This is a genomic window from Paenibacillus sp. JSM ZJ436 (assembly GCF_044383795.1).
In the GTDB taxonomy this organism is placed as follows: domain Bacteria; phylum Bacillota; class Bacilli; order Paenibacillales; family Paenibacillaceae; genus Paenibacillus_AQ; species Paenibacillus_AQ algicola.
Genome location: NZ_JBISEO010000005.1, coordinates 1 through 57,671, shown reverse-complemented (window position 1 = coordinate 57,671; position 57,671 = coordinate 1). Strand labels below are relative to the sequence as shown.

Sequence of the window (57,671 nt, the reverse complement as noted above, 5' to 3'; positions counted from 1 at the left end):
GGTGGTCAAGCCTTTACCGGCCGGGAAATCCGCGAGAGGCTGGACCTGCGCTCCAGTCAATTCGATCTTGAGCTGCGCGGAGAGGAGGTCATCATTACGACCTATGGCTTCGGGCATGGTGTGGGCATGAGCCAGTACGGTGCAGAGGGGATGGCGCGCGAAGGCTACCTGGCGAAAGAGATTCTGAGCCACTACTACACAGGCATTTCTTTTGCCGAAACTGATAAACTACTGCCCTCGAAAAAATAATAGATAGCCCACGTATAAAAGAAAACACCCCGGTAACAATGGTTACTGAGGTGATTGCAAATGAATGAATCAAACAAAAATGCTCCAAACCGCGAAGAAGCTCCTAAAACTGCACAGGGAGAGCCGGCTCAAGCGCCGTCTTCGTGGAAAAAAATGTTGTCCAGACGGTGGGTGTTCCCGGCAGCTTATGTAGCAGCAGCGGCAATTATACTAACCCTCGTGTGGGTCTACCAGGACACCGACCAGCAACCGCTGAACCCGCAGAACGCCGTGAATGACGCTCAAGGCGCAGGAACGACAACGGCTGCGGAAGGCAAGGACGGGGAAGCGGTAGAAGTGATTGCCAGTGCGGAGAACATGATTTGGCCGGCCGCGGATCAAGCGGAGGCGGTCATCGTCAAATCGTTCTTTGATGCAGAAGCTCCGGAAGAAGAGCATGCGGCAGCGATGGTTCAGTACAATGACACGTTTACACCGAACACCGGGATCGACCTGGCGCGCCAGGACAACAAGCCTTTTGATGTACAAGCTGTACAAAGCGGTCAGGTGACCCGGGTAGAAGAGCATCCCGTAAACGGAACCGTAGTCGAAATTACCCATGCCGGCGAGCTGAAAACCGTATACCAGAGCCTTAGCGGTGCCGCGGTTGAAGAAGGCAGCGAAGTGAAGCAGGGCGATGTGATCGGCCAGGCCGGACGCAGCGAGTTCGAGAAGGATCTCGGCAACCATCTGCACTTCGAAGTGTATCAGGCCGGTAATCTCATGAACCCGGAAACACTGTTCAGCAAAAAATAATACCGACCAGCCTTGGCAGCCGTGCGCTGCCGGATGGACAAGAGGAAAGCGGGGGCTTGTTTCCCCGCTTTTTTCGTGCTGTGGCAAGGGCTGTACAGGCTGCCGCTGCTCCAGTGTGTCAGCGCGCCCCTGCCTCTGCGCGAAGCAGGCCAGCCGGCATGTCCGCAAAATAATTGGGCCCCGCGCAGCTTGTCACCCCGTGAAACCGCGAATATCCCGTCATGCCACTCATATAATGTACCAAACTATCCACACAGTAGGGAGGCGGGAGCGTGCACGATTACATCAAAGAGCGGACCATTAAAATCGGACGCTGCATCGTGGAAACCAGGCATACAGTCCGAACGATTGCCAAAGAGTTTGGCGTGTCAAAAAGCACGGTGCATAAGGATTTAACCGAGCGTCTGCCGGAGATCAACCCGGACCTGGCGGATCAGGTTAAGCATATCTTGGAGTACCACAAGTCCATACGCCATCTCCGGGGCGGCGAAGCGACCAAGATCAAGTACAAAAAAACGGCCTCCGGTTCCCGCGAGCCTGTGATTTCTGCTAAATCTTGATTATAGGTCAAAGGTCGCGAAAATGGCGTTGAATCCCTCCCCTAAAGTATGATATGTTAAAAGCTGGTATAAGATCGACGATTTTATCCCGGGCTGTGCCGGTTTTTCACCGGAAATGTCGTTATATGTCAGTTTGTTATGACCAGAATTTCTATTCCTTTGACCTAGAACCGGTACACTTTTATCATAAAATAACACTTTGGGGGCTTTTCATGATGTTTAGCAAGGATATCGGGATCGATCTCGGAACAGCGAACGTATTAATCCACGTCAAGGGCAGAGGTGTCGTCTTGAATGAGCCCTCTGTCGTGGCGATCGAAAGCGAGAATCGGCGAGTCCTTGCCGTCGGGGAGGCAGCACGGCGTATGGTAGGCCGCACCCCCGGCAACATTACGGCGATCCGCCCGCTGAGGGACGGGGTTATCGCCGATTTTGACATTACGGAAAGCATGCTGAGGTACTTTATCGACCGCGTTGGCGCCCGAAGCTGGCACAGCCGCCCCCGTATTCTGATCTGTGCGCCTACGAACATTACATCCGTAGAGCAGAAGTCGATCCGGGAAGCGGCCGAGCGCAGCGGGGCACGGGATGTGTTCCTGGAGGAAGAGCCGAAGGCTGCTGCCATCGGGGCAGGCATGGATATTTTTGTGCCCAGCGGTAATATGGTAGTGGATATCGGAGGGGGCACGACGGATGTGGCCGTCCTGTCCATGGGCGATATCGTCACTTCCTCTTCGCTCAAAATGGCGGGGGACAAGTTCGACGAGGCGATTATCAAGTACATCAAGCTTAAATATAAATTGCTGATCGGGGAACGGACGTCGGAGGAGCTCAAGATGTCGATCGGAACCGTGCGGCCCGGCGGCCGCCATGAGGAGATGGACGTCCGCGGGCGGGATATGGTATCGGGCCTGCCGCTGACCATTACCGTCACCTCGGCCGAGATTCAGGAAGCGCTGTTTGATCCTATGTCTGCCATCGTCACAGCGGCCAAGCAGGTGCTGGAGCGGACACCGCCGGAGCTGTCGGCGGATATTATTGACCGGGGCGTTATTCTGACCGGCGGCGGCGCGCTGCTTCACGGCGTGGACGAGCTGTTAATGGAGGAGCTTCGCGTCCCGGTGCTCGTCGCGGAAGACCCGATGCACTGTGTGGTGAAGGGTACGGGCATGATGCTGGATCATTTGGATAAAGTCGTAAAGAAAAAGTTCTGATCTTCCGATATATAAGGATAGGAAGTTTGCTGACGGAGAAGGTATGCTTGTTATCGCTTGGATCAGGAAGGGAAGTGCTTGATGTGCTGAGAGGATTATATAATGCGGCGGCTGGTATGGTGACCCAGCAGCGGCGTCATGATACAGTAACGCAGAATATATCAAATGTGAACACCGCCGGGTACAAGCAGAATGATACGGTGATCCGTTCATTCCCGGAAGTGCTGGTGTCCATGATTGGCGGGGAGCCTGGCAATCCGAGGCATGCAATCGGCAAGCTGAACACAGGCGTATTCGCAGAGGAGAGCATCGCGCTGCACCTGCAGGGCGATCTCCGAGAGACGGGACAAGCCTCTGATTTTGCAATTGTATCAGAGCTGAACGTGATTGATGAGGATACAGGCCTTGGCATGGTCTTTGACGGATCGGGCAGGCATGTTGGCGAAGATGGCGAGGTAACCTATCGTCCCCAAGCCTTCTTTACGGTGCAGGACAATAACGGAAACCTGCGCTACACCCGCAGCGGCGAGTTTCGGGTAGGGCCGGAAGGTCAGGTTCTGACGTCAGCCGGGTTTCAGGTGCTGGGCGCGGACAATCAGCCCATTGTATTGACAGGCGGAGCGGCGGACCTTACAGTGAATGAGCAAGGATTTATTTTGGATGGAGCCGGAAACCCGACGGGACAGACGCTGGGCGTTGCGGTCGTGTCTGCTCCAAATGATCTGGTGAAGGAAGGCAACGGCCTGTATCGGCTGAATAACGAGGATGGCTTCCGAATGCTCGCGGCGGGCGATAATGTTATCATCCGGCAGGGCTATATTGAAGCCTCCAACGTGGATGCATCGAAATCCATGGTCGAGCTGACAGCGGCCCTTCGGGCCTACGAAACCAATCAGAAGGTCGTTCAATTCTATGACAGATCGCTGGAGAAGGCCGTGAACGAAATCGGCAGAGTCTAACTGTCTACATGACACCCATCGGGAGGGAAAGCGATGAATAACTCCATGATCAGCGCCATGGTATCCATGAACAGCATGCAGCAGAAGCTGGATGTGATCGCGGACAATATTGCAAATGCAAACACAACGGGCTACAAGAGCAAGGATGCTGTGTTTGAGGATGTGCTGAACCGGGTGCAGCAGCACCATAAGGATTTCAAGCTCTCCGGGCGTGTGACGCCTCCGGGCTACAATATCGGCTTCGGCATGAAGCTGTCCACGGTGGAGCAGAATATGGAGCAGGGCGTTCTGAAGGAAACCGGCAATCCGCTGGATCTTGGCATTGAGGGCCGTGGCATGTTCGCTGTCCGAAGCGGTGAGAATATTGCATATACGCGCGAGGGCGGATTTCACGTCTCCCCAGACCCTGAGAATGAGGGACGCGTTCTGCTGGTCAACAATCAGGGCTATCTCGTGCTGGATCAGAATAACGAGCCGATCTCCCTGCCGCAAGGCGCAGCAATCGCTGTGGATGCCGGCGGTCAGCTCTGGATTGAGACGCCAGCCGGCAGAGTTCAGGGACAGGTACTGAAGATCGCGGAGCTGGATCGTCCGGAAGGTCTGGTACAGATGGACGGCAACCTGTTCATGCTGCGCAGCGGCTTGACAGAAGATGAGGTGTTTGGCCCTGCAGGCCAGAATATGTCGCAGGTGCGTTCCGGTTTTCTGGAGCAGTCCAATGTAGATTTGTCTGATCAGATGATGAAAATGATGGAGGTTCAGCGGGCCTATCAGCTATCCGCGCGAGCCCTGAGCTCCAGCGATACCATGATGAACCTTGCCAACACAATGCGAGGATAGGTGATTATACCGTGAGTGAAGCAAGCGAGCCCAAGCGCCGCAAGGCCTCCGGGTGGAAAATTGCACGCCGCATCATCGTTCCCTTGATGCTGCTCCTGGCGCTTGCCGGAGGCATGGTGGTTGGCTATGTCGTTTTGGGCGGCGGAGAGCTGAGTGATGCGCTGCAATGGGAAACCTGGAAGCATGTGTATGACCTGGTATTTGCACCTTAACCAGGCTGATCCAATCCAGTCTTAATATGCTGTTCGTAGACTCCCTTGCGGGAGTTTTCTTTTTTTTTCGTTAAACGTTATAATGTAGGGGTTAACGCTGAAAAGGGCCCCCTGGCCTCAGGCTGCGCTGAAAGGACCGAGAACCCCTTATATCAACCTTCATGTCTGCAGTCATAAAGGGTATCATCATTGTTGCCGTAAGGCCGTGGATTTATGCATTTTTTACATAAGTGATCAATCAAAAGGCGTACCCTAAGGGTACATACATGGGAAGGGAGTTTTACTGTGACGGTACTGAATATCGGACAAATCCAGGACATTATTCCGCATCGCCCGCCGTTTCTGCTGGTGGACAAGATTATTGAGATGGAAGAGGGCCAGCGCGCGGTCGGCATCAAGAATGTGACCATGAACGAGCCGTTCTTCACCGGCCATTTTCCGCAGTATCCGGTGATGCCGGGCGTGTTAATTACCGAGGCGCTCGCTCAGGTAGGCGCTATTGCCATGCTGAGTGTGGAGAGCAACAAGGGCAAGCTGGGCTTTTTGGCCGGACTGGATGGCTTCCGCTTCCGCGGACAGGTCGTTCCGGGCGACACGCTGCGCCTTGAAGTCGAGATTACACGTCTTAAAGGCTCCATCGGCAAGGGAAAAGCGACCGCCAGTGTAGAGGGCAAGGTCGTTGCGGAAGGCGAGATTATGTTCGCACTGTCAGACCCCGCATAGCTTCTTCTTAACATGCACCACCATATATTAGAGATTGGGAAGGGGAAAACCATCATGGCAGAAATGAGTCAAAGAACCGTAGAAACTGTACAGCGCTGGCTGAATGATCACCACGTGGATGAAGAAACCAAGGCCGAGCTTCGCGGGATTGAAACCGATCCGCAGGAGCTGGAAGAGCGCTTTTACCGTGATCTGGAGTTTGGAACCGGAGGGCTTCGCGGCATTATCGGTGCCGGCAGCAACCGGATGAACAAATATACGGTGGGCCGTGCGACGCAAGGCTTCGCGCAGTTCATTCTGAAGCAGCATCAGGGCTCGGGCCAGCCATCGGTGGTCATTGCCCATGATTCCCGCCACTTCTCTCCGGAGTTTGCCTTAGAGGCAGCATTGGTGCTGGCAGGGAACGGCATTGCAGCCAAGCTGTACCCTTCGCTTCGTTCTACGCCGCAGCTGTCCTACAGCGTACGTTACTTGAACGCCTCGGCAGGGATTGTCATTACGGCAAGCCATAACCCGCCGGAGTATAACGGCTACAAGGTGTATAACGCTGAAGGTGGACAGCTTGTACCGGATGAGGCGGAGCAGGTGATCAGCCTGATTCAGGAGGTAGACTCTTTTGCCGCAGTGAAGAAGCTGACACGGGAGGAAGCAGAGCAGCAGGGATTGCTGGTCTGGCTGGGAGATGACGAGGACGAAGCTTTCATAAACACGGTATCAAGCCTTAGTGTGAACCGCGAGCGTATCGCCTCCGGCCTGAGTGACGATTTCCGGATCGTGTTTACACCGCTTCACGGAACAGGCAATCAGCCGGTGCGCCGCGTCCTGGAAGGAATCGGCTTCAAGCATGTGCATGTGGTAGAGGAGCAGGAGCAGCCGGATGCAGATTTCTCCAGTGTGAAATCTCCGAACCCGGAGGAGCGGGAAGCCTTTACCCTGGCGATGAAGCTGGGAGAGCAGGTGGATGCGGACATTCTGATCGGTACAGATCCCGATGCAGACCGGATGGGGGCTGTCGTGAAGAACCGTGACGGCGAATATGTAGTGCTGACGGGCAACCAGTCCGGTGCGATCATGATTCACTATTTGCTGAGCCAGCTTAAAGAAGCAGGCAAGCTGCCTCAGAACGGAGCGGTCATCAAGACGATTGTCACGAGCGAGATGGGTGCAGTCATTGCAGAGCATTACGGCGCGGCGGTGCTGAACACCTTGACCGGCTTCAAATATATCGGGGAGAAAATGACCCAGTTTGAGAACAACGGACAGCATACATTCCTGTTCGGCTATGAGGAGAGCTATGGTTATCTGGCCGGCAATTATGCCCGCGACAAGGATGCAGTGCTGGCCTCCATGCTGATCTGTGAGGCAGCAGCCTATTACAAAGGCCAGGGCAAGACTCTGTATGACGTGCTGCAGGAGCTGTATGAGCAGTTCGGCTATTTCCTGGAGGGCCTGGAATCCCGTACTTTGAAAGGAAAGAACGGAATCGCGCAGATTCAGGGCATCATGTCCGACTGGCGCTCTAACCCGCCGCAGGAGCTGGGGAGCGCTGTTGTAGAGAAGGTGCTGGATTACGCGGAAGGCCTGGACGGACTGCCTAAGGAGAATGTGCTGAAGTACATGCTCTCGGACGGCTCCTGGTTCTGCCTGCGTCCATCCGGTACGGAGCCGAAGATCAAAGTATACTTTGCGGTCAGAGGAGCTTCCTCGGAAGAAGCGAAGCAAAAGCTGAAAGATTTGTCGTCGATCGTGATGGCACGTGTAGACGCATAATATAACATTTCAAGAAAGGGCGGCAGGCAGGAAGCGACGGCGCCGCCCTTTTTGAACAGGCCGGGATTTTGAAGGATGGTCTCGCAGGGCTGCGGGCAAGTACCGATAAATCCCGTCATTTGAATGAGGGGGAAATTTTTGTGGTTCAACAATGGAAGCGCTGGAGTCTGGCTGCCCGCAAGTGGCTATGGATTCTGGTTGCCCTGGGTGTGCTGTCGGCGCTCCCGGTAGGCTATGACCGGCTGCAGACGGAGTCAACCTCGAAGCAGGTAGAGCTGGTGTTTGATTATCGTGATTTATTGGATATTTCCGTGTATCGAACCTATCCGGAAGCTTACATATCGGAGCAGCTGGACCAGCTGAAGGATGCCGGTGTCATGAGTATGGCATTGTTCGAGAGCACGCTGGAGGAATTTATCAAGTCCGGCCGTATTGTTGTGTATGATGCGCAACAGGCGGCTGATTTAACGGAAGAGGCGGTGTCGCGCCGCAACAACTTTACGTATGTCGTCTTCTCGACAGCGGAAAGCGCGGAGACCATCAAGCCGATCATTGAAGCGACCTTTACCCGCCTGGACATTCCGGTAAGAGACTGGGAATATAACGGCTCTGACGGTCTAATCCTGGAAATACCGCGCGTTGAGGCAGGGCTGAAGCCGATGGCGCCGGATCCGATCACGATGGACATGCTGCGGGAGAAGGGCTTTAGCATTGTTCCAAGACTGTCCGATACGCTTCCGTATCATGAAGAGTACATGACCAGCCTGATGGCTTACTTTGCGGATTACGGTGTGCAGCGGCTTCTGTTCGATGGCGATGCGGCCAAAGGCTTCAAGAATCATGAAGAGGACAAGAGCCTGACGAATTTTGCCGGCCTGCTGAATCAATATGATATCGGTCTGATCGCGATCGAGAACATCAAGGTGCCTCAAAAAGGCTTTGAGCTGCTCTCGTACCTGACGGATTACAATGTAGCCCGGCTGTATTCTCTAAGCGAGCGGGATGCTACGCTGGATCCGAAGGTGATCAGCGACCGCTTCGTGCTGGCGTCGAAGGACCGCAATATCCGCATGTTCTATCTGAACGCGGAGCCGCTTCGCGACGGGACACAGGGAACCATCACGGACCCGATTGACAATCTGGTGGAGGCACTGGGAGAGACAGGCCACACCATCTCGGACATGGAACAAAACGGCTTTACCATGGGGCCTGCGGAAGCCTTTGAGGTGTCCGAGTCCTCGCTGCAGCGCTACTTCAAGCTGGGCGCGCTGATCGGCGCTCTGGCGCTGATTACGCTCATGATTTCCTATTTCATTCCACTGTTGACCATTCCGGCCTTTGTGATCGGCCTGATCGGAACGGCAGGCTTGTACGTTCTGAACAGCGAGCTGATGGAGCAGGCGGTCGCGCTTGCTGTCACGATCAGCGGCCCGACCGTGGCTATGATTCTGGCGGTACGCAAGGTGACCGAGAGCAGCAGCCGTGTGGGATCAATGAGCACTGGCAGGCGCTTGACTCACGCACTGGTGCTGTTCATCAAGACGACGGTGCTCACCCTGGCTGCTGTGCCGCTGCTGGTGGCACTATTAAACAATGTAACTTACATGCTGGTTCTAGATCAGTTCCGGGGCGTGAATCTTTTGGCTGTAGCTCCTATGGGCTTAACTGCTATTTATGTGCTGCTGTATCGCGGAGGACAGGCCTCACGGGCCGGAATCCAGACATTATTGAACACGCCGATAACGCTGCTCTGGGTAGCAGCGGCCGGGATCATTGGCATTGTAGGCATGTACTATTTAAGCCGGACGGGCAATGCGGGATCCGTTTCTTCTATAGAAATGGCGTTCCGATCCTTCCTGGAGAATACCTTTGGCGTGCGTCCGCGGAACAAGGAGTTTCTGCTGGCGCATCCAGTGCTGCTGCTGGGACTGTTCTTGTCCTTTAAATACCGCCATGCCGCCTACCTGCTCATTATCGGAGCGATGGGCCAGCTGTCCATCGTAGGTACGTTCACGCATCTGCATTCCCCGCTCTATATTTCGGCGGTTCGCGGACTGCTGGGACTGGGGCTGGGCTTGCTCATCGGGCTTGGAGTGATTCTCGCCTGGCAGATCGGGGAAAGGATTTGGAAATCATGGTCTCATCGGCTAAAACCATTGTAATCTCAGGTTATTACGGCTTCAGAAACAGCGGTGATGAAGCCGTTCTGAAATCGATTTTGACGGCGCTGGAGGAGGAGGGCAAGGCGGCCGGGATCAGGATTGAGCCTGTCGTTCTGTCCATAGATCCGGAATGGACTGCGGCTACTTATGGTGTCTCTGCGGTTCACCGCATGAAGCTAGGCGAGGTGCGCAGAGCGATTGCGGCAAGTGACGGCCTCATCAGCGGCGGGGGAAGTCTGCTTCAGGATGTGACGAGTCCCAAGACCATTCCGTACTACCTCGGAGTGATCAAGCTGGCGCAATGGGCGGGCAAGCCCACGTTTATATATGCTCAGGGTGTCGGGCCTGTGAACCGGAGATTATTCTACCCTGCTATCCGTTCAGTCCTGCGGAAATGCACCTATATTTCAGTACGGGATACGCAGTCCGGCGAGCTGCTTCAATCCATGGGCATTGCACCAGACGTGATCCAGGTTGTCCCGGATCCGGTCATGGGACTTCCGTTACCGGAGGCATTGCATCAGCGCGCTGGTGATGAGCTGCCGGTAATCGGCATTTCAGTGCGCTTCTGGGATGCACAGCGGCGAGAGCTGAACGCGATTGCCGAAGGACTGAAGGCACTGCTGCGCCAGCGTCCCGTGCATCTTCGTTTCCTGCCCTTTCATCGTCCTGATGATGAGGAAGCGTCCCGGTATATTACCGAGCGCTTGGGTGATATTACAACCTATGGGGGAAAGATCAGCTATTATGTGGAGGAGCAGCAGCCGCAGGATATGTTGGCAGAGGTCAGCCGCTGTGACGTCGTGCTCGGCATGCGGCTGCACAGCCTCATCTATGCGGCCAATCAAAGCATTCCGCTGATCGGAATCTCATATGATCCCAAAATCGATCATTTTCTGAAGCGCCTGGACAGCGCTCCAGTGGGCCGGAGCGAGGCACTGGACCCTGAGGATCTCAAGCGGCTGCTGATTTCCATGCTGGACCATGCAGAAAGCTGGAAATCAGAGCATGAAGCACAAATCGGGCGGTTAAAGCAGGAGGCACAGCTGCCTGCCCGCCATATTGCACAATATTTGGGTACAGAGGGTGAGTAAGTTGAAGCAGGCATCGCCTTTTCCTACCGTTCCAATCTTCGGCATTCCTTTTTCCAAGCTGGATTTCAAGGATACGGTAGCTTATTTGACGGAAGCCGTGGAATCGGGGCGTCCCCATCAAGTCATTACAGCCAATCCCATCATGGTCATGGCGGCCCTTGAGAAGCCCGACTATAAGCAGATGATGCTGGGGGCAGACATCATTGTGCCGGATGGCACCGGCATCGTATGGGCAGCCAGCAAGGGCGGGGAGCCGGTGGCGGAGCGGGTAACCGGCTTCGATCTGGTACATGAGCTGTTTCGGGCCGGAGAGATGAAGCGGTGGAGGTTTTACCTCCTCGGCACGACGCCGGAAGTGATTCAGGCAGCAGCGGAACGGTTACAAATGCAGTATCCGGCGGCAATTGTGGCCGGATACCGTGATGGATTTTTTGGACCGGAGCAGGATCAGGAGGTTATTGCAGACATCCGCAAGGCAGAGCCCGATATTCTTCTCGTGGCCCGCGGCGCAGAGACGCAGGAGCCCTGGATTGCAAGGTACAAGGAGGACCTCGGTGTCCCGTTGATGATGGGGGTTGGCGGAACCTTTGATATTGTTTCCGGCAAGTCCAAGCGGGCGCCGAAGCTGGTGCAGAAGATGAGAATGGAATGGCTCTACCGCTTGCTGCGCGAGCCGACCCGTTTCAAACGGATGCTTGCTCTCCCGAAATTCGCCGTAAAAGTGCTGCGCGAGAAAGAAAACGTGACGAAATGAGACAGGCAGTACTGCTTTGTTCGTGAAAATCACTGAAATTCGCCGAAAATTGGTATTGGATTTCAAGGACGAAGGGAGTATAATTCAACACGGTAGAACCATAATGGGGGTTGAATGATTACAATGTTACCAGTATACGTAATCGGGTTTATTGTGTCGCTAGCGCTGGCGCTGGTGCTGACACCGCTCGTGAAGAAGTTCGCGATCAGAATCGGTGCTGTGGATGTCCCGGATGCCCGTAAAGTGCATACCAGAATTATGCCCCGGCTTGGCGGATTAGGCATTTATCTTGCATTTGTGATCGGATTGATTGCCGTACTTCCCTTTATTCCGGACAGCCTGTCGGCGCGGGATGCTAACTTTATGAAGGCCTTTCTGATTGGCGGCTCCATGATCGTATTGATCGGAGCACTGGATGATCGTTTCCAGCTATCGGCCAAGGTGAAATTTCTGGCTCAAATCGCGGCCGCTTGTGTGGTCGTATTCGGATTTAATATTACCGTTGACTTTGTAAATATTCCGTTCCAGGATGCCTACTCATCACTGGAGACCTGGATTGCTGTACCGCTGACGATCTTCTGGATTGTCGGTGTGACGAATGCGATTAACCTGATCGATGGACTGGATGGCCTTGCTGCCGGCGTCTCCGGGATCGCCATCGGCACTATCCTCGTAATGTCCCTGCTGATGGGCTATACGATGGTTGCGATGCTTTGTCTGCTGCTGCTCGGTGGAATTATCGGCTTCCTGTTCTTTAACTTTCATCCTGCGAAGATCTTCATGGGGGATGCAGGCTCGCTCTTCCTGGGCTTCAGCTTGGCGATGCTGTCTCTCTTGGGCTTCAAGCAGATTGCGATCGTGTCCTTTATTACACCGCTCATTATTATCGGTGTTCCATTGTCAGATACCTTCTTCGCGATCGTGCGCCGCAAGCTGCAGAACAAGCCGATCTTTGCTCCGGATAAAGGTCACCTGCACCATTGCCTGCGGGAGCTGGGCTTCAGCCACCGCCAGACGGTGCTGCTGATCTATGCGATTGCTGCTTTCTTCGGTGTATTGGCGGTCATTCAGTCTTCCGCTGCATTGTACGAGGCAAACTGGGTTACGTTCGTGGTCATCTGCTTCATGATGTTCTTCATGCAGATTGGTGCGGAGGTCATCGGCCTGGTCAGCAAGACCAAGCGTCCGCTGCTCAGCCTGATCAGCCGGATGCGCGTGCGCTCCAATGCCGATTCTGGCAGTAAATAATGGCGTCAGCAATTCTAAATTTATTATTCGTGATATAGCGCATAAGTACGAACCTCACCTGGAAACAGGTGAGGTTTTTTGTGATTTTGGACTAATTAATGGAGAGTTACCTGCCGATATAAAAGGGTATATGATTGCTCCAAAGATCTGGTACAGGACTGGAGTTGAATTTGAAGGAGGCTACTATGTTAAAAAGACTACTGTCCATCATGCTGACGGTCGTTATGGCTGCGGGCCTGATGCCCCCGGCCTTCATGGAAAGCGTTAAGGCTGCAGGAACATCATTCTTGTTCCCGCAGGAATATTACAATCTGGCGTCCCCGCCGGTCTCAATCTCAGAAAAGCTGAGCTTGAACGGTACGCTGTCCGGCGTCAGTGACAGCAACATCTCCTATGATGTTTACCAGATCACCAAGACGCAGGATGTGAACGGCAATACCGTCCAGAAAGATATCATCGACCGTCGTGAGGGCATCACGGGCAACATCAACGCCAGTGGTCAGAACATTCAAGTCAGTGAGATTCAGCTGTTCCCAGGCCTGAACAAGATTGTGTTTCACGGCAGACAGGGCTCCAGCACGATCACCGACAATCCGATCTATGTGGAGTATCGGAATGGCCCGTCCCTTTACAATCTGAAGGCGTATCTGTCTCAGGGCAGCCGGGACGTAGAGCTGAAGGAGAACGATTCTGCAGTGCTGATCGCTCCCGTCGCGACACCATTCTACGGAGTGGATAAAGCGGATATCAGCATCACAGGCAGTGCTCCGAGTGCAGAGAAGATTACCGTTGAAGTGAACGGCAAGATCTGGAGCTACAATCTGTCCAGCTATAATAACTACGAATTTATCGCTTCACCAGTCAGCGTTAACTCCGGCAAGAATATTGTGAAGCTGACGGTGTATAACAAGAATCAGAAGCTCGAAACCATCCGGGAAATAACCTTCTTTAACGGCCGGACGACCTTCTATGATGTAACCGCGCTGCAGAAGAATGCCAGTGGCAGCGTGCTGAGAGAATCCACAGACATGACGGCAGGAGCCGATTTTCCAATTGAAACGACAGCAGGCTATCCCATCTCCGCCAAGGGTAAGGTCATAGTTCCTGTAGTGAACGGAACCTATCCTACCTCATTGACATACACCTTCAGCGGCGGTGCAACCGGCACCGGTACGATTCCGCTGACGTTCGATCCTTTGTCATCCCCTTCTAACGGGTATATGATCGGGGAATTTGTAACGAGTGATGTCAGCTCTTATACGCTGGACAGCAGAGTAACATTGAGCATGCGGGCGGGAGATACGACCGGAGATGCGTATGTGACGCTGCGGGATATGAATCGCCCGTATGTGGCCGAGATTAATTATCTCAATGGCTATACCAGCGGGATGTCCAATCAGCGGCTGCTTGATTTGACAGGCAGTAAGCTGGACGGCGCAACCATCACTTCCGTGCCGACTGCGGTCGAGGTGCTGGTTGTGAACGGTACAGGACAGAACATTCAAATCAGCCGCGTAACCGACTCCAAAGGCAATACCCTGGCGCTGCCGACGTATCGTCAGCTATACCAGGATACTGTGGTGAAGAATATTAACGGCAGACCAACTTATCTGGACCGGTTCATTCTGGAACTGACCAGCCTGCCCGCCAACGGATATCAGAAGCTGACATTCCGTATCGGTTCAGCTGGAGATACGAAGGATGCTGCGGTGACACTGCTCTATGGACCGTTTGTCCAGTTTACAAGCATGGTCGATGAGCAGATGATTTCAGTGGATACCTCCAATATTTCTTCGGCAAGTGATACCGTAGCAGATGCGCTCAGCCGTATGAGCGGTACACTGAACAATGTCCCGAACCGCAATGATATTATCTACAGCGGAACCGGACAGACCGTGTACTTGTATGTGAATAATGTAGAGGTGCGTCTGGAGTCTGACGGAAGCGATGGCTTTAGATTGGCGGGAGCCCTTACCAATCAGGATTTATATAATCGGTTTAGTACCGGACAGAATACGGTGCGCTTTGTGTACCGGACAACCAAGAATACGTACGAAAGAACCTATAAGGTGAACCTGCTGCCGCTCAACGTACCGACGATTCCGGCGAAGGACACCCTGGGCATTATCCCGTTCCCGTACCTGGGCTATAATGACAGAGCACCGGACCAGCTGGACGCACGCTTTGAGAAGTCCGGTTCCATCTACAAGACCGAAGAGAGCCGCATGAATGTATACGGCACCTTTGATATTTTGAATCTCGGAGGTACCCCTACCGAAGTAAATAACAAATTCGGTACGATGACCACCGCGGACAAGCAGAAATACATGCTACAGATCGTGTCTCCGAAGATTGATGGCAGCGACCAGACCTATACCTGGACTCTTGACCATGAATTTATTGTAGACAATGTGAGCATGAATGCTTCTAATCCGGTACCGGGACTGACTGTGTACTACCATCCGGACAAGAAGAGCTTCTCTTTCATTCTGAGAGACCAGGAAGTACCGGCTGACGGCACACCGAAGGTATACACGATTAAAGTGTTTAACAATGGCGCCGGCGGACCTTCTGCTTCCCAGCGTCTTGAAGTCATCAAGATTACGAAGCCGATTAACGTCCTGCGTCCTGTAGTCGGGAAGAGGATTGTGAACCAGAACTTTGTAGAGGTGATCATTGCTTCCGACCAGGCCTCTGAGATCTTGATCGGCAAGGAAAAGGCAGAGAAGTTTGCCTATGATATTGATTATGACGGTGTTATTGACTATCCGAATGCTTTCCGTATTCTGGTGAAGGATCTCAAGCCAAACAAGGCGAACGAGATCGATATTGTGGCCGTTGTCGGCGATGATGAGGTGGAGCAGTCAATCTCCATTCAATACGTTCCGGTTAATATTCCGGGAGCTCAGTACATGATGGAGATGAAGACGTCTCATAAAGTGTTCGACAATGCGCTTTCCCTGACGTTCCAGCGGGGCACCAGCCTGATCCGCAGAGATTATAACATTCCGGAGCAGCTGAAGAATCAGGTGTTTACAGGACATGATATTCTGTTTGCGATCGGCAACAGTGAAGACGGGGTCGTAAACCGTTATGAATTCGAAGGTGTGCCGATTGATTTCGACAACATGGTAGCTACAGGCCGCCGGGAGTTTATCAGTAACTTCCAGTCGCGATTCGTGAAGTCGAGTCCGGTATTCTGGATTGACCCGGGTATTGCAGACCGGGTAGCAACGAAGAGTGATTATGATCCGACCACGTACGGGGTAGATCCGTACCAGTTTGCGGGCTCCGGCATGAGAATGTTCTATGACCGGATTCCAGAGGATGAGCTGGTTCCATCCAAGGTGGGAACCCTTGAGCTGTCTTACGATTCAAGCATTTCGGTAGAGGCAGGCAAGCTGATTACGGTATTCCGCTACAACCCGGACATCAAGAAGTGGGAAAATATCGGCGGTGTAGTGGATGCCAAGAAGCATACGATCGAGGTGCCGTTTGATCGGTTTGGCTACTATGTTGTCGCGAAGCTGGGGTACTCTTATCAGGATATTGTAGACCATCCATATGCCAAGGATTTTGCAGAGACGCTGTATGCTAAAGGAATCATGAACGCATTCGATCCGACGAATGAGTTCGGGATGTCCAAGTATGTATCCCGGGGCGAGTTCACAACGATGATCGTGAAGTCGCTGAACCTGCCGCTGAACTACATGGGGCCGAAGCACTTCTCCGAGCTGCCTTCAGATCCGACACTTGTGAATCCGGACGGGCTGTATGATTTCCGATACATTGAAACAGCTGCAAGAGCTGGTATTGTCCGCGGTACTCAGCCGCAGTATTTCGATGCTGCGAATTCCATTCAGCGTCAGGATGCCGCGGTCATTATTGCCGGCGCATTGAATATGAAGCTGGAGACCGATCGAGACAAGATTGATAAAGGGCTGCAGAAGTATTTCAAAGATTATGCCGAGATTAACTATTATGCACGTCCAAGCGTACTTGCGATTGCGAAGAAGGGCTTCATTCAAGGCTCTCTTGTAGACTCGAATGATCCGTCGAAGGGTTATATGTTTAACCCGAAGGCGAGAACGCTGCGTGCAGATGCGGCCATCATTGTGGCGCGTGTCATGGTAGACCTTAAGAAGCTGCCTAAGATGTAATAGAAGGCGAGAGAGCCGGGGAATCCCGGCTCTTTTTCCGTGAATCAAAGCTAGTAATATTTGTCAGGCCAGTTACAGATCTTTGAAATTGAATAGGGAATGCGCTACAATAGCGAAAGCACATAATATTTTTTAGAGGGTGAAATGATTTTATGAAGCCGAAGTTATCGAAAGCCCAGCTGGATTATATGAAAGCGAAGACACAGTTCGAAGATAAAGCCAAGGTTATGGAGAAGAAGATCGAGCTGACTCGCAAGAAGGTTCCAGAGATTACTCAGGAGGTCATGGAGGGGCTGGTTCTGGAGACAGGCTTCCATGATGCCTTTAATGAATTGACGCTGGCGGAGAACGCCTTGATTCAATGGTCACATGTGACGATCAAGCATGAGAAGGAATACCGCGACAACAAGAACCACATTGAGAACATGTACAGCAAGCTGAACGAGGATCCGCAGATGCGGGCGCAGATTATTCAGCTCGCGATGAAGATTCGTTAGGACAGGAATGAGGACGCCGATGAGGCGTCTTTTTTTTGCTCTTTAGGGGGCGTATTACTGCGTTGTTAGCACCTTTTTGGGGTAATCAATCTTGGCTTTCAAAAAAAACGAAAAAAAATTGAGAAACATCCGCAACTTTTTCCCTCCCTTAACGTTTAAGATGTAGAGCACAACGAGATGCCCAACATATACCGGCGTAAGAAACATATCTCTTCCTTAGAAAAATGTTCTTTACGGCATTTGGCAAGCATTGTATAATACCTTAGGTGGGATTCTAGGAATCTACAAAAAGGGTCAGTGTTCGACCGGTTACAAGTTTCTGTGATACCCGTCACAGACATCATTTATATGATTTCTGCTCAACTCGGGGAAGGAGGTGTATCGGCTAATGAGTAACAAGAGCTATCAATCTAAAGAAAATCCATTATATGTTCCTATTCAAGGAGGAGACAAAAAGGTTATGAAGAAAATTTTATCCGTAGCACTGTCTACAGCAATGGCATTCTCCATGTTTGCTGGTGTTGCATTCGGTGATGACAATCTTACTGCACAACAAAAGTTTGACGTACTTAAAGAAGCTAAAGTCGTAGCTGGATATCCAGACGGCCAAGCTCACCTTGACAAAGAACTGACTCGCGCTGAGTTCGCGAAAGTTGTAACTCTGCTGATGGGTCTGGAGCCAATCCAAGGCACATATTCCTTCAAAGACAAGAACTACAATGCTTCCAACTGGGCTGTTCCTTACATCGAAGCAGTATACGCTGCTAACCTGATGGAAGGTAAGAGCACTACGAAGATGATCTTCGACTATAACGGTAAAATTTCCGTACAGGAAATGGCTACAGTTCTGGTACGTGCACTGAAGCTGGAAATCCCTGCTGAAGTGAACAACAACGCTTCCACTTGGGCTAAAGGATATGTTCAAGCTGCAATCAATGCGAACATCATCTCCGCTTCTGCGAACCCAACTGCGAACGCTACACGTTCCCAAATGGTAGACACTGCTTACGCAATTTACCTGGCTGAGCAACAGCCACAAGTTATGTCCTACGAAGTTTCCGAGAACGGCAAAGTTGTTACCTTCAAACTGGCTAATAACGAAGCTGTGAAAGTAACACTGGAAACTGCTTTGGCTCCTAACAAAGCAACTGAAGTGAAGTTCTCTAACGGTGGCTACGACTACACTGAGAGCGTAACTTGGGTTGTAACTGACGCAACTAAAGTTGAGAATGTATCTGCATCCAACCTGCGTGAAGTTGTTGTAGGATTTGATGGTGAGGTAGATCCTACTACTGCTGAAGATGAAAGCAACTACAGTATTGCTGGTTTTACTGTAAAGAATGCTGATCTTTCTAATGACAGAAGAACAGTGACTCTGACAGTTGCGGATAGCACTAATGCTAATGCAGGATTGACCAACCAAAAAGAATACAAGCTGAGCGTGATGAACGTTCGTGCAGGAAGCAAAGTAATCTCTGCAACTGACGTTAAATTCACACCGGTTGACGCTGCTCTTCCAGTAGCACAATCTGCTCAAGCTCTGGGTAACAAAACAATCAAGGTTACTTTCAGTGAGCCTGTAATGAACGCAACAGTTAACAACTTCAAAATCAACAACAACAACGTTTTCGGTGCTACTGAAGTAACTGGTAATGTTGTGATCTTGAAGGTGTACAACACTCTGCCAAATGGCGAGCACACACTGAACGTAACTGGAGTATCTGACTTCTCCGGACTGAAGAACCTGTCTTCCGATCTGAAATTCACTGTAGTTGAAGATGTTACTGCTCCAACTGTAGCTGGCGTTGAGAAAGCTACATTCGAAGAAGTAACTCTGAAATTCAGCGAGCCGGTAGACAAAGCTTCTGTGCTGGCTTCTAACATCTACTGGATGCAAGGCTCCAGCAAGCGTGTTGCTTCTGGCGTAGAAGCAATCAGCGATGATACTTACAAGTTCACTTTCAACTCTACGAACAAGCTTGTATACACTACTGACCTGATGGTTGAAGGCGTAAGAGACTACTCCGGTAATGCAATTGCGGCTAACACTAAAGTACAAGTGAGCCCAGTTATCGACCAAACTCGTCCAGAAGTTGTAAATGCAACTCTGAAGAACGATAACAAGTTTATTACTGTGAAGTTCTCCAAGAACGTAGGAAGCTCTGCATTGACTGCATCCAACTATGTAGTTAAGGATGCTGACGGTAAAGAAGTTTCCAAGCTGAAAAATGTCACTCGTGTTAATGGTGATTCCAAAACAGTTGAAGTAGAATTGTATCAAGCCTTGTCCCAAGGCAAGAAATATACTCTTGAAATTGCAGGAGTAGCTGATACAACAACTCTTCAAAATGTAATGCTTCCTTATTCCAAGGAACTGACCATTGGGGATACAACTGCACCTACAGTAACTAATGTATCTTATGTGGCTGCAAACAACAGTGTCGTTGTTACATTTAGTGAAGTGATGGCAACTAGCGGCGACGGCGCGATTGTTCTGCCTGAGAAATATTCTTATAGAAATGAGAATAATGCTTGGCAAACTCTGCCTTCGGGTACAACGGTTAACGTTTCTTCTGACGGCAAGTCTGCAATCTTGGTGTTCCCATCTGACGTAAGTGTTTCTTCTAAAGTTAAAGGCTTTGAAGTGAGACTTGTTAAAGACGTAGCAGGTAACTACCTGGAGAATCTTCGTGACACAAGAGATACAATTGGTGAAGCAAATGCTATTGCATTAAACGCAGCTAACGCTACAGCTACAAACAAGATTGAAGTTGTGTTTAGCCAAGCTCTTCAATCCGGTTCTGCACAGATCAGTGACTTTACTGTGACAGCTGATAATGAAGAACTAGCTGTAAACTCTGCAGTTGTAGACGGCTCGAAAGTTGTTCTGACATTGTCAGATAACAACAAATTGGATGCTAATGGCCAGTATGATGGTGAACAAGTTAGTGTAGCTGTCAAGGCTAATGCTTCCTTGGCTACTCCAGCTGGTAAGCAAATCGCAGGTGCGGCAAACACAACTGTTCAAGATAAAATTGCTCCAGCAATCAAAGAAGTTGCAACTACTGTGAGCACTTCTACTTATGCCTTTAACGTTACATTCACAGAGGCTATTGCAGCTGATGCTAACAACGCTTACGACTTTGAAGTGCGTGTAGACGGCAAGACTCTGCAAGCAGGAGCTAGCAATGACTACACAGTCCGAGTTGGTACTGGTATCAATGGTGATGTAGCTACTAACGTAGTTGTTGTCGACCTTGCTGATGCTGTAGGTACTGCAAACAAAGGTAAAGTGGTTGATGTTCGCGTCAAGCCTTACCCAAGCTTCCTGAAGGATACTGCAGGTAACCTTGTATCTGGCAACGACAGCTTCTACTCCACATTTATTCCTAACAACTAATATCAGTTGACCTTAAGAGGTCCGCCTTCGGGCGGGCTTCTTTTTTTCTAACTTAATCGGGTAGGAGGAATTTGTCTGATGAATAACAGATTGAAACAAGTTTCAATAATAGCAGGAATTGTTAGTCTGCTAGGCACATGTATTGTTGGGCTGAATATAGCCTTTAACCCACCTGTCAACAGCGCCAGCCCTAACACCCAGCCTGGCACAGCTGACGATCCCGTCGTTACCAAGAGCTATGTAGATCAGCAGATCCAGAAGGCGCTTGGAGGCGGTGGAGCGACTCCGAATCCGGCGGAGCCGACAGCGCCGGCAGTGGATCCCAATGCCGTGAATATTGTAACCTTGAAGCCCGGGCAGATTCTGATCGGCAAGGCCGGGGCTGAGTTCATTGTTCGTTCCGGTCTTGCGGTCATCTATACGCAGGATCAAGACGGCGTTGCCGATCTGACGGACGGTAAAGACCTCGTCAATGGTGAGACGGCACCGAAGAATCATCTGTTGTCTTTTCCGCGCGATGGACGCGGTATTCAGGTAAAGCAAGGGCAGAGCCAAAGTCTGGTTGTCATGGTCCGCGGCGGCTACGCTGTACAATAAGCTTCTTATAATTATTGCCAGGATAGGCAGTCATTTATACGTGTGAAGGTCTGAGTACGGTCACATACTATCGTTGAGAATGTTATTATTCCAGGAGGTGTGTGAACCATGGCCAGCAGAAATGCAAGACAGCGGCAAGTCGTTCCAGAAAGCCGGCATATGCTGCATCAAATGAAGTATGAAATCGCCGCAGAATTTGGTATTATTTCTCATTCCTCACCTACTGCCTATGGCGCCGACACGGAATTTGGCGGAGAGCTCGGCGAGATGGGTACCAGGGGCTACAATACTTCCCGCAGACCTGGATGGGGGCATTATACCTCGCGTCAAAATGGTTCTGTCGGCGGAGAAATTACGAAGCGACTGGTCCGCCAGGCGGAGCAGGGGATGTTCGGCTCGTTGGGAGATTGATCCTTGCAAGGTACGTTTCAACACCGTGCAGCATACCCTATATAAAGTGGTGGCTATCTGGATTGACACCAGGTATTAAATACGATATTATGCATGTTGAGGATTGTACATCAAACCTTTTCCAATCGGAAAAGGTTCATTTTTTGTGTAAGACTTGTCGTTGTTAAACACACTATCCATATGGGAGGTTGATCTTTATGACTTTAAAAGGGCGCCGCTTGTTTACCTCGGAATCCGTGACGGAAGGCCATCCGGACAAGATCTGTGACCAGATTTCCGATGCTGTACTCGACGCTTTTTTGGCCAACGATCCCAACGCGCGCGTTGCATGCGAGGTATCTGTAGCTACTGGTCTGGTTTTGGTTATCGGTGAAATCAGCACCAAATCCGAATATGTGGACATTCCGTCCATCGTACGCAATACCGTGAAAGAAATCGGGTATACCCGTGCTAAATACGGTTTTGACTTCAACACCTGTGCGGTGTTGACATCCCTGAATGAACAGTCTGCGGATATCGCCCAAGGCGTAAACGCGGCGCTGGAGAATCGTGATCCTGCCCAGATGGATAAGGAAACCGAGAACATTGGTGCCGGTGACCAAGGCCTGATGTTCGGCTTCGCAACGAATGAAACCCCGGAGCTGATGCCGCTTCCGATCGCCTTGTCCCACCGTATTGCACGCCGCTTGTCGGAGGTGCGTAAGGACGGTACACTGGATTACCTGCGTCCAGACGGTAAGACGCAAGTAACGATCGAATATGATGGCGATCAGCCAGTGCGTGTCGATGCCATTGTTGTATCTACACAGCATGCTGAAGAAGTGACTCTGGAGCAAATCCAGAAGGATATTAAAGAACAAGTTATTCTTCCTGTTGTTCCGGCAGAGCTGCTGGACGGCGAGACGAAATATTATATTAACCCGACAGGACGCTTCGTCATTGGCGGTCCTCAAGGGGATGCCGGTCTGACCGGACGGAAGATTATCGTAGATACCTACGGCGGTTATGCCCGTCATGGCGGCGGTGCGTTCTCCGGTAAGGATCCGACGAAGGTTGACCGTTCTGCAGCGTATGCAGCACGTTATGTGGCGAAGAACCTCGTCGCTGCAGGCCTTGCTGACAAGTGCGAAATCCAGCTGGCGTATGCGATCGGTGTAGCTACACCAGTATCCATCAGCGTGGACACTTATGGCACAGGCAAGGTGAGCGAAGAGAAGCTCGTCTCCCTGATCCGCAATAACTTCGATCTGCGTCCTGCAGGCATTATCCGCATGCTGGATCTGCGTCGTCCGATCTACAAGCAGACCGCAGCGTATGGACATTTTGGCCGTACCGATCTGGATCTGCCTTGGGAGCGTATCGACAAAGCGGACATCCTGAAGGAACAAGCAGGCATCTAATTCTTAACTCATCGTTACCAAAGCCTGGTACCTTAGCTCTTCTGAGCGGGTATCGGGCTTTTTTTTGTGTTTTTTTCACCGAGTAAGAGGAAGGACTCTAGCATTTCTTTCAGGATTTTCGTAACTTTTCCTAATCTATGAAGTCTATTAAATAGAGACTTTAACGTTCAGCATGTCTGGGCTAAATAGATGGGAGAGTTCATAAAGCAATGAAACGCAAGGAAGCAAGGAACAGAGGCAAGCAGGCAGGCGGCAGAAAATGGCTGGTGATCACGTTGGCTGGCGTGATGGGCATGACTCCGGTGCTGGGGAGCGGACTGCCGTTTGGACAGGGACTGTTATCCGGATATGTGGTAGAAGCCGCGTCAGCATCCAGCGTCACGAAGCTGGGCGAGGAGATCCTTACCTCGGGTGCGGTGCTGATGAAGTACCAGATGAAATCCGGCACGCAGACGACACTGGCTGATGTGATCCGGGTGGATCTGAACAATAAGTATGTGAAGCTGGATGTGATGACCGGGACCCACAATCAGTTCACGGCTAGACAGAGCACCGGGGGCATGGCGCAGGAGAATGGTGCGGTTGCTGCGGTAAATGGGGATTTTTTCATTACAGGCGGGCAAGGGGCTCCCATGGGCGGACAGGTCGGAAACGGAATTCTGATGTCGACTCCATCCCAGCTGCAGGGCATGTACGCGTTCCTGGTCACGAAGGACGGGAAGCCTATGGTGGATGAGTATACCTTTGAAGGCAGTATTCAGGCAGAGAATGGTGCAGTCTTTCCGCTCGCGGGCATGAACAAGTCGGCCTATGTGCCGGAAGGTGGAGCCTCGAAGTACAGCCACCTGGATGCGGCATATATCTACACGAGCGCATGGAAGGCGGTAGAGCGGCCAACGAACAGCTCGACAACGCCAACTGAGGTTATGGTGACGAACGGCGTTATTACCGAAATTTCCTCCATGGGGGGCATTCCTTCCGCCGTGCCGGAGGGCAGCTATATTCTGAGAACGCACGGAAAAGCGGCCGAGTTCGTCCGCAATCAGCTGGCGGTGGGTCAGACTCTGACTGCTAATTATTCGCTGGTATCTAAGCAAAGCGGCGCCCGGGTGAACCCGGACAGCCTGCAGATGATGATCGGGGGACACACTTTGCTGGTCAATGGGGGCAAGGCGTCGTCCTTCACGAGAGATGTCAGCAGCATTGGCGGGACGCGAGCACGGACGGCTGTAGGCTATTCCAAGGATAACCGCTATATTTATCTGGTCACGGCCCAGAAGAATAGCAGCAGTGCAGGAATGTCTCTGAGTCAGCTGCAGGAATTTATGGTCAGCATCGGGGTGTGGAAGGGGCTGAATCTGGATGGCGGCGGCTCCACAACGATGGTTCATCGTCCGCTTGCTGAAGATTCCACGAAGCTGACGTTCAACACCGAATACGGCACCGCACAGCGGAGTATCGTGAATGCACTGGGTGTTTTTTCGACAGCGCCCAAGGGGTCGCTGAAGGGAGTCAAGATCAGCGGCGACACTACGCTCCTGATCGGGCAGGCAGGGCAGTATCAGTTAAAAGGATACGACACGTACTACAATCCGGTGGATATGGGCAGTGTGAATACCTCATGGAAATCGAGCAGCGGCAGTCTTAAGGTTAATGGAAGCACCATTACGGCGGTGAAGCCGGGAACCTCCACATTGAGTGCAGCCAGCGGCAGTGCCTCAGCGTCGATGAAGGTCACGGTGCTCGGCAGTGAGGATATAAAGGAGCTTCGCGCCGGAACGCCTTCCGCACCGCTCGCAGCGGGAACAACGGTATCGGTGCCGGTTACGGCTGTGCTGAACAACGGTTCAAGTGTTGATGTACCGGACAGCGCCCTGCAATGGGAGTTCTCTGGGTTCCAGGGCAAGGTCGCGAACGGACAGCTCACGGTATCCTCGGTGAACCCAGGGACACAGGTCGGTTATGCCATTGCCCGCTATGACGGCTTCAGCACCGTAGTGGTGCTGTCGAGTGCTGCTGAAAGCATGTGGGAGGATTTTGAATATACAAGCTATCCCATCAGCTTTACGACCAATGTTGCCGCAGTGACCGGCAAGGCTGCCATTGTACAGGATAATGATACCAAGAATCGCTCGAAGGTGCTGAAGCTGGATTATGATATGACCGGCGGCATCGGTCAGAAAATGTACGCCTACGCCGAGTTTAACGGTACGACAGGCAAAAGCGTGCCTGCCACCGCAGCCTCCATGTCGCTAGACGTGAAGGGAGACACCAGCTTCAATTGGCTTCGCGCAGAGTTTAAGGATAAGAACGGCAAGACCGCTTATGTAGATCTGGCCAAAATGATCGACTGGAGCGGCTGGAAAACATTAAATGTGGATTTGAGCGCCTACGGGATTGCTTTTCCTGCGCAGCTGAAGCGGGTCTATGTAGTCAATGTCGAAGAAGGGCAGGATGAGCGGTCGGCGACGGGCTCGGTTGCTTTTGACAATCTCTCGTTTATGATGCCATCCTTGTCGAGTGATGCCGGATTGCCGACAGGAACCGCGCAGATGAGCATCGGACAGAAATCAATGACGGTGAACGGCACCAAGATCGCTACAGATGCAGCACCGCTGCTCAAGGACGGGACGACCTACGTGCCGATCCGCTTCGTGCTGGATGCCTTTGGCGGCCAGGCCGGTTGGAGCGGAGCAGATCAACGCGTGACGGTCTTGCGGGGCAGCAAGCTGCTGGAGCTGACGGTCGGGAAGAAGGAGCTGGTGCTAAATGGGAAGCGAATGACGTCCTCCGTAGCGCCGATGATTGTAAGTGGAAGGACTTTAGTCCCACTTCGTGTCGTTTCTGAACAGCTAGGACTGACTGTAAAATGGGACAACAATAACAAGACCGTTACGATCCAATCATGATATGGTATGATGTGTGTAGTATGAAACGTTAGAAATGGAGTAGAGTGCGTGGATTATCAAGCTGATGCCATTGATCGTGTCATAAAGAACGCCATCCAGGTGATGGAGGACAGCAAATACCAGATGTTTGAAATATTGGAGACGGCCCGCGATGAGCTGGTGTCTCTCAATCAGGAACTGCAGCAGGTATTGAAGGAAACGACGGAAACCTTGGAAAAGGTGGACCAGCTGGAGATGAACTACCGCCGCTCCCGGATCCGGCTGACAGAGGTCAGCCGGGATTTCGTCCGGTATAAGGAAGAGGACATCAAACAGGCGTATGAAAAGGCAACACAGCTTCAGCTTGATCTTATGATCTACCGCGAGAAAGAAATGTACCTGAAGGCGCGGCGGGATGAGCTGCAAAAAAGGGTGCGAAACGTTGAGCATTCGGTGGAACGCGCGGAATCCATCGGCTCTCAAATGGGCGTAGTGCTGGAATATTTGTCGGGTGAGCTTGGACAGGTATCCCGTATTATTGAGTCTGCCAAGAACCGCCAGGTCATTGGCTTGAAGATTATTTTGGCCCAGGAGGAAGAGCGGAAGCGAATTGCGCGTGAAATTCACGATGGCCCTGCCCAGCTGCTGGCGAATCTGGTGCTGCGGACAGAAATTGTGGAAAGAATGCTGACGAAGCAGGAAATTAAGATGGTGCAGGACGAAATAGTAGATTTGAAGGGACAGGTTCGATCCAGCCTGGAGGAAATGCGCAAGGTGATTTTTAACCTGCGTCCCATGGCTCTCGATGATTTGGGACTTATTCCTACTCTTCGCAAGTACGTGCATGATTTTGAGGAAAAAACAAAGATCCGTACGTTGTTCGAGACAAGGGGCAATGAGCATCGCCTTTCTTCAGCCATGGAGGCGGCGGTGTACCGGCTGGTCCAGGAGGGCCTTTCGAATGCGGCCAAGCATGCCTATCCGACGTACGTGCTGGTGGAGCTGACCTACCAGGCCCAGATGATTAAGATTGTGGTCCAGGACAATGGACTGGGCTTCAAGGTCGAATTGCTGGAGCAGAAGAGCAAGGACCACTTTGGATTAATCGGCATGCGCGAGAGGGTCGAGCTGCTTGAAGGGAGAATGGAGATCAATTCCGCCGAGAATGAGGGCACCAAGATCGTGATCCACATCCCGACGAACGTAGAGAAGAGAAAGGAGTAACAGGATGGAGCTTATGGATAATGAAAAACCGGTCATTAAAGTGCTTCTGGCGGACGATCATCAGCTGTTCCGCGAAGGACTGAAACGAATTCTGAATATGGAGGACGATATCGACGTCATCGGCGAATGCGGAGACGGCATTCAGGTGCTGGAATTCTGCAATGTCGAGAAGCCGGATATCGTGCTGATGGATATTAATATGCCGACCGAGAACGGCGTGCAGGCAACGGAGAAGCTGCGTGAAATGTTCCCGGAGATCAAGGTCATTATTCTATCGATTCATGATGATGAAAGCTACGTGTTTGAGACGCTTCGCAAAGGGGCGAACGGGTATCTGTTGAAGGATATGGAGGCCGAGTCGCTTATCAACGCGATCCGCTCGGTGCACGAGGGCTTTGCTTTTATCCATCCGAAGGTGACTGGCAAGCTCATACAGCAGCTGCGCCGCATGACTTATGTCAACGAAGCGGGCGCGATGGCCGAAGGTACATCGCGTGAAGCCGGCGTGAAGTTTGTCGCAGGCGACAACAATCCGCTCACCCGCCGGGAGGCGGAAGTGCTGCGCTTAATGGCGGAGGGCAAGAGCAACAAGATGATCGGGGAGTACCTGTTCATCAGTGAGAAAACCGTAAAGAACCATGTCAGCAGCATTTTGCAGAAGATGGAGGTCGACGACCGCACGCAGGCCGTGATCAACTCTATCAAGTATGGCTGGGTGACGCTGTAAGCGGCATGTCCCAAGGTATGGGGGCCGCTTGCGGATGGAGGGGAATCGCCGGAGGGCGGTTCCTTTTTGCGTTGGGGGAGGCGCATAAATGCAAAAGAGCCCTGAAGGGCTCTGATGAAGGTGTTCTTATTTAACTGCTGCAAGGGCGGCTTCTGCTTCAGCAATATCAGCTTGAATTCCAACAATAGATTTGTTGTGCTCCACTAGCTGCTCTTCCCAGAAAGGAATCATTTCAGGCGTCTCTGCGAGCTTCAGTCGGTTGATTTCGGCCGTGACGCGATCACGGGCATCCAGTGCTTCCTGCAAAACATCTTCTTTTAAAATTTTTAATGTTGCTTCAATCTCGGTTTTGCTTTTTCCCAGGTATTTATTGTTGCTGACCGGGATTGCAGTGTCTTTGGGGATTTCTGTCTTGATAATGATGGTTCTGCCGTCAATGTTCAGGGAGCCGCCCAGGGAGTCATTAACGCTTCGAAGAGGTACATGGGCTTTGTTATCCACTACAATAGCTTTGTCGGTCAAAAGCTTGCCGTTGACATTAACTGTGTACTCCCCGGCTACTTTTTTGCCGATCATGCTTTTAACCTGGTCTGCCATAGCCACAGTTGTTGTAGAGAGTACAGCACCAATCAAGACTCCGCTAAGTACGTAAGCAGATTTTTTCATATTAAACGCCTCCAATATGTAAGTGATTTAGACACCATATAATACCAAATTTATAATACCCGCAGATATAATGTTAGAAACAGTTCGTGTTATATATTAATCAGCACTACCTGGGCATTCACTCACCTTGCTGGAGGCGGCAGCATATACTGCTGTATACGAAGGAGGTGAGTCTCATGGTTGCCCACTTGCTAGGCATCCTGATCACATACGCTGCAGCCGTTGCGCTGGTGCATGGCGTGCACGCCCGATATATCAAGCAATGGCAGGGACGGCGCCGGGCGGTGCATTATGTGCTGGTAACCTCCAACCATGAGCGGCAGGTGGAATGGATCGTGAGAGCCCTTTCACTATATGCTCTGTTGAGTGGTGTCCGCGTGAAGGTGACGGTTTTTGACGAACAATCGAATGATAGAACGTTGGCTATCTTGCAGAGGGTGGCTGCTCATGTAGGCGTGGAGCTGATAGTGATCGAGATGGATGAGCAGGCCAAGTATCAGTTGAAGCATATGTTGAGAAATACCCGAAAAAAGGATGACCGGAGTATATACATCGATCTGCGGGGTGGTGGTGAAGCGGCTCGAATTCCTTATTGGTAGATAAGTCAGCGGCAGTATATTTTTGTGATTCCCTTTATCATAATCTTAAAGTACTCTAACCATAGAGGGCAACGAGATGACGAACTTTGTTATATGGGAGATATATGGACACCTTTACAGCTTTTTAGCATTAAACTAGTTAAAGATGGTGAGAAACGATTGTGGATTAAAGTTGGCAAAAATGGGTGCAAACGAGTAGGTAATTAAGATTCCAATAATGAGATCATCAAGATCAAGTGAAGCACACTTTGACCTGATTTAGGTTAGGTGTGTTTTTGTGTTTGTTATCAAGATTAATATTCTTTTTTTATATTCAAATATATGTAATTAATAAAAAAAATATTATTAATATACTAAAATTTCAAGTTAGAAATGTCGAAGATAAGTTATAAGAGAACTCCGACAAAACATGTGCTAGTTAAGGAACAAAACCAATAAGACCGAGAGGAGGGGTCGAGATGCAAGCTAATATATACATTATAAGATTTGAGCAAGATTGGAGGTTAATTCCCTCGCTGGACATCAAAACGGACCTGCAGTGGTGGTTCGCACAATCGGAACGAAGCAGATTAGCAGCTAAATTAATATGGTTAACCTGTCCAATCCCTTTAGGATGGGCAATTCAGTTACGTAATGACTTCAAGGCTCTGTACGACATGGAGTTTTGGGATGAACAAAGGTGGAGGCATTACATAACAGGAGCATTAAATAGATGTATCCGGTTAGAACCACCATTGGAGCAAGTGGGTTGGCTACATAGAGTGAATCATGGAGTGGTGATTATAAGACCCAGTGTTGAAGCTTCCTGGTTGAGGTCAGAGTATGAGCCTTCCTTGTGGCTTCGTATTCAGAATTTATCAAAGCAAATGGAGATTTTATTACAAGGCCGAGGCCTCCTGGCGGAAGAAGTGGAGAGTTTACTTCAAGAGGAAGGATTAAGCTTGCCAGGTGGCTGGCTGGCTGCTGCCCAGCTTGGCTATCTGAAGGGTCGCCTAAGCATAGAAAGTGGAATTATCCAAGAATCATTCACTAAAGCTCGAAGATGCATATGGCGCAGGAGTAAAAGTGTTGAGAGATCGCGCTGCAGGCGCTGTGGAAGTGATATTCAACATCAAGCGGCTTGTGCCTCCTGCAGCTCTCATGCATGTGCTTACTGCGAAGTCTGCATTAGCATGGGAAGATGCCGATCTTGTGCAATAATGTTGATGGGAAAATCATATTCAGTCGATGATCATCCGTCTGTTGGCTCACCCCGTAAAGCTGAATTAACCACAAAATGGGGCTTGAGTGCTGCTCAAGGAACTGCAGCACTTGCTGCCCTGCAGTTCCTTAAAGAATCGGCTAAATCGGAAACAGGAGATGACCGATTCTTGATTTGGGCGGTGACAGGAGCGGGAAAGACAGAAATGATATTTCCATTGCTGGATTTTATTCTCCAGAGAGAGAGCGGCAAGGTGCTCGTAGCTGCTCCACGCAGAGATGTGGTACTTGAGCTGGCTCCAAGGCTGATGAAAGCGTTCCCGAACAGCTTTGTAGTCACGCTGTACGGAGGAAGCCCTGATCGATGGAAGCAGGGGAATATCACTGTAGCGACTACTCATCAGTTGCTGCGATTCAAGGGAACCTTCGATCTCATTGTCATTGATGAGATTGATGCTTTCCCCTATCACAATAATCCGATGCTGGATTATGCTGCCCGGGCTGCATGCAAGCCTGGTGGGAAATACATTTATCTGTCCGCAACACCGCCTGCTAGAATGCAACTACAAGCTTCGTCAGGCCAAATCAGGCATGCTAAGGTGCCCGCCAGGTTCCATGGCTATCCACTGCCTGTACCTACACCATTAAAGCTTCCCTCGGTTGAGCAATGCTTGTCCAAGAATCAGTTAGCTCCTGTGCTGTGCCGTCAACTGAATGCTTCTCTTCAAAGAGAGGCACAGATCTTTGTATTTGTTACCCGTATTCGCCATATCGATCCGTTGGTAAAACTGCTAAGATCCCATTTCAGAGGAAAGTATTCGATTCAGGGAGTATCATCCGTAGACCCAGGGAGATCAGAGAAAGTAGCCATGTTTCGACAAAGATTAATTCGAATTCTAGTGACAACCACCATCCTGGAAAGGGGAGTTACGGTCCCGAAAAGTGATGTGTTTATATTGGATGCTGACAGTCAACTTTTTGATGAGGCAGCGCTGATCCAGATGGCTGGGAGGGCCGGACGTTCAAATGATGATCCTACAGGGAAGGTAATAATCGGTGCTCCCCATTGGACAAGATCTCAGCGCAGGGCTGTGGCTCAAATTCGCCTAATGAACCGAATTGCCCGCCGAGATGGATATTTAAACGCTTCTTTATGAATAAGATGTCTATATACGTTAATTTAAGGGAGAAGCAGGAGTTGTTGACAATATGTTAACTATGGTTATTCACAATGTGTTGGAAAAGATTCAGCATTTACTGGCTCCAACAGGAAGGCCTTGCATGACATGCACTCGTAAGACCATTCTATACCCGAATCATTACGGAATTTGCGCTGCTTGTTATCAGACCATTCCCTGGATCCAAAATCATCGCTGTCTGCGATGCGGCAGAGATATAGGTTGCCCGGATTGCTGCCGTTCAGACCGCGAGCCATTCTATTTTATAATGAACCGCAGTGCAGTGAACTACAATTCGTATATGAAAGAGTGGCTGTCGCAGTATAAATATCGGGGCGATGTAAGATATGAACTGCTCCTCTCCAGTATGCTTGAGCATGCCTATGATTCGCTAGTGCAGGAGGTCTCCGTACGAGGATGGTTTCTTAAAGAAAGGCTGGCTCACCAACATACATGGAATAAACCCTCTCCTCGCCGAAGCCGTGTTAAACAGCCCATATGGAAACCGGATGTTATTACGTTTGTTCCTGTCAGCGGGCAGAGGTTGTTGGAAAGAGGATTTAATCAAGCCCGCAGGCTCGCATCGTATCTGGGAGAAACCAGGAATGTAAGAGTAGAAGATCTGTTAAAAAGAAACTACGATTCCGGCAAACAAAGCTATAAGACGAGAGCACAGCGCCTCGCAAGTATGCATGAGTTGTTCAGTATAAAAGCCAAGGAGTTCAATCAGTTGTTGAGTACATATCGAGTTACGGAAGTGCCTGGCAGAGCATTGTCTATAGTATTAATTGACGACATATACACAACGGGCAGCACAATGAATGCATGCAGCCATGCCATTCAGACGTTTGCAACGGCAGAAGGGATTCAAGTCGAGGTGTACGGACTAACCTGGGCAAGGTCATAATGAGTGGAGAACCAATTCTTTATGGGTTTTAATAGCCCTATTAGTAATTGATTTACTATGGCATAGGCAAATGGTAATATGAGGATTATACTATGATTATACTTAAGTAGTTTTCGGGAGGCTGTCATGAATATCGGGAATTGTCCTCGCTGCGGTAGATTATATGCATTAAATCTTCGGGAATTATGCGGTGATTGCCAGAAGGAGATCGAGCAGGAGTATACACGCTGTGCAGAATATCTTCGGGAAGAGAAGGGAGCAACCATTCATCAGGTCTCTGACGCTACAGGAGTTTCTTCTAAACAGATTACACGTTTTATCCGAGAAGGACGTATATCCCTTCTAGATGCACCCAACATGGCTTATCCTTGCGAGTTATGTGGCGTATTAATTCGGGAGAACAGCATGTGCAATCCTTGCAGGAACCGCCTTACGAAAGAGATAAGAGAGGCTACGACTCACTCGACTAAAGATACCAATCAGAATCGGAGCCATGAAGCCACTTATAAAGCTGTAGATAGGTATCGATAACACCTATAAATTCGATACAAACGCGCTATTAAAAATGATTCAGTTTCGGCCGATAATCTTAGTATAAGGTTATCGGCCGATTCTATTTCGCGTAGACAGATTGGATTTATAACATATATGAAGATCATTAGGACAGGAAGGTGAGTGGAATGAAGATTAATGAAACCGGCAGAGTCGGTGGCGTGCATGCGTATCAGCGAAACATAGAGTCGCATAAACAAGAAGATACGAAGAAGACCTGGAAGAAGGACGAGTTGTCAATCTCTGCGGAAGCCATGGAGATGCTTCAAGCTCAAGGGAAGACCCAGGATATCGGCCGCGCGAAGAAGATTCAGGATCTGAAAGCTCAAGTGGATGCAGGGACCTATCAGGTAGAAGCTGATAAGCTGGCGGAGCGGCTGCTGCCTCATTTCAGAAAGTACACTCAACTGAGTGATTGACATGCCAATACAACCATTAATAGACACCCTGCATAAACTCCATGCGGTATATCTAGATATGTTGGAACTGGCGGATTCCAAGAAACTCGCAATTATGAATAACAATGTGGATCAACTTGTACAGTTCATGAATCGTGAGTCCAAGGCTGTTAAAGTGATTGAACAGCTGGAGGTCCAAAGAGTCAATGAGGCTTATACTTTCCTTCGAGAGCGCGGAATCAAATCCAGGCTAGAGCTTTCTATTACAGAAATATCAAAGCTTGTCTTTGATGCTCAGGAGAAGTCAGAGCTGTCGTCAATTCAGGCATCTCTGTCCCATACACTTCAGCAGCTAAGATTGAAGAACGAACTGAATCAGCAGTTGATTCAGCAGTCGCTTGCCTTTATCGATCTGTCGCTGGATATGCTTACGGGTAAGCCTTCTCAGGAAGCAACTTACCACCATCCATCAGAACGTTCGGGGAACACACAAAGATCGGGATTATTTGATACCCGAGCTTAAGAAGGAAGGGAGCCGTTAATATGGCATCTACATTTCACTCAATTGAAACGGCCAAGCGCAGTTTATTTACCCAGACTGCTGCACTCAGCACAACTGGTCATAACATAGCCAATGCAAACACGGAAGGCTTTTCCCGCCAGACGGTACAGATGAAAGCGTCCAGGCCCATGGAAGCCTACGGACTGAATCGTTCCTTAGCGCCTGGACAGCTTGGAACCGGGGTGGAATTCACAAGTATTGAGCGGGTCCGTGAAGCCTTTCTGGATCATCAATTCCGGGGAGAGAACAGCTCACTGGGCAGCTGGGCCACTCAGGCTAATACGCTGGACAAGCTTCAGGCCATTATTAATGAACCTTCCGAGACAGGAATTAGAACCGTGCTAGATAACTTTTGGAACTCATTCTCAGAGCTGTCGAAGAATCCAGAAGATCCAACGGCCCGCAAGGTTGTTAAGCAGACGGCAGAATCTCTCGCCGATGCCCTCAACCATATGAGTCGCCAATTGGATAATCTGGATCGCGATCTGACTACGAACGTCAGTGTAAAGGCATCTGAGATTCAAAGCTACATCAATTCGATTTCGGACATGAACCGTGCCATCACAAGGGTTGAATCCCTGGGTAATCATGCGAATGATCTAAGAGATCAACGTGATCTGCTGACAGACAAGCTGTCGAAGATTATAAACATAACGGTAGTGGATACACCGCAGGGGTATAACGTCTCATTGGGCGGGCAGGCGCTGCTTGAAGGAGCGGGGACGCCTCAAACCGTAGATAGTGCTTTCCTTACCGGAGCCTATAGCAGCGGTATGATGACAGGTGGAGAGGTTCACGGCATGCTAATTTCCCGGGATTCATTCGTAAGCGATTACCGGAACCAGATCAACAATCTGGCCAATACGCTGATGAACGGAGATGTACAAGTTCCTATTCCGGCAGGTTCTGTGCCGCCAGAAGGCAGTGTCTTCACTGTAGATGCCATCTTTATGGTGAATGGTCAGCCGACTACGGTCACTGCCGGCCAGCCGGTCCCTGCAAATGCAGTGCTTACTACTGGAATTACAACGGTAGTCAAGGGCTTTAATGGGCTGCATCAGCTGGGGTATACGATGGACGGGGCTGCTGATCCGGGACCTCCTTTCTTTGCCGGAACCGGTGCGGGGGATATTGCATTGAACCCGGAGATTGCGTCCAATCCGGATAAGATAGCGACCTCTATGCGCTTGGATGTAACGACCGGCAATGTGGTTCGGGGAAATAATACATTGGCTTCTTTGCTGGCTAATTTGAAAATATCTAAATTTACACTCCCTGGCAGTAACAATGAAGCTACTGTAGATGCGCTCTTCAGCTCCATGGTAGGTCAATTGGGCGTACGGGGACAAGAAGCAAATCGTCAAACGGAGAATGCGAGTTTTTTGACAACCCAAGTGAACAATAACCGGCAGTCGGTGAGTGGTGTCTCATTGGACGAGGAGATGGGCAACATGATTAAGTTTCAGCACGCCTATAGTGCAGCTGCGCGGTTCATGACCACATTCGACCAGCTGCTGGACAAGCTGATTAACTCAACAGGCGTGGTCGGACGCTAAGGGAAGGGGATTCAACAATATGCAGAGAGTAACATCCAGTATGTTGAACAGCCAGCTGCTGCTCAACCTGAACCGCAACGCCCAGCGAATGAGCGAAAGTCAGATCCAGATGAGTACAGGACGGAAGATCAATAAGCCCTCTGATGATCCAGTAGGTATTACTTACTCCCTGCGTTACCGCGGAGAACTGGCATCCAATGAACAATACCAGAAGAATGTAGATAGTGCGATATCCTGGTTGGACTTCAATGACACGATGCTCAACCAGTCAGGCGACGTCATGCAGCGAGTTAGAGAACTTACGGTTCAGGCTTCTAACGGAACCAACCCTCAGTCCGCATTAGACAGTATCAAGGCCGAGATTGGTGAACTAAAGAATCAATTGGTTGATATTGCCAACAGTAAATTCAATGGGAAATATATATTTAATGGTGAGCAGTATGACGTCAAACCTTATGATTTTCCCGTGGGTGCGGATGGCAAGATCGATACTTCTGAGGCTATAAATATAAAAACCGACACAGGCGTCATACAATACGCAGTTGGTGAAATGGTACAGCTTCCGATCAATACGACAGGTGAAGAGGTAATTGGAAGCAGTACGGAGATAGATAATGTATTTATCATGCTTGATCGTATTATGGAGCAATTGACTGGTTCTAGATTGGAAGAGCTGTCTGGTGAGCTAGCTAATATTGACACCAGAATCGAGAAAATGCTTAGTGTGAGGTCTGAGATTGGTGCTAAGACAAATCGGATTGAGTTGATGCAGGGTCGACTGGGCGATATGAACGTGAATCTCACAGAGCTCCAGTCAAAGACAGAAGATGCAGATTACGCTGAGCTGATTATGAAATCCAAGATTCAAGAGAACATTTACAACGCATCTTTATCAGCTGGGGCCAAAATAATTCAGCCGTCTCTGGTTGATTTTCTGAGATAACGTCAGGAGGGCTTATATGCTGCATCCTGCTATTGGAATCCGTCAGACACCTGGACTGATTGGTCTTAATATCGAAAGAGGGCAATTTTCCATTCGCCAGCACAATGCGGAGATGGCGATTGAGACAAAACCGTCGAGACTGGAGATCACACAGCATTCGCCGCAGCTGACCATCGACCAGTCTAGAGCCTTTGCTGCGTACCACGGGGGACATTACACAGAGGTGAACAACCGGATTTATTCAGGAGTTCAGCAGATCTTCTTGCAGGCTATCGCCCATAGAGTTGAGCTAGGTAACCGAATGGCGGCAATACACCAACCCGGGAACACGATCGGAGAGATTTGGGGAGGGGACTGGCAGACGTCTGGAGTTCCTGAGTTCCGGGAGAGAGCTTCATATGATAATGTAAGATTACAGTATGATAGCAGCCCTCCGGAAATCTCATTTGAGGCAGCACAAGTTAACATTGAAGTAAATCGGCGTCCACCAGAGATAGAGTACCATCGGGGAGCGGTCGAGGTATATATGAGACAGCATCCAGGCTTGGAGTTTACTCCGCCAGTGGTGGATCTTCAGCTATAGCAAGAATCAGAGTAAGAAAGCTGCGCATGGGAACATGAGGTTGCAGCTTTCTTTTTAACATTTTGAGAGAGAAGAGGAGTGAAACTGTTGATTATTGATACTGGAATGTGGGGACAAGTAGAAGTGCAGGAAGATGCGGTATATGTCTTTGAAAAGGGATTGCCAGGATTTGAAGAAGAACATAGGTTTGCACTCATAGAGGCGGAATACCCCTTTGCTTATCTGCAATCCCTGCAGGACAAGGAACTGGCGTTTGTTGTGGCAGATCCGTTTACATTCTATCCTGAATATGACTTTGAGCTACCTGAATATGAAGTTAGGGAGCTGGAGCTCGGAGAAGAAGTTATTGTAAGATGTATTCTGACATTGAAGGAGCAACCTGACGACTCCAGTATTAACCTGCTAGCGCCTGTGGTTATGAATCCACAGCAGCGGCTGGGCAAGCAAATCATCCTGCATCACACATCTTATCGAGCCAGACATTCGTTGATTCGTTCAGAGCAAGCATCAGAACCTAAGGGAGGGGTGTAGTCGTGCTCGTATTATCCCGAAAGGTTGGAGAATCGATTGTCATTCAAGATGAAATAGAGGTTACGGTTCTTGCTGTGGAGGGGGATACAGTCCGGATCGGCATTCAAGCTCCTAAGAGTGTAGGTATCTACCGCAAGGAAGTGTATGCAACGATACAAGAATCCAACCGCAATTCGATCGCAGATCAGGACAGTAGCCTATCTTCTCTTAAAGAATGGTTATCAATGAATTCAAATAACAAAAAATAAAGTGAAATTTGCTATAAATATTGGATAGAATCTTCCGATATATATAGTAGAACATTGCTAAAGGGCGGCCGACCTGATCGCAATGGCTAAATCTTAACCACATGGATGTGGGATCACTTAATTCAAGGAGGAAATATTATTATGAGAATTAACCACAATATCGGTGCACTGAACACTCACCGTCAGTTGGGTGTCAACACCGCAAACCAAAGCAAGAACATTGAGAAGTTGTCTTCTGGTCTTCGCATCAACCGCGCTGGTGATGATGCCGCTGGCTTGGCTATTTCCGAGAAGATGCGCAATCAGATTCGAGGAATGGAGCAAGGGGCACGAAACGCACAAGATGCAATCTCTTTAATTCAAACAGCTGAAGGTGCCTTGAACGAAACTCATGCAATGTTACAACGAATGGCAGAATTATATACCCAAGCAGCAAATGGAACACAAACTACCCAAGATAACGCTAAAGTTCAAGCAGAAATAACACAGTTGACCAGCCAAATTGGGGATATCGCAACACAAACAAAGTTTAATACCAAGGAACTATTAACAACTGCAGCTGCCGGTACTCCTTTAGTATTTCAAGTGGGGGCAAATGCGACTGAAACAATTACACTAACCCTTACTGATAATACTACAGCGGCAACAGGATTGAATCTTGTAGCATTGCAAGCTTTCGACGGTACAAATGCCATAGCTACCGCTAACTTAGGTGTCGTACAAACTGCAATAAACACTGTTTCAACTAACCGTGCTAATCTTGGTGCTGTGCAAAATCGTTTAGAGCACACTATTAACAACTTGGGAACTTCAGCTGAAAATCTTACCGCCGCTGAATCCCGCATTCGCGACGTAGACATGGCGAAGGAAATGATGGAGCAGACTAAAAACTCCATCCTGGCTCAAGCCGCTCAAGCGATGCTTGCTCAAGCCAACCAACAGCCACAAGGCGTACTGCAGTTGCTCCGTTAATCTTAATATCAAACGAAGAGAGGCCTTGGGATTCCTGAGGTCTCTTCCTTTAATTTCGGAAGGAGTTAGGAAAAATGGATACAATCATCGAAGAATATGAAAAAGTACTGGTAGGGAAACGTGTGACTATCACCGTAAAGAAAACGGCAAATAGTGAGTTTCCTTACTTTGCCGTCTCATCTTTAAAGGTATCTAGTGCTGGAATGACACTAGATGAAGCAAAAACTAAATGCGAAAATGCAACTAAGATGGAAATATTATTTCAAAAATAATCGAATGAGCACTGCAACCAAACGAAAGCAATATCATATTTTTGAACATACATACTTATGATGCTCATCAACATCGGGCTTCTCTCGGGAGAGGCCTATTTCTGTTTCTGAAGGGAAAGATGATGGTGAGAGTTATCTTATGTCCCACGCCGATTTGCTGTCGCTGAAGTTCGCCGATATATTCACAGAGCCGTTTCTAGAATATGTCGAAAAGGAATCGTACGCACTGTACGAAGCCTTCTTACAAATGATACTGCAGGCAATAATCGTTAGTTTCCTTCAATAAATTGATCTAAAATCCTCAGCCCTACTTTCCGATATATAAAGTAAACTAAAGTCTTCGGAGGTTATGTAGAATGCAAGTTCAATTTTCTCTTTCTGCTACTGCATCGTTACCCTCACCTCAGACATCAAGAGCATCAGAATTTTCAAATACAACATCTCAGGAAAACACAGATTCCACTCTGCAGTCGCTTTCAGAGAAAGTACGTGAAGGCTCAGCGGTTTCTTATGGAGAAGAACAGCTGGTCCAAGCGATTGAACGGGCAGTGAAGTCCATGCAGGGACCGGAAACCACCTTAGACATCAGTATTCACGAAAAAACCAAGGATATCATGGTTAAAATTCTGGACAAGCAGACGGGTGAAATCATCAGGGAGATTCCAAGAGAACAAACACTGGATCTCGTAGCCAATATGATGGAGATCGCAGGCATTCTTTTTGATCGAAAAGTATAGGATCTATAAGTATAGGTTCTCTAGGTAAGTGAATGGAGGGAGATTTGATTGAGGATTAACGGATTTTCCGGTATGGATATAGATAGTATGGTTAAGTCGCTTATGACAGCTAAGAGGATCCCATTAGACACACTGAACCAACAGAAAACCATCACGGAGTGGACGAGAGACAGTTATAGAGAACTGAATAGTAAAATTGTCGACTTTAGAAACAATAAGTTATTCAAGTATGGTAATTCTTCAGAGATGAACACGCAGAAAGCTGTTGTGAAGGGCAACGCTGATGCGGTTAAGGCTGAGGCTACCGCCACTTCTAACGGGATTGAAATGAGCGTTGAAGTGACACAATTGGCGACACGGACCACGTTAACTACAGCAGGTGCCACTACTACAGGATCGCAACTGACATCCTCAACAACATTAGGGGAACTTAATGGTGGCTCAACAGGAAAGACATATACACTCAAGATCAACGGAGAGTCGTTTTCTTTCAAAGGCGAAAGGTCTATCTCATCTGTTATAACTGAAATTAACAGTAATAGTAAAGCCGGTGCGACAGCTGTGTTTGATGAACTAACAGGGGAATTGCAGATTCATTCCAAAGCTTATGGAGAAACGTCAACATTAACGGATGCAGATTCTGGAGACAATACATTGTTGACACTTTTCGGGGGCATCCAGGTTAACTCGGAAGGTGAAACAATTACAGCAGGCAAAAATTCAAAGGCTATTATTAATGGTACTACGATTGAACGTAATAGCAATACGTTTACGGTAAATGGAACAAAACTTACTCTGATTGCTGAAACAGGCACCGACCTTGCCATAATCACTACCCAATCCGACCCACAAAAAGCGTTCGATACCATCAAATCACTGGTCGATGACTATAATAACCTGCTAAGCTACATGAACAATAAAATAGGGGAAGAGCGGTATCGTAGTTTTCAGCCCTTGACGGACGAACAGAAAAAAGAGATGAAAGAAAAGGAAATTGAGCAATGGGAAGCCAAAGCTAGGAGCGGGCTGCTCAAGAATGACGAGATACTTAAATTTACTGTTCAGGCTATGAGGAACATCATTACAGATAATTTAGGAGATTTAAGTGGAAGTGGTATCACCACAGGTAAATATCATGAAAACGGCAAGCTGATCATAGACGAGGCAAAGTTGAAACAGGCGCTCACAGATAACCCGCAGCAAATTATGGACCTGTTTCAAGGTTCATCCACTGCCCCAAACACAGGAATCATTGATAAATTAATGGATCAAATGAATGTTACATTAGACAGATTCAGTGAGAAGGCAGGAACTAATAAGTTCTCAACAGATCTTAACAGCACATTTAAGCTCGAAAGCATCATGGGAGAAGCGCTCAAAAATTACAACAAACGTATCAGCGATATGACCAGCCGCTTAGCTCGTGCGGAGGCGGCCTTTTATAAACAATTTACAGCAATGGAAACTGCCATGAGCAGGTTTGATTCACAGTCGGCCAGTCTTGCTAATTACTTTCAATAAAAGGATAGGTGGATGACATGATACGAACACCTTACGATAAATATCGCCAATCCGCTGTGACTACAGCTGCACCTGAACAATTGGTAGTGATGTTGTATGACGGAGCTATACGATTTATTCGTGCAGCCGTGCAGGCTATAGATTCTTCCAATGTTGAGAATGCGAACCTCAATTTCGGTAAAGCACAAGCCATTGTGAGCGAGTTGATGTCTACACTGGATCAGTCCATCGATATTTCCAAGAATCTGTTTGTTCTCTACGAGTACACGAACTACCTGCTGATCGAGGCGAACATCAAGAAGGATAAGACTAAGGCAGAGGAAGCACTGGGATACCTGCTTGAGTTGCGTGAAACTTGGGTAGAAGCCAGTAAAGTCGCTGCCGCTCAATCAACATCATACTCTAGTTCTAGCGAAACCGTTCATGGATAATTTACAAGAATCATTAGATTACTGGATTATCCAGTTAAAGAATGAGACAGAGCGTATTACGGAGAACGTGTCATCGTGTTCATACGAAGAACTGGAAGTCTTTGTAGATAAGAGAGAACATATAATGAACCGCCTGTTGAGTGTCACTGAGAGCCAAGCTCCTGATGCTAGACAGAAGGCTTTAGTGCATCGAGTCCTTCAACATGATCCACCTATCCGAGCCCGCATGAATGAATTGCATTTGGAGGCTCAGGAATGGCTTCACCAGCGTAGCCAGGCCAAGGTACAGCGCAATGCCTATGAAAGCTACGGCGTTGTGGACAGTATTCTGATGGACCGGAGAAAATAGGCGGAGATAGATCCTCAAACAACGGTCTCTAAAAAGCTATCTCCAAAAAGCCGGTTCAAGCGCTCTAAAGTGGGTCCAGCAAAGCTATTTATAAAGCCGTCACTTCGCAAGATGGGTGAAGGCTTTTTTACTATTCTGGATAAGTTCTGCGAAAAGTATAGGATGGGATGTGCTTCAATAATAATTCCTATCAGAGGATGGAACTATGTGTATACCATTCCCATGACAACGTTGGAATGATATACTAACAACCACATTGCAAGCATCGAAAGGTATCTCATTATGCGAATTATCCTCATCTTCATCTGTCTCGCTGGGCTATTCATAGGAACCTGCAGTGAAGGAGTACAGCCAATCCTGACGGATTTTCAAATTCACTTTATGCTGAGCCCTGAGCCTACCTGGTCGGATTTTTGGAAAGTATACACTTTCCACTCCAAAATCTTTATAATTCATAAAATCGGCCATTTCTCAGGTTTTTTTATCCTTTCTCTACTGATGACCGACTTTGGCAGGGATCGAAAAGGGTTACTATGGGCTATTGGTTATGGCGTATTGACAGAGCTAATACAGCCTTTTTTTGATCGGGATGCCAGAGTTCTCGACATGCTCATAAATACGGCGGGGGTATATCTGGCTTACTATTTGAGCAGTGAAATAAAAAGCTTGCGAAAGAAATGAAATTCTCTAAATTCTCTTAACTTCATCACATAGAGTGATGTTTTATAAGGGAATTGACCGAAGGTTTTTAATATTTTGTTACAATTTGGTACAAAAGAGTAGATTTTAAAGGGAATATGAGGTAATCTTGTAACGTGCGATGATAGATACATCCTAATTGCCCAGCATTTGGAGAGGGGATTACATACTTGATCGACATACATAGTCATATTCTTCCTTTTTTTGATGACGGGGCTCAGACTTGGGATGAGTCTTTGGTCATGGCTAGACAAGCCTATGAGGACGGAATCCGTATCATAATCGCTACTCCCCATCATTATAACGGCAGATATATAAGTAACCCTTCAAGTGTCTTAGAATCGGTTGAAGTATTTAATGCTAAGCTGAATGAGGAAGAGTTAGATGTTACGATACTACCGGGACAGGAGATTCGCTTGAACGATGATTTATTGAAGCTTTGGGATGAAGGGGAGCTGATGCTTCTTAATGACAGTCGGTATATGCTACTGGAATTTCCATCTTCACATGTACCGGATAAAGCGGAAGAACTGGTCTACGAATTGTCACTCCTCGGTATCCACGCGGTAATTGCACACCCGGAGAGGAACGCTGAGATTGTCCGGGATCCTCAACGTCTTAGGGGACTGGTCGAACTGGGGGCTCTAGGTCAGCTGACAGCACAGTCAGTTACCGGCGATAGGGGCAGTAAACTGCAGAAGATTTCTTTGGACTTATGTAAGGACAGTCTGGTGCATTTTATAGCGGCAGATGCACATGATCCAGTACGTAGGCCATTTCGATTGGCCCAAAGTTATAAAATGATCGAAGAAAAGCTAGGTACAGCAGTGGCTAATTACTATCAAGAGAATGCAGTTAGACTAACCAGGAATGAAGCAATTCCAACATTAGATATCCAAACAAGGCGACTTGGACTAAGCCGGTTATCCAAGGTATTCTCGTCAATGTTCGGATTGTCCAGGTGAATAGCGGTTGAATATGACGGGTTAGTCTTACGGCTGACTGTGCCATATATAATAATGCCTAACTACATAACAGAGGTGAGAGAATCGTGACGTTGAGAAAGAAAATTACTGTATCCACACTAGCAGTTAGCATGGTAGCTGCCACAATAGCGGGTTTTCCGCTGGGGAGTGACGCATTTTCCAAGTATGCAGGAGGCGCTGTTGTTTCGGCTGCTGACTACAATCTGGATTATGTGAAAGACCGTTTGAATCGAGTTTATGGACAACTGTCTGAAAGTGACAAAAACCAGCTTCGCGCACTGCGTGATGAAGTGAAGAACAAAATTAGTTTTATCGCATTCGAACAAGACTTTGCACCACTATTATCAGCGTCAAGATCAGCAGGTGTGCTTGACAGTACACTGTTCAATCTGTTTCATGATTTAACATCTTTAACGTTTGATCCTCAGTACGACAATTTAGTCGCCATCCGAACTAATCAGGAATATATAGATGCAGCCAAGCAGATTGGTCAAGCTGGCGGCGTTCCTAACCTGACCGTTGATGATATCGGAAGTTTCTTGTTCGGACCGGGAGGGGTAGAGAGACAGCTGGTTTCCACTCTGCAGAATAAATCGATGGTAGAACTGGTCAATCTGCTCAATAACAGTGAAACTCGCAATAATCTCATTCGTGATTCCTTCCGTAGTGTGCTGAACAATCCGGTGAGCGATCAGAGTTTCGCACAAGTGCTGAGCAATCTGGGTATTACGGAGAATGATATCGCAGCATCGGTATCCGGAGTTCAGAGCCGGCTTGATTCTGCTGTAGTGAAGGATGCCGCACTTGCACTCGCGATAGCTTATCTGGCAGCAGAAAATATCAATCTTCCTGGAGAGCCAGATCCTGGGAATCCGACCGACCCTGTAACACCCCCACCAACTGACGGCGGCGGTAATTCAGGCGGTGGCGGTGGCGGAGCCCCAGGTGGTGCTCCTGGCGGTGGTGCCGTGCCAACTCCAACTCCGGACGGACCTTTAGAAGATCTTCTTGAATTTGATGCATCCAAATCGGTTCAGGTAGAAGCTGGTCAAGCGGTTGTGAAGCTAGACAATGCCTCTGTGCTGAAGCTGATCGGTGCCATTAAAGCTAAGGCAGGTGCTCAAGATCAATTGAAGCTGACTCTGGATCTCGGCTCGGTTGATTATGAATCCCTTGAGGTTCCGCTGTCTGCAGATATTGTGAAGGCTGCCAATGAAGCTGGCATTAAAACAATTGAAATTGCAGTGAATGGATTGACGGTATCTCTTCCTATTCAACAATTCTCGAGCGCTTTGAGCCTACAAGTAGCGAAGAAAGCGGATACTGCCGTAACCGTTATAACCAATCTCACACTAGCTTCAGATGTATATGAATTTGGCCTAGAGGTGAATGGCAAGCAGGTGACATCATTCCGTCAACCGATTATTATTGCCCTGCCCCTCCGGGATGTGAATGTGGATCAAGAGCTTTTGTCTGTCGTTAAGATCGTCGGTAACCAGCTTCAGATTCAGGGCGGTGTAGTGAACGGGGACGTAATTGTGGAGCCACGGGATACCTTCTCTTCTTACGCCGTTGTGGAGAACAAAGTATCCTTCTCAGACATTGGCAGTGTCCAATCTTGGGCCGGTCGTCAGATTCAGGTTGTAGCAGCTAAAGGCGCGATCGATGGAAGACCTAATGGTCTGTTCGCACCGAAAGACTCTGTAACCCGTGCTGAATTCTCCAAAATGTTGGTTCGTGCGCTGAACTTGGAGAACAGCTTGGCTTCTGAGCCATTTACCGATGTTTATACAGGTGACTGGTTCGCTCCTTATGTAGCTGCTGCAGCGGAGAAAGGCATCATTCAAGGGCGTTCGAGCACAACGTTTGCTCCTCATGCGAAAATTACACGTGCGGAGATGGCTGTCATGATCTCACGCGCACTCAAAGTATCCCAGGACTTAGGCAATGAGGCCGCTATGGAGAGCATATTGAATCAATTTAGCGATGCAGCTGATATTCATCCAACGTTAACACAAGGTGTTGCATTTGCAGCTTCCAAGGGTCTTGTGATTGGAAACAGCGGTAAGTTCAACCCAAATGATAATGCAACCCGGGCGGAAGCGGCCGTCATGATCTACCGTACGATGAATTCTAAATAATCCAATTCAACATAAAAGGCACCTTCCTCTTATGCAGATGGAGGAAGGTGTCTTTTAATGGGTGAAGATGGAGTGGATGCATCTTTTGGTAGTCATGGAAGATTAACTTTATACGTGTTGGAGGTAAATTGTGTGTCACGTGAATTAGAGCTGAGAGATATCTTTCAGATTATTCGCAAGCGAATCTGGCTGATTATCCTCATTATTATTCTGGTAAGCTCACTGGTGGGGGCGTACAGTGTTTTTATCAAGCAGCCTGTCTTTGAAGCTTCAACCAAAATCGTCGTCAACCAGACACCTGGTCAAACTACAGTAAGTCAATTGAATCTCAATGAAATCAACACGAACATTCAAATGATTAACACCTATAAGGAGATCATCAAGACTCCAGCCATTCTAGAGCAAGTTGTGGCGAGCTACCCTAAATTCCAGATCACGGCCGATGCGTTGTCTAGCAAAGTGAACGTCAGCTCGGTGAACAATACCCAGGTGATGACGGTGGTGGTTAGAGATCAGTCCTACGTGAAAGCGGCTGAGATGGCGAATGCGATATCCCGGGTGTTTGAGACGGAAATACAAAAGATTTTTAATGTACAGAACGTATCGATCCTGAACGAAGCCAAGACAGAACCAGCCGTACGGCCAAGTCCGGTAGAACCGAACATTGTGCTCAATATGGCGATCGGATTCATTCTCTCACTTATGATCGGGATAGGCCTAGCATTTGTATTAGAGTATCTGGATGACACCATTAAGTCTGAAGAAGACGTAAGAGCATTTCTGGATGTTCCGACCTTGGCCATGATTACACGAGTCAGTGAGGAAGATATGCAGTCGTCCAAATCATCCCGAAACACAAATGTGCTGCCGAGAAAGGGTGAGAACGATAATGTCACGATTGCAAAATAAAGAGCGGCATCTGATTGTCCAGACCAATCCGCGTTCTCCAATCTCGGAAGCGTTCCGCTCGCTGCGGACCAATATTGACTTCTCCTCCGTAGATGAGCAGACCCAAGTGATTATGGTTACCTCATCCGGACCGGAAGAAGGGAAGTCCACCGTTATTGCCAATTTGGCTGTCACTTATGCCCAGAACCATCGGAAAGTATTACTGATTGATGCTGATATGAGAAAGCCTACCGTTCATCGGACGTTTCGGTTATCAAACCGTGGCGGATTATCCTCTTATCTGTCTCATACTGATGCAATAGAAGATGTGATTCAGCTGACGAATGTAGAAGATTTGTTTGTCATGACGGCTGGGCCCATTCCGCCGAATCCGGCAGAGATGCTGAGCTCCAAATCCATGGCTAATATGATCAAAGCACTGCGGGAGCAGTTTGATGTGATTTTGATTGATGCCCCCCCTATTCTTGCTGTAACAGATGCCCAACTGCTTGCATCGAACAGTGATGGTGTATTGATGGTCATACATTCAGGAAAAGTGAAGAAAGATATTGCAAATAAGGCGAAGGAAATGCTGCTTCGCGTTAATGCCCGTATACTTGGCGTGGTGCTCAATAATGTGAAACGTAAGACCAGCGAAGAATATTACTACTACTACTATGGAAACTGACTAGCGCTGTTTGATGCACCAAAGAACGAATATTTAAATATAATTCGGAGGAACCGAAAAACCATGAAGTTGCGTAAAGATCGGGTGGCGCTGTTTCTCATAGACATTATCATTGTTTGTTTTAGTATCATGACATCGTACTGGCTACGTTTTTATGATTATTTCCCGGCGGAATACAAACTCCAGATGCTTCAATTTTCTGTCATCTCAGTGGTCGGGTTCGGAATCAGCTTTTATTGTTTTCACCTGTACCGTCGTGCTTGGCAGTATGCAAGTATTGAAGAGATTAAATCTATATTCAAAGCAGTAATTCTAGGTAGTGTGGTATCCTATCTGGCAGCTTGGATTTTGCTTCCCGATCGGATTCCCTTCTCTGTTATGATTCGTACATTGCAGTCCGTGCTGCTCTTAGCGGGGGGGATTCGATTTCTGGTTAGAGCATTTGTGCCCAGAGAGCGGAAGAATAGCGATCAACAGGCCTATAAGAATGTCATCATAGTAGGGGCTGGGGCCTGCGGAATTCTGATTGCCCGGGAACTTCAAAATGCCAAACTGGGAATGAAACTCGTCGGCTTTGTTGACGATGATCTGCAGAAATACAAGCTCCATATATTTGGTTACCCTGTGCTAGGTATGAGGGAAGATATTCCTGGTATCGTAGAGACCAAAGACATTCAAGAGATAATTATTGCAATTCCTTCTGCCAGCAGACAGCAAATATCCGACATTGCAAGCATATGTAAGGATACGGGCGTCAAGCTGAAGATGGTTCCAAGACTAAATGACCTCATCTCCGGGAAGGCATCTCTGAATAAGATGCGGGAGGTTAGTGTGGAAGATCTGCTTGGTAGAGATCCAATTCGTACGGATCTGGAAGGAATTATGAGCTACGTAAAAGGAAAAGTGGTCCTGGTGACAGGAGCGGGCGGGTCAATTGGTTCGGAGCTCTGCCGCCAGATATCCTTATTCAAACCGAGTAAGCTTCTCTTGCTGGGACATGGTGAGAATAGTATTTTTAATATCGAGATGGAATTGAAAAGAACGTTCCCGCATGTTGAGTTGGAGACCATCATCGCAGATATTCAGGACCGGGAACGTATGAACATCGTGTTTCAACAATTTCGGCCACAGGTCGTATTCCATGCCGCGGCGCATAAGCATGTTCCGTTAATGGAGAGAAACCCATCTGAGGCAGTAAAGAATAATGTGTTCGGCACGCAAAATGTTGCAGATTGTGCGGATCTTTATCAAGTGGAGAGGTTTGTATTGATATCCTCCGATAAAGCGGTGAATCCAACCAGTGTCATGGGAGCTACCAAGAGAATTGCCGAGATGTATATTCAAAGCTTAAATGCAACCAGCACGACGACGAAATTTGCAGCGGTACGGTTTGGTAATGTGCTCGGCAGCCGCGGCAGCGTCATCCCGTTCTTTAAGCAGCAGATCCTTGAAGGAGGACCGGTAACCGTCACCCATCCGGAGATGGTACGTTACTTCATGACGATACCCGAAGCGGTGCAGCTGGTACTGCAAGCAGGGTCGCTCGCAAGCGGTGGGGAAATCTTCGTTCTGGATATGGGAAGCCCGGTGAAGATTTTAACATTAGCTGAAGACCTTATCCGCTTATCCGGGTATGAACCTTACCAGGATATTGATATCAAGTTTACCGGTATTCGAGAAGGCGAGAAGCTGTACGAAGAATTGTTGACCGATGAAGAACATGTGAGCGCCACGCAGCATAATAGGATTTTTATTGGTAGGCCGAGCGATCTCAGCCGTCTTCAACTGGAGCTTGAGATCAAGAGAATGCACAAAGTCATCGCAGATGGCACCGGATCAATTAAAGACATGATCGACAAGCTGGTGCCGATGTATGAAGTCGTATCCTAAAAAATGCTTAGTAACACAAAGGTGGGAATATGCATGAAAAAGAATATATACCGTCACTTGCTCAGTTATCTTACTATAATACTGCTACTCAGTTCGTCTCCTGTATATACAGCTGATGCATCTAACAACGTGAAAATAAAACCGATAGATGTGGGCATGAATTTTGATGGCTCAGAGCTTCGCCCGCCAGCCGGACAATTCGTATTCATCCATAAAGGGACCACCTACGTACCATTGCGATTCGTGTCCTATGCGGTACAAAAGAACGTGAACTGGAATGGCAAGGAATCCAAGGTGACGATTACAGATCCTACACCGGCTCAGCTAATCTCAATTAAAGAAAAGTTAATGAATACAAATGCTGAGATCAAATCGCCATCCGCGGACTATAAGCTGCTGACACCGGTGCTGGTCAAATATGAGTTTAATGGGCAGAACAAAAACCTCCCTAATGGCCAGGCAAGCTACATGTACAAAGGCACCTTGTATGTGCCGATTCGCTTCATATCAGAGTCTGCTGGAATATCCATTAAGTGGGATCAGGAAAGCAAGACGGTGAGCGGAAGTTCGGCAGCTTCATCCAAGAGCCCAGATGTAACTCAGGACCAAGGAAATAAGGGAACGGATACAACGACTGGGCCAGTACAGCCAGCAGTACCTGTACCGGGGACACCTGCACTTGGAGGAACACCTGCGCAAGGAGGATCTGGACCATCAGCTCCAATACCTGGAGGAAGTGGCGCAAGCACAGTCACTTATGAAACCATTACTCGCACTGCCGAATCCAAACTTCAGTCTTTGCAATCCGAGAGTAGGTCAATATTATTCAGCCTTGCCCAGCGGTATCTTTCAGCTTCTGATGAGAGCACCAAGCAACAGCTTCTAGCCCAAGGTCAGCAGCAGCTTGATCAACTGACCGCTCAGTTTGAAACTATTGTTAGCGCAGCAGAGAGTGAACTGAAAGCCGGCGGCCACAGTACAGCTATTATTAATGAATACCGCAAGACTTTCCAGGATGAGATTGAAGCAGGTAAACAACTGGCGGAAGGGCTTGCCGGATAAGCAAGCCTCTTCCTCCGCAAGGGTGGGTGAATATCATGAAGATACGTAAGGCGATTATTCCGGCTGCCGGACTGGGTACACGTTTCCTTCCGGCGACCAAGGCGATGCCTAAAGAGATGCTGCCCATCGTGGACAAGCCCACGATCCAGTACATCGTGGAAGAAGCGATCGAGTCCGGAATTGAGGATATTATCATCGTCACAGGCAAGGGCAAGCGAGCGATTGAGGATCATTTCGATCATTCCTTTGAACTGGAACAGAATCTGTTCGAGAAAGGCAAGTTCGATCTTCTGGATGAAGTGCAGAAGTCCTCCAAGATGGTCGATATCCATTATATTCGGCAGAAAGAGCCCAAAGGTTTAGGCCATGCCGTATGGTGTGCCCGTAAATTCATCGGGAACGAGCCCTTTGCCGTACTGCTCGGAGACGATATCGTTCAGGCAGACAAGCCATGTCTGAAGCAGATGATCGAGCAGTACGAGCAATTAGGTTCATCGATCATCGGGGTACAGCATGTGCCTTGGGACGAGACCTCCCGTTACGGAATTGTGAACGGTCAGCAGATCAACGAACGTCTCTTCCAGGTCGATGGACTCGTCGAGAAGCCCAAAGATAACGAAGCGCCATCCAATCTGGCGATTATGGGACGCTATATTCTAAGCCCAACTGTATTTCAGATCCTGAATCACCAGAAGCCCGGTGCTGGCGGTGAAATTCAATTAACGGATGCGTTGTCTCTGCTGAACCAGCTGGAATCGGTGCATGCATATAATTTTGACGGGACTCGTTACGATGTCGGAGACAAGTTAGGGTTTATTATGACGACACTGGAGTTTGCTCTGCAGCGTGAGGATTTGAGAGAGCAATTGATGGTGTTTATGGGTCAAGAATTGGCTCGATATACTAGAGTTTTAAACTAAGAGTTATAATATCATCTGTTATTCCTGTTGTATGCTGGAACTTAGATATAACAGGAATAATCGGATGGGATTAGTATCTTAGTAGTTGGTTGGTGCCATGGAATCCAGCCAAGTGCTAACTTACTAAGTAACAATCAGCTAGAAAGGAAGTATAGATATGGAGTCAACGAGAGTTAAAGATAGAATATTCCTATCTTCTCCGCATATGAGTGATGAAGGATACGAGATGCAGTACGTACAAGAAGCATTTGATACCAACTGGATCGCGCCGCTTGGAGAGAACGTGGATGGGTTTGAAAGAGAACTAGCGGCCAAGGTTGGTTCTAAGGCTGCAGCCGCATTATCTTCCGGTACAGCTGCAATACATCTGGCTCTTATAGCCGCAGGAGTTGGCGCAGGGGATATTGTTTTCTGCCCGACACTAACTTTTTCTGCGACGGCTAATCCAATTATTTATCAGAATGCCGTTCCTGTTTTTATCGATAGTAATCTGGAGACATGGAATATGTGTCCTGAAGCATTGGAGCACGCGTTTGCCAAATATCCCGAGGTCAAGGCAGTCATCATCGTTCACTTGTATGGCCTGTCCGCCGACATGGATAAGATCATGGAGATCTGTAACATGCATCAGGTTGTCGTGATTGAAGATGCAGCAGAGTCATTAGGAACGTACTATAAGGGGCAGCATACCGGTACATTCGGTGATTATGGAATCTTTTCATTCAATGGGAACAAGATTATTACCACTTCCGGCGGCGGTATGCTGGTCTCGGATCAGGAAGAACGGATCGAGAAGGCAAGATTTTGGGCAACGCAGTCCAGAGATCAAGCCAGGCATTATCAGCATAGTGAACTAGGATTTAACTATCGCATGAGCAATATTGTTGCCGGAATTGGCAGAGGCCAACTGAAGGTACTCGATCAGAGAGTGGAAAAGAAAAGATACATATATGACTACTACAAGAGAGAACTTGGAGGCCTGGAGGGTGTGCAGTTTATGCCGGAAAACGACTGGGACCACTCAAACCATTGGCTAAGCGCCATCATCTTAACGGATAAGGTAAGAGCAGGCGATGTCATGACGGCTCTGGAACAAGTGAACATTGAATCCCGGCCCGTCTGGAAGCCCATGCACATGCAGCCGTTCTTCGAGAAGTATGATTATGTGGGTGAGAATGTAGCAGAAGTGCTGTTCGAGAGTGGGGTATGCCTGCCTTCGGATACGAAGATGACCGATGAGGATTTAGAGAGAGTAGTAGACATTATTAAAGGGTTGTGGAGCAATTCATGAATAATTTCAACAGATCTATATATAGAAGGTTTGTAAAAAGACCAATGGATATCGTCCTTTCGCTAGCTGCTATCCTGCTGTTAAGTCCCGTGTTTATTGTGGTTGCAATTCTTGTCAGAACCAAGCTGGGAAGTCCCATCTTGTTCAAGCAAGAGAGGCCAGGTCTCAATGAGAAGATCTTTACAATGTATAAGTTCCGAACGATGACGGATGAAAGAGATGAGAAGGGAGAACTTCTACCGGATAGTGTGAGACTCACCGCATTCGGGCGAATGTTGCGGTCCACCTCTCTCGATGAGCTGCCAGAACTCTTCAATATTCTCAGGGGAGAAATGTCCATAATTGGCCCAAGACCGCTATTGGTACAATATCTTCCTTTATACAATGATCATCAGAACCGCCGCCATGAAGTAAGACCAGGGTTATCAGGCTTAGCTCAGATCAGCGGTAGGAATACAGTTGACTGGAGAGATCGATTCGATCTGGATGTTACCTATGTTGATCGTATGAGCTTTATAGAGGATTGTAGAATTATAGGTTTAACACTCAAGAAAGTGTTTGTTAGAGAAGGAATTAACTCAGAAACCGCAGCCACGATGGAAGTTTTCAAAGGGAATAAGGAACGGATAGAGTTATGAATAATAAATTAATGATAATTGGTGCTGGCGGTCATGGCAAAGTCTGCGCTGATATTGCGATGAAGATGGATAATTGGAGTAGTATTTCTTTTCTAGATGACAATGAGAGTATCACTACATTCAAGGACATAGAAGTAATCGGGACATCAAGTGAGATTTCAGAGTACATCAGAGAATACGATGTATTTATTGCGGTTGGTGATAACGTTGTACGGCAAAGGCTGCAGCAGGAATTAGAGTCATTGGGGGCCCAGCTTACAACATTGATTCATCCCAGTGCAGTGATAGGAGAACAGGTTCAGATAGGCATTGGATCAGTGGTGATGGCTGGAGCAGTTATCAACTGTTGTACCCAAATAGGGAAAGGCTGCATTATCAATACGAGTTCATCGATAGACCATGATAATACTATAGGCGATTATGTACATATCTCGCCTGGAGTCCATCTAGCTGGTACCGTTGATATTGGGCATGGCTCATGGTTAGGTATTGGTAGTACTGTAAGTAACAATCTGAAGGTTGTGGAATGGTGTACGATTGGTGCGGGTTCTGTAATGGTTAGGGATATCACTGAGCCTGGAGTTTATGTTGGTATCCCAGTTAGGAGAGTTTGAATATGGGAAAGAACATATGGATTTTGAATCACTATGCTACAAGTATGTATATAGACCGTGCAGGCAGGCATTACTGGTTTGCAGAAAATTTAATTAACCAAGGATATAATCCAAGGATATTCTGTGCCTCTACAGTACACAACTCTACAGTAAGTATTAGAATTGAAAAAATGAAACACACTTCAGAAACAGTTAATAATATACCTTTTGTGTTTGTGAAAACACCAAGTTATTTAGGTAACGGTAAACAAAGAATTAAAAATATGCTGGTATTCTATAGAAACTTGATTTCTGTTGCAAAAGAATATGTGAAAACACATGGCAGACCGGATGTGATATTAGCTTCAAGTGTTCATCCGCTCACTTTGGTTGCTGGAATAAAAATAGCCAAAAGATTAGGTATACCTTGTATATGTGAAGTAAGAGATTTATGGCCAGAAAGTATAGTAGCTTACGGAGCCTTGAAAAGAGATAGTTTAATTGCCAAGTTATTGTATCAGGGTGAGAAATGGATATATAAACGAGCTGACTCGGTCATCATGACATGGGAAGGTGGTCGAAATTACATTATTGATCAAAAATGGGATGGTCAGGTCGATTTAAGAAAAGTTGAGCACATAAGCAATGGTGTAGTAATAAGTGCATTTGATAAAAACAGCGAAGAACATAAGATAATAGATTCAGATTTAGAAAATAAAGACCATAAAAATGTAGTATATGCAGGTTCTATCAGGAAAGTAAATAACCTTGGAATGCTATTGGATGCTGCAAAAATAATTCAAAATCAAGATAAGAAAGACATTAGATTCTTAATATATGGTTCAGGTGATGAGAGTAAGTCACTTCAAAAACGCTGTAAAGAGGAAGGTATTAATAATGTCATATTTAAAGGGCGAGTAGACAAAAAATATGTACCTTCTATTCTTAAAAGTTCTTATATTAATATACTTCACAATTCAAGTACATCACTTGATAAGTATGGTCAAAGTCAGAATAAATTTTTCGAATATCTAGCAGCAGGAAAATGTATAGTGCAAACGTATACGACTGGATACAGTATTTGCGAGAAGTTTGAATGTGGAGTTATTGCTCCAGTTCAAACTGCAGAAACAATTGCTGAATCTATAATTCTTGCCTGTGGAGACGAAAATAAAAATAGGTTGATGGGGCAGAACGCCCGTCATGCAGCACATCAGTTTGACTTCTCCACATTAACGGAAAAATTAATCAATATTATAGAGAATGTAGATGGAAGTGAGGGAAAATCAATTGAGCCTGTACGGAAAACTAGTTAATAAAGAGGAAAAAGTAGCAGTCGTAGGATTAGGATATGTTGGAATGCCGATAGCAGTGGCTTTTGCCAAAAAGCTTAACGTTATTGGGTTTGACTTAAACACTGACAAAATTAATTCATATAAGCACGGGATAGATCCAACCAATGAAGTCGGTAACGAGGTTATAAAGAACACTACAGTAGAATTCACAACTGATGAATCTAAACTTCAAGAGGCCAAATTTCATATTGTTGCAGTGCCTACACCAATAAACACTGATAAGACTCCAAACTTAAAGCCAATAGAAGGTGTAAGTGAAACGATTGGTCGAAATCTCACTAAGGGATCAATAGTTGTGTTTGAGTCAACAGTGTATCCCGGGGTTACTGAGGATATCTGTATTCCTATTCTCGAACAAACATCAGGTCTGAAGTGCGGATTGGACTTTAAAGTTGGGTATTCTCCAGAGAGGATTAATCCTGGTGATAAAGTACATAGATTAGAAAACATTACAAAAATCGTATCTGGTATCGATGCTGAATCGTTAGAAGAGATATCTAGAATATATGAATTAGTTGTTGAAGTGGGTGTTCACCGCGCAAGTTCCATTAAAGTTGCCGAAGCTGCAAAAGTTGTTGAAAATAGTCAACGTGATATTAATATTGCATTTATGAATGAACTTGCTATGGTTTTTGATAAGATGGGCATCGATACACAAGAAGTAATTGAAGCAATGAATACTAAATGGAATGCTCTAAAGTTTTATCCAGGTTTAGTGGGTGGACATTGTATTAGTGTTGACCCATACTATTTTATTTACGAAGCAGAGAAGCTTGGCTATCATTCACAAATTATCTTGTCAGGTAGAAAAATAAACGATGGGATGGGTACCTATGTAGCGGATAATATTATAAAAAAATTGATCCAAGCAAACAAAGTGGTAAAGAATTCTAAAGTTGTTATTCTGGGCATCACATTCAAGGAAAATTGCCCTGATACACGGAATTCAAAAGTAGAGAGCATAATTAAACGTCTCAATGAATATGAGATTGAACCGATTTTAGTTGATCCTTATGCAGATCCAAGGGAAGCTAAACGTGAATATGGTATAGACTTAGTTCCTTTTGATATGATAAATGACGCTGATTGTCTTGTGTTTGCAGTAGCGCACGATATGTTTAAAGATATGACAATAGACAAGGTGAATGGGATGTTTAGGGAATTGCCAAACTATGAAAAAGTTATAGTGGATGTTAAAAGTATCTTACATAAAGACGAGATAAGAAGATATGGATTTTGTTACTGGAGATTATAATATTTCAATAAATTAGAACTGAGGTCGTTTATGAAAGTACTGCATATAAATTCATATTACATTGGAAGTAACTTTTATAGAAATTTATATGATAAACAATTAGAACTGGGGATAGACTTAGATGTTTTTGTTCCCGTTCCAATCTCAATTGATCCGTCGATTTATAGATTAGGTGATTATACGACTATAAGTGCTAATCATGGGAAGTATGATCGAATAATATTCTACCTTAAGCATTGGAAAATATTTAATGATATTGTACAAAACTATAAAATACAGAATTATTCGATGATCCATGCACACTCTTTGTTTTCGAACGGTTATATAGCAATGAAATTAAAAAAGAAATTTAATAAACCTTATATCGTAGCAGTAAGAAATACTGACGTAAATACTTTTTTTAAAAGAATGCCGCACCTACGAAAGCTAGGAGTTAGTATACTTAAAGAAGCAAACAAGGTAATATTTTTGTCAGAATCTTATAAAGAGATTGTGTTGAGGAAATATATACCGAATGATCTAAAAAGGGGTATTTTAGATAAGGTAGAAGTAATTCCAAATGGGATTGATAATTTTTGGTTTATAAATAAAGGCATTCCCAAACATCTTCCAGAAGGAATGAGATTGAAGTTTCTTTATGTCGGAGTAATAAATAAAAATAAAAATATAACTACAACAATAAAAGCTATGGAATATCTTCAAAAAGAAGGATTTAACGTTACTTTCACTATAATTGGAAGAATAGAGGATGATTCTATATATCAGAAAATAAAAGATACTTCAAATGTGAATTATGTATCTTCAATGCAAAAAGAGGATTTGATTAAAATATTTTGTAATCATGATTTCTTTGTAATGCCATCCAAAACTGAATCCTTTGGTTTGGTTTATGCAGAAGCAATGAGTCAGGGATTACCTATTATATATAGCAAGGGACAGGGATTTGATGGTCAATTTGAAGAGGGCATGGTTGGCTTCCATGTAAATAGTCAACATCCACATGAAATTAAAGATAAGGTTATTGAAATAATTAAAGATTATTATAATATCAGGCCTGTTGATTAACCACTAAATGGTAGAAAAAGAGCCGTCAACCCGATAAAATGTTTGTACCCCTACAAACAATTGGGAAGGTGACGACTCCATGAAAAATACTAACACGATTCTTCCCATTCT

54 protein-coding genes (1 of these 54 running past the window's edge) are annotated in these 57,671 nt (G+C 47.6%); 53 read left to right on the top strand and 1 reads right to left on the bottom strand.

The window, feature by feature from the left end; all coding sequences use genetic code 11:
* The 22 genes from spoIID to ACH6EH_RS08275 form a co-directional block, all read left to right on the top strand.
* Positions 1-249 carry the end of a stage II sporulation protein D gene (gene spoIID, locus ACH6EH_RS08380; protein ID WP_397331955.1) on the top strand. 654 nt of this gene lie to the left of the window's left edge, so 249 of the gene's 903 nt are visible here — the last part of the coding sequence; its start codon lies off the left edge, out of view; its stop codon occupies positions 247-249.
* 60 nt (positions 250-309) lie between these two features.
* A complete protein-coding gene (locus tag ACH6EH_RS08375; RefSeq protein WP_397331954.1) occupies positions 310-1,044 on the top strand; it encodes a peptidoglycan DD-metalloendopeptidase family protein in 735 nt (244 codons plus the stop codon).
* 272 nt (positions 1,045-1,316) lie between these two features.
* Complete coding sequence (gene spoIIID, locus ACH6EH_RS08370) at positions 1,317-1,604, top strand: sporulation transcriptional regulator SpoIIID (protein WP_138227286.1); 288 nt, start codon at positions 1,317-1,319, stop codon at positions 1,602-1,604.
* A 215-nt stretch (positions 1,605-1,819) separates the two neighbouring features.
* Positions 1,820-2,818, top strand: a complete 999-nt coding sequence (gene mreB / locus ACH6EH_RS08365; RefSeq protein ID WP_397332126.1) for a rod shape-determining protein — start codon at positions 1,820-1,822, stop codon at positions 2,816-2,818.
* Between the two features lie 83 nt (positions 2,819-2,901).
* Positions 2,902-3,777: a flagellar hook-basal body protein gene (locus ACH6EH_RS08360; protein ID WP_397331953.1), complete on the top strand. Its 876-nt coding sequence runs from the start codon at positions 2,902-2,904 to the stop codon at positions 3,775-3,777.
* 33 nt (positions 3,778-3,810) lie between these two features.
* The gene (locus ACH6EH_RS08355; protein WP_397331952.1) at positions 3,811-4,617 is read left to right on the top strand and encodes a flagellar hook-basal body protein; all 807 of its coding nucleotides are present in this window, start codon (positions 3,811-3,813) and stop codon (positions 4,615-4,617) included.
* Between the two features lie 11 nt (positions 4,618-4,628).
* Positions 4,629-4,829 (top strand): DNA-directed RNA polymerase subunit beta, encoded by a 201-nt coding sequence (locus tag ACH6EH_RS08350; RefSeq protein WP_138227283.1) that lies wholly within the window; start codon positions 4,629-4,631, stop codon positions 4,827-4,829.
* A gap of 285 nt (positions 4,830-5,114) precedes the next feature.
* Positions 5,115-5,552: a 3-hydroxyacyl-ACP dehydratase FabZ gene (gene fabZ / locus ACH6EH_RS08345; protein ID WP_138227282.1), complete on the top strand. Its 438-nt coding sequence runs from the start codon at positions 5,115-5,117 to the stop codon at positions 5,550-5,552.
* 54 nt (positions 5,553-5,606) lie between these two features.
* Positions 5,607-7,322: a phospho-sugar mutase gene (locus tag ACH6EH_RS08340; RefSeq protein ID WP_397331951.1), complete on the top strand. Its 1,716-nt coding sequence runs from the start codon at positions 5,607-5,609 to the stop codon at positions 7,320-7,322.
* 140 nt (positions 7,323-7,462) lie between these two features.
* Positions 7,463-9,484 (top strand): DUF5693 family protein, encoded by a 2,022-nt coding sequence (locus tag ACH6EH_RS08335; protein WP_397331950.1) that lies wholly within the window; start codon positions 7,463-7,465, stop codon positions 9,482-9,484.
* Positions 9,457-10,578: a polysaccharide pyruvyl transferase CsaB gene (gene csaB, locus ACH6EH_RS08330; RefSeq protein ID WP_138227279.1), complete on the top strand. Its 1,122-nt coding sequence runs from the start codon at positions 9,457-9,459 to the stop codon at positions 10,576-10,578. Before ACH6EH_RS08335 ends, csaB begins: the two co-directional genes overlap by 28 nt.
* 1 nt (position 10,579) lies before the next feature.
* Positions 10,580-11,332 carry a WecB/TagA/CpsF family glycosyltransferase gene (locus ACH6EH_RS08325; protein ID WP_397331949.1) on the top strand — a complete coding sequence of 251 codons (753 nt, stop codon included), beginning with the start codon at positions 10,580-10,582 and terminating at the stop codon, positions 11,330-11,332.
* A gap of 123 nt (positions 11,333-11,455) precedes the next feature.
* The gene (locus ACH6EH_RS08320; RefSeq protein ID WP_138227901.1) at positions 11,456-12,580 is read left to right on the top strand and encodes a glycosyltransferase family 4 protein; all 1,125 of its coding nucleotides are present in this window, start codon (positions 11,456-11,458) and stop codon (positions 12,578-12,580) included.
* A 185-nt stretch (positions 12,581-12,765) separates the two neighbouring features.
* Positions 12,766-16,740, top strand: coding sequence for an S-layer homology domain-containing protein (locus tag ACH6EH_RS08315; protein WP_397331948.1), 3,975 nt, complete (start codon positions 12,766-12,768; stop codon positions 16,738-16,740).
* A 152-nt stretch (positions 16,741-16,892) separates the two neighbouring features.
* On the top strand, positions 16,893-17,237 hold the full coding sequence (locus ACH6EH_RS08310; protein WP_138227277.1) for a hypothetical protein: 345 nt from the start codon (positions 16,893-16,895) through the stop codon (positions 17,235-17,237).
* 388 nt (positions 17,238-17,625) lie between these two features.
* Positions 17,626-20,637 (top strand): Ig-like domain-containing domain, encoded by a 3,012-nt coding sequence (locus ACH6EH_RS08305; RefSeq protein WP_397331947.1) that lies wholly within the window; start codon positions 17,626-17,628, stop codon positions 20,635-20,637.
* Positions 20,638-20,715: 78 nt separating this feature from the next.
* Positions 20,716-21,234, top strand: a complete 519-nt coding sequence (locus tag ACH6EH_RS08300) for a hypothetical protein (RefSeq protein ID WP_397331946.1) — start codon at positions 20,716-20,718, stop codon at positions 21,232-21,234.
* A gap of 108 nt (positions 21,235-21,342) precedes the next feature.
* Positions 21,343-21,645 carry an alpha/beta-type small acid-soluble spore protein gene (locus tag ACH6EH_RS08295; protein WP_397331945.1) on the top strand — a complete coding sequence of 101 codons (303 nt, stop codon included), beginning with the start codon at positions 21,343-21,345 and terminating at the stop codon, positions 21,643-21,645.
* Between the two features lie 197 nt (positions 21,646-21,842).
* Complete coding sequence (gene metK, locus ACH6EH_RS08290) at positions 21,843-23,045, top strand: methionine adenosyltransferase (RefSeq protein ID WP_208203932.1); 1,203 nt, start codon at positions 21,843-21,845, stop codon at positions 23,043-23,045.
* A gap of 209 nt (positions 23,046-23,254) precedes the next feature.
* Positions 23,255-25,954, top strand: coding sequence for a stalk domain-containing protein (locus ACH6EH_RS08285; protein WP_208203931.1), 2,700 nt, complete (start codon positions 23,255-23,257; stop codon positions 25,952-25,954).
* A gap of 48 nt (positions 25,955-26,002) precedes the next feature.
* Complete coding sequence (locus ACH6EH_RS08280; protein ID WP_138227271.1) at positions 26,003-27,157, top strand: sensor histidine kinase; 1,155 nt, start codon at positions 26,003-26,005, stop codon at positions 27,155-27,157.
* Positions 27,158-27,161: 4 nt separating this feature from the next.
* On the top strand, positions 27,162-27,884 hold the full coding sequence (locus ACH6EH_RS08275; protein WP_138227270.1) for a response regulator: 723 nt from the start codon (positions 27,162-27,164) through the stop codon (positions 27,882-27,884).
* A 126-nt stretch (positions 27,885-28,010) separates the two neighbouring features.
* Here ACH6EH_RS08275 and ACH6EH_RS08270 read toward each other — a convergent pair whose 3' ends face one another.
* Complete coding sequence (locus ACH6EH_RS08270; protein WP_397331944.1) at positions 28,011-28,550, bottom strand: 2,' 3'-cyclic nucleotide 2'-phosphodiesterase; 540 nt, start codon at positions 28,548-28,550, stop codon at positions 28,011-28,013.
* Between the two features lie 176 nt (positions 28,551-28,726).
* Between ACH6EH_RS08270 and ACH6EH_RS08265 the strand changes: the two genes are divergently transcribed.
* From ACH6EH_RS08265 to ACH6EH_RS08115, 31 genes are all read left to right on the top strand, one after another.
* Positions 28,727-29,149 carry a hypothetical protein gene (locus ACH6EH_RS08265; protein WP_397331943.1) on the top strand — a complete coding sequence of 141 codons (423 nt, stop codon included), beginning with the start codon at positions 28,727-28,729 and terminating at the stop codon, positions 29,147-29,149.
* A gap of 458 nt (positions 29,150-29,607) precedes the next feature.
* Positions 29,608-31,506 carry an ATP-dependent helicase ComFA gene (locus tag ACH6EH_RS08260; protein ID WP_397331942.1) on the top strand — a complete coding sequence of 633 codons (1,899 nt, stop codon included), beginning with the start codon at positions 29,608-29,610 and terminating at the stop codon, positions 31,504-31,506.
* A 322-nt stretch (positions 31,507-31,828) separates the two neighbouring features.
* A complete protein-coding gene (locus ACH6EH_RS08255) occupies positions 31,829-32,434 on the top strand; it encodes a ComF family protein (protein WP_397331940.1) in 606 nt (201 codons plus the stop codon).
* 126 nt (positions 32,435-32,560) lie between these two features.
* On the top strand, positions 32,561-32,965 hold the full coding sequence (locus ACH6EH_RS08250; RefSeq protein WP_397331939.1) for a TIGR03826 family flagellar region protein: 405 nt from the start codon (positions 32,561-32,563) through the stop codon (positions 32,963-32,965).
* A gap of 149 nt (positions 32,966-33,114) precedes the next feature.
* Positions 33,115-33,405 (top strand): flagellar biosynthesis anti-sigma factor FlgM, encoded by a 291-nt coding sequence (gene flgM, locus ACH6EH_RS08245; protein WP_397331938.1) that lies wholly within the window; start codon positions 33,115-33,117, stop codon positions 33,403-33,405.
* Between the two features lies 1 nt (position 33,406).
* Entirely contained in the window at positions 33,407-33,907 is a 501-nt protein-coding gene (locus ACH6EH_RS08240; protein ID WP_397332125.1) for a flagellar protein FlgN, read from the top strand.
* Between the two features lie 20 nt (positions 33,908-33,927).
* Positions 33,928-35,502, top strand: a complete 1,575-nt coding sequence (gene flgK, locus ACH6EH_RS08235) for a flagellar hook-associated protein FlgK (protein WP_397331936.1) — start codon at positions 33,928-33,930, stop codon at positions 35,500-35,502.
* A gap of 19 nt (positions 35,503-35,521) precedes the next feature.
* Positions 35,522-36,445: a flagellar hook-associated protein FlgL gene (flgL, locus tag ACH6EH_RS08230; RefSeq protein WP_397331935.1), complete on the top strand. Its 924-nt coding sequence runs from the start codon at positions 35,522-35,524 to the stop codon at positions 36,443-36,445.
* 16 nt (positions 36,446-36,461) lie between these two features.
* A complete protein-coding gene (locus ACH6EH_RS08225; RefSeq protein WP_397331934.1) occupies positions 36,462-37,028 on the top strand; it encodes a DUF6470 family protein in 567 nt (188 codons plus the stop codon).
* Positions 37,029-37,115: 87 nt separating this feature from the next.
* Positions 37,116-37,559, top strand: coding sequence for a flagellar assembly protein FliW (gene fliW, locus ACH6EH_RS08220; protein WP_397331933.1), 444 nt, complete (start codon positions 37,116-37,118; stop codon positions 37,557-37,559).
* Positions 37,560-37,561: 2 nt separating this feature from the next.
* On the top strand, positions 37,562-37,807 hold the full coding sequence (csrA, locus tag ACH6EH_RS08215; RefSeq protein ID WP_397331932.1) for a carbon storage regulator CsrA: 246 nt from the start codon (positions 37,562-37,564) through the stop codon (positions 37,805-37,807).
* A gap of 141 nt (positions 37,808-37,948) precedes the next feature.
* Positions 37,949-38,779 (top strand): flagellin N-terminal helical domain-containing protein, encoded by an 831-nt coding sequence (locus ACH6EH_RS08210; protein WP_397331931.1) that lies wholly within the window; start codon positions 37,949-37,951, stop codon positions 38,777-38,779.
* Between the two features lie 74 nt (positions 38,780-38,853).
* Positions 38,854-39,051, top strand: a complete 198-nt coding sequence (locus tag ACH6EH_RS08205) for a hypothetical protein (RefSeq protein ID WP_397331930.1) — start codon at positions 38,854-38,856, stop codon at positions 39,049-39,051.
* A gap of 356 nt (positions 39,052-39,407) precedes the next feature.
* Positions 39,408-39,788, top strand: a complete 381-nt coding sequence (locus tag ACH6EH_RS08200) for a flagellar protein FlaG (RefSeq protein ID WP_397331929.1) — start codon at positions 39,408-39,410, stop codon at positions 39,786-39,788.
* Between the two features lie 48 nt (positions 39,789-39,836).
* A complete protein-coding gene (gene fliD, locus ACH6EH_RS08195; protein ID WP_397331928.1) occupies positions 39,837-41,309 on the top strand; it encodes a flagellar filament capping protein FliD in 1,473 nt (490 codons plus the stop codon).
* A 17-nt stretch (positions 41,310-41,326) separates the two neighbouring features.
* Positions 41,327-41,740, top strand: a complete 414-nt coding sequence (gene fliS, locus ACH6EH_RS08190) for a flagellar export chaperone FliS (protein ID WP_397331927.1) — start codon at positions 41,327-41,329, stop codon at positions 41,738-41,740.
* Positions 41,733-42,089: a flagellar protein FliT gene (fliT, locus tag ACH6EH_RS08185; protein ID WP_397331926.1), complete on the top strand. Its 357-nt coding sequence runs from the start codon at positions 41,733-41,735 to the stop codon at positions 42,087-42,089. The genes fliS and fliT overlap by 8 nt, the downstream gene beginning before the upstream one ends.
* Positions 42,090-42,371: 282 nt before the next feature.
* Positions 42,372-42,770 (top strand): VanZ family protein, encoded by a 399-nt coding sequence (locus ACH6EH_RS08180; RefSeq protein ID WP_397331924.1) that lies wholly within the window; start codon positions 42,372-42,374, stop codon positions 42,768-42,770.
* Between the two features lie 188 nt (positions 42,771-42,958).
* On the top strand, positions 42,959-43,753 hold the full coding sequence (locus ACH6EH_RS08175) for a tyrosine-protein phosphatase (protein ID WP_397331923.1): 795 nt from the start codon (positions 42,959-42,961) through the stop codon (positions 43,751-43,753).
* Between the two features lie 86 nt (positions 43,754-43,839).
* A complete protein-coding gene (locus ACH6EH_RS08170; protein ID WP_397331922.1) occupies positions 43,840-45,915 on the top strand; it encodes an S-layer homology domain-containing protein in 2,076 nt (691 codons plus the stop codon).
* A 132-nt stretch (positions 45,916-46,047) separates the two neighbouring features.
* Positions 46,048-46,824 (top strand): YveK family protein, encoded by a 777-nt coding sequence (locus ACH6EH_RS08165; RefSeq protein WP_397331921.1) that lies wholly within the window; start codon positions 46,048-46,050, stop codon positions 46,822-46,824.
* Entirely contained in the window at positions 46,805-47,491 is a 687-nt protein-coding gene (locus ACH6EH_RS08160; RefSeq protein ID WP_397331920.1) for a CpsD/CapB family tyrosine-protein kinase, read from the top strand. Before ACH6EH_RS08165 ends, ACH6EH_RS08160 begins: the two co-directional genes overlap by 20 nt.
* 63 nt (positions 47,492-47,554) lie before the next feature.
* Complete coding sequence (locus tag ACH6EH_RS08155) at positions 47,555-49,381, top strand: polysaccharide biosynthesis protein (RefSeq protein WP_397331919.1); 1,827 nt, start codon at positions 47,555-47,557, stop codon at positions 49,379-49,381.
* Positions 49,382-49,414: 33 nt separating this feature from the next.
* Positions 49,415-50,443, top strand: a complete 1,029-nt coding sequence (locus ACH6EH_RS08150) for a stalk domain-containing protein (protein ID WP_397331918.1) — start codon at positions 49,415-49,417, stop codon at positions 50,441-50,443.
* A 35-nt stretch (positions 50,444-50,478) separates the two neighbouring features.
* Complete coding sequence (galU, locus tag ACH6EH_RS08145) at positions 50,479-51,363, top strand: UTP--glucose-1-phosphate uridylyltransferase GalU (RefSeq protein WP_397331917.1); 885 nt, start codon at positions 50,479-50,481, stop codon at positions 51,361-51,363.
* Positions 51,364-51,520: 157 nt separating this feature from the next.
* Positions 51,521-52,654 (top strand): DegT/DnrJ/EryC1/StrS family aminotransferase, encoded by a 1,134-nt coding sequence (locus ACH6EH_RS08140; RefSeq protein ID WP_397331916.1) that lies wholly within the window; start codon positions 51,521-51,523, stop codon positions 52,652-52,654.
* The gene (locus ACH6EH_RS08135) at positions 52,651-53,292 is read left to right on the top strand and encodes a sugar transferase (RefSeq protein WP_397331915.1); all 642 of its coding nucleotides are present in this window, start codon (positions 52,651-52,653) and stop codon (positions 53,290-53,292) included. Before ACH6EH_RS08140 ends, ACH6EH_RS08135 begins: the two co-directional genes overlap by 4 nt.
* Positions 53,289-53,906, top strand: coding sequence for an acetyltransferase (locus ACH6EH_RS08130; protein WP_397331914.1), 618 nt, complete (start codon positions 53,289-53,291; stop codon positions 53,904-53,906). Before ACH6EH_RS08135 ends, ACH6EH_RS08130 begins: the two co-directional genes overlap by 4 nt.
* Before the next feature lie 2 nt (positions 53,907-53,908).
* Complete coding sequence (locus ACH6EH_RS08125) at positions 53,909-55,201, top strand: glycosyltransferase family 4 protein (protein ID WP_397331913.1); 1,293 nt, start codon at positions 53,909-53,911, stop codon at positions 55,199-55,201.
* A complete protein-coding gene (locus ACH6EH_RS08120) occupies positions 55,176-56,495 on the top strand; it encodes a nucleotide sugar dehydrogenase (protein WP_397332124.1) in 1,320 nt (439 codons plus the stop codon). The genes ACH6EH_RS08125 and ACH6EH_RS08120 overlap by 26 nt, the downstream gene beginning before the upstream one ends.
* A gap of 30 nt (positions 56,496-56,525) precedes the next feature.
* The gene (locus ACH6EH_RS08115) at positions 56,526-57,560 is read left to right on the top strand and encodes a glycosyltransferase family 4 protein (RefSeq protein ID WP_397331912.1); all 1,035 of its coding nucleotides are present in this window, start codon (positions 56,526-56,528) and stop codon (positions 57,558-57,560) included.
* Positions 57,561-57,671 lie beyond the last annotated feature (111 nt).

Excerpts from the sequence above, each read along its gene's own strand:
- ACH6EH_RS08375 (WP_397331954.1), top strand. The coding sequence starts at position 310 with ATGAATGAATCAAACAAAAATGCTCCAAACCGCGAAGAAGCTCCTAAA.
- mreB (WP_397332126.1), top strand. The coding sequence starts at position 1,820 with ATGTTTAGCAAGGATATCGGGATCGATCTCGGAACAGCGAACGTATTA.
- ACH6EH_RS08355 (WP_397331952.1), top strand. The coding sequence starts at position 3,811 with ATGAATAACTCCATGATCAGCGCCATGGTATCCATGAACAGCATGCAG.
- ACH6EH_RS08340 (WP_397331951.1), top strand. The coding sequence starts at position 5,607 with ATGGCAGAAATGAGTCAAAGAACCGTAGAAACTGTACAGCGCTGGCTG.
- csaB (WP_138227279.1), top strand. The coding sequence starts at position 9,457 with ATGGTCTCATCGGCTAAAACCATTGTAATCTCAGGTTATTACGGCTTC.
- ACH6EH_RS08320 (WP_138227901.1), top strand. The coding sequence starts at position 11,456 with ATGTTACCAGTATACGTAATCGGGTTTATTGTGTCGCTAGCGCTGGCG.
- ACH6EH_RS08315 (WP_397331948.1), top strand. The coding sequence starts at position 12,766 with ATGTTAAAAAGACTACTGTCCATCATGCTGACGGTCGTTATGGCTGCG.
- ACH6EH_RS08310 (WP_138227277.1), top strand. The coding sequence starts at position 16,893 with ATGAAGCCGAAGTTATCGAAAGCCCAGCTGGATTATATGAAAGCGAAG.
- ACH6EH_RS08305 (WP_397331947.1), top strand. The coding sequence starts at position 17,626 with ATGAGTAACAAGAGCTATCAATCTAAAGAAAATCCATTATATGTTCCT.
- ACH6EH_RS08300 (WP_397331946.1), top strand. The coding sequence starts at position 20,716 with ATGAATAACAGATTGAAACAAGTTTCAATAATAGCAGGAATTGTTAGT.
- ACH6EH_RS08295 (WP_397331945.1), top strand. The coding sequence starts at position 21,343 with ATGGCCAGCAGAAATGCAAGACAGCGGCAAGTCGTTCCAGAAAGCCGG.
- metK (WP_208203932.1), top strand. The coding sequence starts at position 21,843 with ATGACTTTAAAAGGGCGCCGCTTGTTTACCTCGGAATCCGTGACGGAA.
- ACH6EH_RS08285 (WP_208203931.1), top strand. The coding sequence starts at position 23,255 with ATGAAACGCAAGGAAGCAAGGAACAGAGGCAAGCAGGCAGGCGGCAGA.
- ACH6EH_RS08275 (WP_138227270.1), top strand. The coding sequence starts at position 27,162 with ATGGAGCTTATGGATAATGAAAAACCGGTCATTAAAGTGCTTCTGGCG.
- ACH6EH_RS08270 (WP_397331944.1), bottom strand. The coding sequence starts at position 28,550 with ATGAAAAAATCTGCTTACGTACTTAGCGGAGTCTTGATTGGTGCTGTA.
- ACH6EH_RS08265 (WP_397331943.1), top strand. The coding sequence starts at position 28,727 with ATGGTTGCCCACTTGCTAGGCATCCTGATCACATACGCTGCAGCCGTT.
- ACH6EH_RS08260 (WP_397331942.1), top strand. The coding sequence starts at position 29,608 with ATGCAAGCTAATATATACATTATAAGATTTGAGCAAGATTGGAGGTTA.
- ACH6EH_RS08255 (WP_397331940.1), top strand. The coding sequence starts at position 31,829 with ATGAAAGAGTGGCTGTCGCAGTATAAATATCGGGGCGATGTAAGATAT.
- ACH6EH_RS08250 (WP_397331939.1), top strand. The coding sequence starts at position 32,561 with ATGAATATCGGGAATTGTCCTCGCTGCGGTAGATTATATGCATTAAAT.
- flgM (WP_397331938.1), top strand. The coding sequence starts at position 33,115 with ATGAAGATTAATGAAACCGGCAGAGTCGGTGGCGTGCATGCGTATCAG.
- ACH6EH_RS08240 (WP_397332125.1), top strand. The coding sequence starts at position 33,407 with ATGCCAATACAACCATTAATAGACACCCTGCATAAACTCCATGCGGTA.
- flgK (WP_397331936.1), top strand. The coding sequence starts at position 33,928 with ATGGCATCTACATTTCACTCAATTGAAACGGCCAAGCGCAGTTTATTT.
- flgL (WP_397331935.1), top strand. The coding sequence starts at position 35,522 with ATGCAGAGAGTAACATCCAGTATGTTGAACAGCCAGCTGCTGCTCAAC.
- ACH6EH_RS08225 (WP_397331934.1), top strand. The coding sequence starts at position 36,462 with ATGCTGCATCCTGCTATTGGAATCCGTCAGACACCTGGACTGATTGGT.
- ACH6EH_RS08210 (WP_397331931.1), top strand. The coding sequence starts at position 37,949 with ATGAGAATTAACCACAATATCGGTGCACTGAACACTCACCGTCAGTTG.
- ACH6EH_RS08205 (WP_397331930.1), top strand. The coding sequence starts at position 38,854 with ATGGATACAATCATCGAAGAATATGAAAAAGTACTGGTAGGGAAACGT.
- ACH6EH_RS08200 (WP_397331929.1), top strand. The coding sequence starts at position 39,408 with ATGCAAGTTCAATTTTCTCTTTCTGCTACTGCATCGTTACCCTCACCT.
- fliS (WP_397331927.1), top strand. The coding sequence starts at position 41,327 with ATGATACGAACACCTTACGATAAATATCGCCAATCCGCTGTGACTACA.
- fliT (WP_397331926.1), top strand. The coding sequence starts at position 41,733 with ATGGATAATTTACAAGAATCATTAGATTACTGGATTATCCAGTTAAAG.
- ACH6EH_RS08180 (WP_397331924.1), top strand. The coding sequence starts at position 42,372 with ATGCGAATTATCCTCATCTTCATCTGTCTCGCTGGGCTATTCATAGGA.
- ACH6EH_RS08160 (WP_397331920.1), top strand. The coding sequence starts at position 46,805 with ATGTCACGATTGCAAAATAAAGAGCGGCATCTGATTGTCCAGACCAAT.
- ACH6EH_RS08155 (WP_397331919.1), top strand. The coding sequence starts at position 47,555 with ATGAAGTTGCGTAAAGATCGGGTGGCGCTGTTTCTCATAGACATTATC.
- ACH6EH_RS08150 (WP_397331918.1), top strand. The coding sequence starts at position 49,415 with ATGAAAAAGAATATATACCGTCACTTGCTCAGTTATCTTACTATAATA.
- galU (WP_397331917.1), top strand. The coding sequence starts at position 50,479 with ATGAAGATACGTAAGGCGATTATTCCGGCTGCCGGACTGGGTACACGT.
- ACH6EH_RS08140 (WP_397331916.1), top strand. The coding sequence starts at position 51,521 with ATGGAGTCAACGAGAGTTAAAGATAGAATATTCCTATCTTCTCCGCAT.
- ACH6EH_RS08135 (WP_397331915.1), top strand. The coding sequence starts at position 52,651 with ATGAATAATTTCAACAGATCTATATATAGAAGGTTTGTAAAAAGACCA.
- ACH6EH_RS08130 (WP_397331914.1), top strand. The coding sequence starts at position 53,289 with ATGAATAATAAATTAATGATAATTGGTGCTGGCGGTCATGGCAAAGTC.
- ACH6EH_RS08125 (WP_397331913.1), top strand. The coding sequence starts at position 53,909 with ATGGGAAAGAACATATGGATTTTGAATCACTATGCTACAAGTATGTAT.
- ACH6EH_RS08115 (WP_397331912.1), top strand. The coding sequence starts at position 56,526 with ATGAAAGTACTGCATATAAATTCATATTACATTGGAAGTAACTTTTAT.